Here is a 57,671-nt window from a genome sequence, read left to right on the forward strand (position 1 = left end):
AGCATACTGGACCGTTGACGCAAACTTTGAAGGAAGGATTACACGGTGAGTTAGTCAAGTTTAATAAACTTATCAAAGCAGTATGAATCTTTGTCATAGCCATTTTGCTCATAGAAAGCATGAGCCCCGGTTCGCTTCATCCCGCTGCATAAAATGATGCTGGATATTCCGCAATCTTTCGCATGATTTTCAATGTATCTTAGCAGTTCAGTGCCTACCTTATGTCGCTGAAAATCATTATGTACAGCAAGTCCGGTTATATGCAGATAATCATTCGCAGACCCTACGGCTAATGCATGGACGCTAGATATAAAACCAACAACATGGTTCTCAATTAACGCAACAAACGTCTTGTAATTGCCTACCTTTCTCATCTGTTCCATCTTAATGTGAAAGCTCTCATACGTAACAGTATGAACGCCAAGTACATTGTTCCATAAGAAAACAACTTCAGTATAATCGTCTTCAATAATTTCTCGTATCTTAATTTCCATACCTGCCTCCATAATTAAATGTCCTAATAAAGAAAGTAATGATAATTAAATAAACAATCCTTCTCGTTAACTTAAAGAAATTTCCCCATCAAGAGCCATAGTAATTGTTGCACATTCCGACGAAGCGATTCCACGCACTTTATAAGGGGTGCGACGGAACTTGTAACGGCAATAGTAGCTGTCCGTCAGATTTCAATCTACGCACTCCGTACGGAGTACGACGTTTTGGATAGTCTGGACAACTACCATTTTAGGCTATTTCAATCCACGCACTACATACGGAGTGCGACTAAATCTGTCCATAGTGATACGATACCGGAGTAATTTCAATCCACGCACTCCATACGGAGTGCGACACAGCGAGTGCATCACACGTAAGATGACCCCGGAGATTTCAATCCACGCAATCCATACGGAGTGCGACGATACCAAAGGTAACCGAGCTTGCCGGACTCGCAATTTCAATCCACGCACTCCATACGGAGTGCGACTTTTGTTGCCTCCTATCGCGCCAGTAGACACTGATTTCAATCCACGCACTCCATACGGAGTGCGACCCGGACATTGCCGGACTACTGCTGGACGGTGATTATTTCAATCCACGCACTCCATACGGAGTGCGACAGACACCAAACCATTCCTGGATACTCGTCTTAAATTTCAATCCACGCACTCCATACGGAGTGCGACGGAAAGATGTACGGTCATTACTTCAAGAAATCTTATTTCAATCCACGCACTCCATACGGAGTGCGACGCAGGTGACCTTCAATTTCCTATATTCGATGCAATTTCAATCCACGCACTCCATACGGAGTGCGACCAATCCACCATTTGTGGGACAATGCGGTAAATAGTGATTTCAATCCACGCACTCCATACGGAGTGCGACCCACAGCGCGGCAGCAATGATGAGTTTTTTTACGATTTAAATCCACGCACTCCATACGGAGTGCGACGGAAGCTCATCAAGCAATTTGCCCTCAATATCAAAATTTCAATCCACGCACTCCATACGGAGTGCGACGAGTCACCCGTACTGCGGTCAGATCCGACGCAAAGATTTCAATCCACGCACTCCATACGGAGTGCGACTGCAGTCTTGTTAACCAAAACACGTTGCAGCAAATTATTTCAATCCACGCACTCCATACGGAGTGCGACTATCAGGATTATGAGTAACTTCCAAAGCTCTGAAATTTCAATCCACGCACTCCATACGGAGTGCGACGCTGTCTTTTATTGCGTTTGTACGACGGGAGAATTTAGATTTCAATCCACGCACTCCATACGGAGTGCGACCCGCCGGGCCAATAAAGATGTGCCCTCTTGTTGTCAATTTCAATCCACGCACTCCATACGGAGTGCGACGAAGGATTTCAGGCTCTGGGACTCAATGCAAATATTTCAATCCACGCACTCCATACGGAGTGCGACAACGAACTGAAGCGGGATATTGGTCCGAATGGTTTATTTCAATCCACGCACTCCATACGGAGTGCGACGATAACTCTATATACGGGATCGGTAGGGTCAGGATTTCAATCCACGCACTCCATACGGAGTGCGACGTTCTCCTTAAGGCGCTGTTCCAGCAGGTCGGGATTTCAATCCACGCACTCCATACGGAGTGCGACTTTTTATCAAAAATTACTCTTCACCACCTCTTCTATTTCAATCCACGCACTCCATACGGAGTGCGACCAGGATCAACGCCGTACAGTTCCCAAACCGCCTATTTCAATCCACGCACTCCATACGGAGTGCGACGCGACGATCATGATAGACCGATCTTCCTGCGGGATTTCAATCCACGCACTCCATACGGAGTGCGACTAGGTGTTACCGATCAGGTAGTTCGATTTGCGGTATTTCAATCCACGCACTCCATACGGAGTGCGACGGATACACAATGCCGCACTGGTAAACTACGGGCTATTTCAATCCACGCACTCCATACGGAGTGCGACGCCGAACACAAGGAATATGAGAAGTGGGTCGAAATTTCAATCCACGCACTCCATACGGAGTGCGACGATTTTGGAAGTCAAACGCACTTTAGGCAGATTATTTCAATCCACGCACTCCATACGGAGTGCGACGATTTTGGAAGTCAAACGCACTTTAGGCAGATTATTTCAATCCACGCACTCCATACGGAGTGCGACTTCATTCAAAACCGTTTCCATTTGACCGTCATTAATTTCAATCCACGCACTCCATACGGAGTGCGACCTAGTGCTGGCCCCATTTTTGTATGGGCGGATGATATTTCAATCCACGCACTCCATACGGAGTGCGACGATAAGTAATTCTGAGGCAACCCGTAGGGCTAGGATTTCAATCCACGCACTCCATACGGAGTGCGACTACCTTGAACGGCAGGATAAGGTTACAGACGTTATTTCAATCCACGCACTCCATACGGAGTGCGACTCTATGCAGATTCTCAAACGATTTGATGGCAAGATTTCAATCCACGCACTCCATACGGAGTGCGACCTGCGGTTACAACATCATAACTAGCAAGATCACGCTATTTCAATCCACGCACTCCATACGGAGTGCGACACATTCGGCAGCCAGATAATTGTACACGTAGCTTTTATTTCAATCCACGCACTCCATACGGAGTGCGACTTTTCTTGCTTATCTGTCTCCATATCAAACGCTATTTCAATCCACGCACTCCATACGGAGTGCGACTTTTCTTGCTTATCTGTCTCCATATCAAACGCTATTTCAATCCACGCACTCCATACGGAGTGCGACCTAGTTATGATGTTGTAACCGCATCACATTGGGCATTTCAATCCACGCACTCCATACGGAGTGCGACGGAAAGTATACGATTAGCCGGACATCGATCGCTATTTCAATCCACGCACTCCATACGGAGTGCGACTGCAACTGGGTTTACAAGATACTACGTGGACACGTACGATTTCAATCCACGCACTCCATACGGAGTGCGACGACATGAGAAGAATTAGGGAGATTGCTGCAATGATTTCAATCCACGCACTCCATACGGAGTGCGACAGCAGCTGCTACAGCGCGGGCCCGGGCGACATATCAATTTCAATCCACGCACTCCATACGGAGTGCGACTACGTCAGATCCTTCAGATCCGCCAGTATAGTTATTTCAATCCACGCACTCCATACGGAGTGCGACGGGAAGCTTGAGCACTCTTCAACGAATTCCTTGGTATTTCAATCCACGCACTCCATACGGAGTGCGACCTTCAGTGTCTCGTTGCTGGGATCGTCTTTAAGTTATTTCAATCCACGCACTCCATACGGAGTGCGACTTGTGCGGGGGTGTTACTGGCCCCCCCGCTGGGATTTCAATCCACGCACTCCATACGGAGTGCGACTACTTCCTTCGCTAACTCTAGCGCAAGGCGCGTTAATTTCAATCCACGCACTCCATACGGAGTGCGACGTAATTATAAACGGTTTCGTGGAGGTATTCCGGTATTTCAATCCACGCACTCCATACGGAGTGCGACCCTGTGCGGTAGGTCTGCCCTGGTACAAGGCGTTATTTCAATCCACGCACTCCATACGGAGTGCGACGGCGATGTGTTCTCCGTTCATGCCGCAAATATCATGATTTCAATCCACGCACTCCATACGGAGTGCGACAGCGAAAAATCGCCGACCCATCGCCGCTAAGCATTGAACGGAGAATTTATCGCAGCTTCCAATCCCAAAATCATATTGATCACATCTTGACAATCCATGTTCATCCGCACTTTCGACAACGATCGACGAATTCTGAGGTGCGAATCTCCCGGGAAAATCATGGGAGCTTGGCATTCGCACCTGAGCTTACAAGATCAACGGTCCCTCCATATCGTAGGAACTCTTGGCTCCGATATGTTCCACCTTGGTCTTATGCTTCTCACCCAGATTGTAGAACCGCAGACTATCCGTTTCCTCGTCTATCAGCTTTTCCAGTTCAAACTTTAATTTACGGAACTCTGTAGCATCAACGATACATTCAAATACAGAATTTTGCACCCGCTGGCCGTAATCCAAACACTTCTTCGAGACTTGGGATAGACGCCGTCTTCCTTCTTTATTCTTCGTGCTTACATCATAAGTGATCAGTACAAGCAACTTATACCCCCTACTTCCATAAGAATGGCGGATACTCGTCCAGATCCCCGCGCAATTTACGAGCCAACAGTAGAGCTTGGGCATGCGGAACAAGTCCCCATGAGATTTTTTCATTTAAATAGGGATGGATGATTTTCTCCTGTTTCTTTTCCTGCCAGGCAATCAAAACCTGCTTACGGGTTGAGTCATCCATGATTACGGCGCCGTTTTCTTTACGTTGAAATCCTTTGGCTTGAATCTGCTTTTTATTAATCAAGGAGAGGACAAAACGGTCTGCATAAATACCTCGTAGCTCCTCCATCATATCAAGCGCAAGCGATGCCCGGCCGGGCCGATCCCGATGCATAAATCCCACGTAGGCATCCAGCCCCACACCCTCAAGCGCGGAGCCCACATCATTGGAAAGTAGCGTGTATACAAACGACAACAATGCATTTACGTTATCTAAAGGTGGGCGTTTATTTCGTCCATGAAAATAAAAGTCTTCTTTTTGCTGAAGAATAAGTTCATCGAAAACGGAATTGTATTGGACCGCCGCGGTTCCTTCCAAACCGCGCAGAATGTCGAGGTCCTCCACGTCCCGTACAACCTTCATGATCTCCGAGAGTGAGGCCGATATCTTCTTCAATTTCCCTACGTCCAGCCTAAGTGCGTAATCCCGGGTAGCCCGTTCCAAGATCCACTTGGCGTTATAAATCTTTCCAAGAATCATATTCCTGCCAAGTAAAGCACTTCTGCGCTCATCGTCGGAGATTCGATACTGCTCTTTGCGCAGGACCACATTCCCACGGCTCTCACCCGTCACTCTGGCCACAAAACGCCCATTATGGGTTAAAAAAGTCAGACCGATGTTGCGCTCTGCGCATGTACCCATCAGTGCAGGGCTTGCACCGGTGTACCCAAAAGTACAGATAGCCTCCAAGTTATGCAGCGGGTAACGTTGCAGCACTGTCTCCTCTTTTTTGACTACTACATTCTCCCCATCAAGTGACAAATAAGCCTCCGGCGTTGTTACAAACAAGGTATTAAGCAGCTTCTTCATTCGTTTAACCTGCTTTCAATATAGCTGGCAACGCTTCTACGTTCCATCATCTGGGGCAGACAGACCCTATTCAGTGAACAGCTCTCACAATGTGGCCCCGCCTTGGCTTTAGGGGTATAACGCCTTGAATAATAGCCGTGCATTTCTTGGAATGTGTCCTGAATTCTTTGGCGGTCAGAGTCTGTAATCGGAATTTCAACCCTGTGCTTAATCTCATCGTAAAATAAATAGCCCGCCGTTATCTCGCAGGCCAGCATTTCTTCCAAACATATGGCTTGAGCAATTAATTGTGAACGGTCAGAATCATCTTTCTTCGGCTTTCCTCTTTTGTACTCCACGGGGTATGGCAGATAGGTTCCTTCTTCGCCGGAAAGCGGGACCCCCAAAGGGTCCCGGACAAACTCAACCACGTCGCAAATTCCGCTAATGCCAAGCTGGCGGAACTGGACGGGGAGCGCACGGACAATCAGCTTATCGCCTCTTTTCTCCCGCAAGTGGGGTTGATCGGCCACTCGATGGATATAGCTGCCTTCAAGCGTTCGTACATTCTCCGCCCACTGCTGTTCAATGTGAATTAGCGCCCACTGCCGCCGGCAGAAATTAAAGTGCTGAATGCCTGACAGCATGAGGAAATCGTCTTCGTTATAGTCCGTCATAAATCTGGACTTCTAGACCGTCGAGGGGCTCTACGGAATAAATATATCGCTTGTAAGTATGCAATTCCGATTCGGTGACATCAGGGTTAGGCTCAATATGCAAAGAACGATGGACCTTCGCAGATGAATATTGTCCTAGCTTCGAACGATGTTCCCACCAATACACATAATGTACCTCCATACTGCCATCAGGCCGGGCTGATGACGAGTCATTTGCGAATAAAGTGCGGAGAGCTTCCTTAATTTTTTCTGCGTCTTCGGAGGTAAACCCAGTCTTCTCCGCAAGTTGGGTGTTGATGCTTCCTTTAAGAACGTATACACCGAAATCAACCCGGTGCTTCATGCCCATGGTGTCGGAACCGCGTTTGTCTGGGTCACTGGCCGAGGTTACGGAATTCACACTTTTGGTAATTTGCATGCTGCTAATGTCGATACGTTCCAAGCTAACTGCTGTATGTAGGGAGACGGGACCACGGATGCCTACCGACACATCAGTTCCGCTAAAAGCAAACACCTGACCAAAGCTGCGTACATCTATCCAAGAGCGACAGGCCGCTTCGGCATACAATTCCTTGTTTGCCTTTTTGCCTTTGGCGTGCTCCTGTACCATCTCGTTCGCATCTACCCGGTCCTTGATCGAACGGTACCCGTCGTCCCTCCGATCATCCGATTGTACCAGAATGCTCTCCCCCATATCCTGCAGGCGGTTACGAATTTTGCGTTTGATGCAGACATCGGATATTTCCCCGAAGCCATCATAGTTCTGCCGTGGACGGTTTCCGTTCAGCGGATCTCCGTTGGGATTGGCATTATGGACAGACAGTACAACAGCAAAGTCAATTTTATGATCTAGTACGGACATTTAAATCTCTCCTTCTATTTGTTCATTTTGGTCTGCTGATTCTTCTCCTGTATCTGTTGTGCTTCCAGAATTCTTGTCCTTTTTGCTCGTATACCAATCATTGCGCTGACTATAATAACCAAGTAAATACAATCCCGTTAACGGTGTATCATTAAAATCTTCAAATTTAAACATTGAACCAATCTCAGCTAGTAATTTAATATATTTGTTCGCTTCTATTCCCATTCTCTCTTGATAAGGCTGCAAATTAGATGCGATTACCTTCCATGTACGGCTCGGATGCTGAGCAAAAGCGTTCATATAACGTATTGCATTGGTTGCCCGCTTCTCTTCCCTTCCTAAAGCATTCCGTTCCAATAAATCCGCAATAGCCAGCATTCTGCCGAATAGATAACTGCGATCCGTCGTTTCCGTATTTAAGGCCACCTCAAACCCCTGCCTTTCCTCGTACTTATTGACAAGTGCGCAAGTGATACTCAGTGTCTTCTCCCACTCCCAGGGCTCCATGCCAACCGGATTGGAGGCTCGCTGAATTGCACTTCGAACAATGTCTTGCGGTAAATTCCTGTTCGTTTCCACTATACAGGGCAAAATGCGCTCCATTAATCCCTTCACTACTTTGTCGCTCGCACGGGGACCGTAAGCCGCAAAGGCAATATCCCGCGTAGCAGGTGCTCCGGTAAATGTCTGCCATTCCCCCATTCCATTCTTGCGATAGCGATGCTGCCAGTAACAGGTGGTATGCCAAGCTTCCAGACGATTTAAATATTCTTCATGATTCAAATCGCGGTAGTAGGTAATGGACATCCGGCCCGGTGTAGCCGCATCCAAAATCATAATCGTTACATGTGCATGCTGCTGGCCATCGTACCGGTAGCCTCCGATTGCTTTTTTAATCTGCCTGGCATACGCCTTTTGGGTTGGGTCACCCATACCTGCCGGCCGTGGAATGCCCGCCGCGCTCTCCACAGCATAAATATCAAAATCATCATCTTTTTCCGAATCTTCCAGAACGGGATCTACCCCGGTCTCTTCATATAAATCAAGCGTGTCCTGATGCGGCTCAGGCATGTCCAAGCTCTGGTTACCCCATACCAGGAATACCTTGCCGTCAATGGTAATACCTTGCCGCTCAATGAGCCATTTAAGCGCGTTATGTCCTTTCTGCGATGCCATGTAGCTAACCGAAGCCGCTTCCCGGCTGGTACGAAAACGCCCTCGATACGTAAAGCCCGCAGAGTCGTTGGCCGAAATTAACTTTGATTTATCGCCGGAATGCCGAATACGTGATGTATGCTTTTCCGCAATGGGCAGGACTTCTCCGGTAACGTAGCAAATATCCTTATCGCTCAAGCAGCTCTCCTGAAATTGAATAAAAGATTGCTGAACACTGGAATCGCGCCATAACCGATGCTCTTCATCCCCTGGAATGTTCACGGCAAAGCGGATGAAGGCGCTGCTCTGATCGCCAGCCAACACGCTGAAAATCATTGGTTTTTCTACTGTTTGATCCCCTGAAGGAGATTCCCACTTCTTCAAGAGCTTGCCGCTGTTATCTGTATGTAACACCTTGCGAGCAACAAGATCAGCAATCAGCGTTCCTCTGCTCACATATTCGTACACAACCCGCACCTTCGGGTGACCGTATGGCGAATCACACCAGGTTTGAAGCTGATTCAAATAGTCTTGATAAGGTGTTCCTTTCACTTCTCCGCAGTATTGAACATAGTCACCGGCAACATAAAGCAATTTGTCAAAAAGCGGATAAGGAACGGGAGCACTGGTCCTGCTTGCTGCCGCCTCGGTACAAGGAATGATCGTACTGCCTTCCACCTTGTCCCTGACATAGGCTGCGATAAAGTTTCCTTCCTCATCCAGGTGCACTTCAATATGCGCGGTTTGCGTTGTATGAGATACTGGGATTAGAGCATACTCCCGGCCATTTGCTTTACGTTCAAACTGCCCGACTAATTCGAGATGGTCATTGTAGGTTTGTGTTAGATTGGCCAGCCAGCTCATGACATTCCCTGCCCTTCGAACATCTCTGCATGTAATGAATCAACCATCTGCATGTTATCACTACTGAATACCTTCGGCGTTCCCTCTCCAGCTTTGCGAATCAATGTACACTCATCTGGGGAATCGAAAGAAATGACCCCCTGCTTCATAGTCGCTCTCCACAATCTTATCTCCCGTTCATTCCGTCCGGTCTCATCCGGATAATTGATGCCGTGAAACATGGTACCGAAGTGAAGCTCTGGAAGCTGATCATATGCCCCCGCATCTTCACCGAATTGACAGGGTTCAACATACGCCTGACATTCCCGGGTTCCCAGGAATATATCTCTGCGCCCTCCGGCATCGACGGCACGCTTAGCAATATTGTGATGCTTATGTTCGTTACGATCAGCAGCAAGGTCTTCGCGATACGGGTTAAAAATAAAATGCGCTTGTACCTGATAAGAAACATCCTTCAAGTAAGTGTAATAGGCAAGCGTATTTCCGCCCGCATACTCAATAGGGCGCATACCCTTGGATTCCGTCTGAATCGGATTCATAATCCTAACTTTATCAATAATCCAGATTAAGGTCGGCTTCCAATAAATTGATTCCACAATCCCCTTTAGAGCTTGGTACGTCGGCACTTGGTAGCTGAACTTCTCACCGCCAAGCTTGGTAAGTGGATCGGTGAACAGCGCGTATTGACCGGATACTTTAAATTCAATCTGATTCCGCATGATGCTCCTCCTCTCTGGCAGAATGGAATGTACACGGGGAGAGCATGGCATGCTGTCCCCGTGTGGATCTTGAAATTGTTAGAAGGCCTATCTCGGGGCTTTCCATTTAACCTTGATCATGAAGCTCCCCGATGAGCATTCAATTTGACTTGCCATCTCATGCACAGTGTCTTCAAGCCATGTACGATGCCCTGAGCTAGTTAATGCCCTTGTTGCTGGTTTCTCAACCCTGTCTTCGTTCATCCCTTCTTTACCTCTCATAATCATCTTCCCTTTAATCATTACAGGTCTCATTCTCATCACCTCCCTTAGCATTACTATGCATAAGGAAATAACGTTTAGAATGGATTCATATGCTTAAATGAAGGAAAATTCAAAAATAATAGTACAATTTAGTCATCCAAGTTTTTGATTGAGATTTTCTATACATTACCATTAACTTTTATGTTACACTCTCATTGTCGCTGAAAGCGTGGATTTAAAAATATGATTAAATGATAGGGGACTCGCCTTTGGCGAGTTTTCTCTTTTTCTAAGAGATCAAGCTCTCCCACTCCCCGTTGCCCTCCAACTGAACGCCGAACTCATCCGAATACGCTGTGTCCCGCAAAGCAAGGGCTTGTCCATTTAATAACTGGATAAACTCATCATTCTTATCAAGCACCTTCAGTTCATGTTCGTAGAGGTTTACCGTATACTGTTGTGCAGCCCTAAGCAGCTCCCCTAACTGACCTGTTCCCAGTTCACCGTTTAATTCGGCGATAATCCGGCGTCCTTCTTCGTTATAAGGGACTAGAACAGCTTTAGCCTTCGTTGAGATCGCTTCGAAATATCGTTCAGCAGTAGCAATTGCAGATCGGTTAACCAGTTGACTGTCCGATTGCGATCTGTTGTATGCTCCTACATTGAACTGATTGTAATTGAGCAGATCAAACAAGTTTTGCTCCAATTCGCTTATCGGATACAGCAGCTTATCTCCCAATTCTTGAAAATACCTTTTAAAATAACAGGTCATTGCCTTAACCGACAGCAGCTCTCCTCCATACGCATCCGGATTCTTTCGAAATTGGTACAGTAACCAATCGGTTGTCTCAGATCCCAGCCTAATCTCTGGCAAATGAGTAAGCACTTCATCCGCCGATCTGATAATATACACCTTGCGCATCGGGGCTTCCCTGTTCCGGTTGCATCTGCCGGCTGCCTGAGCAATTGAATCAAGCCCTGCTAAGGAGCGAATTACGCATTCAAAGCTAATGTCTACTCCGGCCTCAATTAATTGTGTGCTGATACAGATCACACGTTCTTTTTCGCTCCTCAATGCTTTTATTACTCCGTTATCTCCAGACAACACTTCTTTTCTGTGAGCTGCGCACATATTTGTACTAAGATGCACCAACCGCACTCCTTGCTCCTGAACCCAAGCTGAGCTTTGTAGTTGACGGAATAATTTGCGCACCGCCGTCTTCGTATTCAAGATGACAAGTGTGCTGTTGACCTCCTTCATCTGATCTTCTATCAATAAGGACAATTCATCCGCTTTCCATCCAGCAGGGGCTTGGTCCGTCATATCAATCAATTCTACCCGCTTAAATGCCTGGCTGACTTCGTCAAGTTGCTCAACCATCTCGCCCTGTGTGGTTAAACGAAGCTTGTTCTTCACTTGATCCAATGCCGGTTGAGTGGCTGTACATAACAGCAACGTGGAATTTGCCAGCACATGAAGAAAATTAAGCGCTTCGTTAAATAACGAAATGCAATTCACAGGTACTGACTGGGCTTCGTCAAAAATAATGACCGCGTTGGACAATTGATGCAGTCTTCTGACATTGCGGGTTCCTTTGGCAAAGAACGTATTCAGAAACTGTACCATTGTCGTAAATATCACTGGTCGGTCCCAGTTATCGCGAGCCAGCTTCAGCTTTTTACGGCGGGTATCATAACGTTCGCCCTCATTACCGTCTTGCCGTTCATCATCTGCATTGTCTACCACGTTGGAATGATGTTCGAGAATCATATCGTCATCATCAAAAATGGCTCGAATTTGGGCTGCGTTCTGTTCGATAATTGTCGTATAAGGTACAACGTAAATAATGCGTTGCTTATTCCACTGGAGAGCATGTCTTAACGCATACCGCATGCTGGCCAAAGTCTTGCCGCCGCCTGTAGGAATAGAGAGGGTATAAATTCCCGATCCGCGAAAGGCAAACGCTTCACATTGCTCTGACATCGCCCGGCGTAAAGCAGGAATCGGGTTATCAGGGTCGGCACTGGCATTCAGTAGGTCTAAATGCTGAATCAGTTTATCGTAGCTTTTTTGAAAAAAAGGTCTGTAATCCGGTACTTCTCTCGGTTGTTCCTGTTCTTCAAACTCACGGGTGTTGCTGCGGTCAGCATCAATCAGACAACTAAATATGTATTTGACCATCAAGGAGGCTGCAATGGGGGGTAAAGTATGTTGTTTAGCTTTTTGAAAATAACTTTTGAACTCAGTAACCGCGCAGTTAAAGAGCCGATCTATTTCTTCCTCAGCGAAATCAAGAAAGAACTGTTGTTTCGCTTGCTCATATCCAGGTAGGTCTGGATATAATACACGCTTTAGATAGGGGGATTCACCTTCGGGTGGAATATAATCCCGTAGCCCTTGGTGATGCGAAATAATACAATTGGCAAGCCATTCGGCTGTGAGCTTGGCAGCTTGTCTAGCTTGAGGGGTATGATAACGGCTATGCAACCACTTTCCACCGGCAGTGGAATGATCAACAGAGCCCTTTCGGGGCGGCTTATCTGGATTGGCTACTGCTTGTTCGATATAAGTATAAAATTCATCGGTGTATTTACCCATGTCATGCAGCAATCCAGCCAAAGCAGCCATATGCTCGACTCCAATTTTGGCACCTGCTTGACCACTGGCTTTACTCACACCACTAAGATGTTCGGATACGCCCTGAGTAGCACGATCACTTTGCCGAATATGCGCAATATAGGTCATAAGCTCCTGCTCCTTCCCTCAAATCAAGGAATAAACCCCTAATTAAACCCAGGAAATCCGACTTATATTTTACATTTCGACATAAGGATGTTTTTTCCTCCAGTGAGCCATATAATTTAAATTTATGTAAACCTCTTGGGGCGAAATCGTGAACGCTTCGAAAGATCGCTTCAATTCAAGCACTCTGCATAGAATGCAATGCCAGCTGTGTTGATTGGGACAGAAGTAACTATGTAGATTTCAATCTACGCGATCTAGAAAAGTACGAGGGTACTCGATATACGACTCAGTCGCCCAGAGAATTTCAATTCCTGCACTCCGGGAGAGAGTGCAACTGTCTTACTTCAATATCGACCACGCCTTGAGCGTTATGTCATTACACGCGCTCCGTATGGAGTGAGACTAACTTCGCTCTGATGCTGGCGGGGAGGTGGGCCAAATTCAATCCACGCACTCCACACGGAGTGCGACAGCAAACATCCCTGTTTGATCTATATTCCTTATTATTCCCGTAAAACTTTTCCCTAAGAATATCATAATGGATATAGACCGAATATTGACTTTTAAAAGATTTAGACATATCCGTGTGTTTTCGATGAAATTTGTCGTACGAATCATCCAGAAATTTCATAGGGGCTTGGCATTCGCACCTTAAGCTGCGAAATTTTTACTGAGAGATGATGCCGTCCACAATGGATATGAAGGCATAACCTATTCCTTCTTCCCATCCGCCTCCGCACGCATTTCCCGCTCCAATTCCGCCTCAATTTCCTCGTTGCTCACCGGCCGCTCTCCTTCCAAAATTCCGAGATGCTTCTTAATTGCCTGAAGATCGGCTTCAATTGTCTTCGTGCGGAAATAAATACTCAGGAGCAGGCCTAGTGCAATAATCCCCTTCAATCCTACGCCATATGCGCCCAGATATAAAGAAGCCCCTAATACCAATAAGACGATAAGCACTTTTCCCCATTTAACCATGTATGCATATCCTTTCTCTCAAGAGATTTCTGTAGTGGACATTTTTTAATCCACGCACTCCGTGTGGAGTGTGACGATAAATGATATCTAGCAGGGGAAGCGTTGGGAAATTTCAATCCACGCACTCCATACGGGGGGCTACTTGTGGCCGGCCTGACCAACAGCAAGACGTACTATTTCAATCCACGCACCCCATACAGGGTGCGACAATAATCGGGTGCTGAATAAACATGACCAGTTATATTTCAATCCACGCACCCCATACAGGGTGCGACCTCGTTCAACATTTTAACCTTAAACGGGTACGTTATTTCAATCCACGCACCCCATACAGGGTGCGACCAGATTAACGGGATAATACCGCGTCTGCAGGCGGAATTTCAATCCACGCACCCCATACAGGGTGCGACGAGCGCCGGCAAGCGCGATCATATGGACGACGAAATTTCAATCCACGCACCCCATACAGGGTGCGACCGTTTCACAATCTGAGATATGGACGGTCCATTCAATTTCAATCCACGCACCCCATACAGGGTGCGACAGCAATGGGACATTATCGACAGTATGATTGATGATTTCAATCCACGCACCCCATACAGGGTGCGACGTACGGCGGCCGCAAGAGCAGATTGACAGGGCCATAATTTCAATCCACGCACCCCATACAGGGTGCGACCGCAGTATTAGTTTTACTGCAAATCTTCAATATTATTTCAATCCGCGCACCCCATACAGGGTGCGACGGCCGTAACGATCATGGGAGTAATCCTCGCGTGATTTCAATCCACGCACCCCATACAGGGTGCGACTCGCAAGGTCAATGCTGTAGAGATCGGTAGCCGATTTCAATCCACGCACCCCATACAGGGTGCGACGGCTACGGCAAAATCCCTTGCCGAGCATCCAAAAGATTTCAATCCACGCACCCCATACAGGGTGCGACAAAGGCATTGGAAGAAAGCGTCCGGCGCCACGAAATTTCAATCCACGCACCCCATACAGGGTGCGACACATTACTCGTTTCGTTTACTAAAGGATGGCAAAATTTCAATCCACGCACCCCATACAGGGTGCGACGAGATACTCGACCAATTCATCCAGGTTAAATGTCCATTTCAATCCACGCACCCCATACAGGGTGCGACTGGCCACTTTTATTGATGCCCAGCGTGCGGAGTTGATTTCAATCCACGCACCCCATACAGGGTGCGACGCCAAGATGTTCCACATCCGCATACCCTTCGTAAACATTTCAATCCACGCACCCCATACAGGGTGCGACGTAATATCAAACGGACCAGATACAACGCTGCTATAATTTCAATCCACGCACCCCATACAGGGTGCGACACAGCCACAACTCTGTAAATATCCCACGGCAAAATTTCAATCCACGCACCCCATACAGGGTGCGACGTTGGTGCTTGCTGCACTCTTGGTGACTTGATTCAATTTCAATCCACGCACCCCATACAGGGTGCGACCTCGTTCAACATTTTAACCTTAAACGGGTACGTTATTTCAATCCACGCACCCCATACAGGGTGCGACCCAAACGGTTACATTTTGTTTGAAGTATGCAGCCTTATTTCAATCCACGCACCCCATACAGGGTGCGACTCAATACTGTGGTCCAAGGCTAATGCGTAGAGTACATTTCAATCCACGCACCCCATACAGGGTGCGACAAAAATACATCAACAGACAATTTTATTTACGTGATTTCAATCCACGCACCCCATACAGGGTGCGACGATAATAAACCTGTTACTCTTTATTGGGTTTTTATTTCAATCCACGCACCCCATACAGGGTGCGACAACAACAATTCACTTGCTCAGTCGCTGCTCGGTTTATTTCAATCCACGCACCCCATACAGGGTGCGACCTAAATACGATTTTAAGATTTGGCTTTGTTGTCGATTTCAATCCACGCACCCCATACAGGGTGCGACCAAACGGATACACGTTACCAAAGACAACAATCTCATTTCAATCCACGCACCCCATACAGGGTGCGACAATGATTAGTTCGGATACCTTCGGTTCAGGTTTATTTCAATCCACGCACCCCATACAGGGTGCGACTGATCAAGCTGGAGAGTACAATCTCAAGAGCGAAAATTTCAATCCACGCACCCCATACAGGGTGCGACGTTTTCAGTCCACCCGTACTACCTAAAGATTGCGGATTTCAATCCACGCACCCCATACAGGGTGCGACTTCAAAGATGATGAAAAGTGGATTGCTGTCGCTATTTCAATCCACGCACCCATACAGGGTGCGACGCTGCGCCGGCTGGTATTTTGATAACAAAAGGTATTTCAATCCACGCACCCCATACAGGGTGCGATCGCGGATATCAATGATGGTTTCTCCCGCCTGGATATTTCAATCCACGCACCCCATACAGGGTGCGACCAAGACCTTGTAAAGCGGGCGGCAAGCGTAGCGCGATTTCAATCCACGCACCCCATACAGGGTGCGACCACACCAAGCGCAAGGCGGTTTACCGGCTGGTGATTTCAATCCACGCACCCCATACAGGGTGCGACTTTGCCTTTGATTAAAACAAGCGTCGCCAAAATATTTCAATCCACGCACCCCATACAGGGTGCGACGTTCGCACCAGGCGGCAGGTAGCCTTTGCTTTTAGAATTTCAATCCACGCACCCCATACAGGGTGCGACGGAGTATGGCGGCGATGGCGCAGGGTCCACTTGGATTTCAATCCACGCACCCCATACAGGGTGCGACTCCGCGAGAACTTCGAAAGCATGTCAAGTGGTCTATTTCAATCCACGCACCCCATACAGGGTGCGACAAAATGTTCTATGTCAAAATTAAACCTATTAGGGGATTTCAATCCATGCACCCCATACAGGGTGCGACGCCGCAGCACGTAAATACATCGAGGTCCCGAACGATTTCAATCCACGCACCCCATACAGGGTGCGACTGATTGTGAAAGATCGGATTAAATCGGCGCTGTTATTTCAATCCACGCACCCCATACAGGGTGCGACCTTATTGGTCAAAAAGTTCAAGGATTATTCTCCATTATTTCAATCCACGCACCCCATACAGGGTGCGACGCCTAACTCCCTGCACATAGTAACTTAATACATAACCATTTCAATCCACGCACCCCATACAGGGTGCGACTTCCGCCGGCGCGGGTGGGGCTCCGGGAAGGACAATTTCAATCCACGCACCCCATACAGGGTGCGACGTCAACGTCTTTTACGACGGCGAGCTTATTGATCAATTTCAATCCACGCACCCCATACAGGGTGCGACAAAAGCTCGAAGACCTTGGCTATACAGGCGTTGAATTTCAATCCACGCACCCCATACAGGGTGCGACAATCAGTGCTGCCGCCTTGCCGTGGAAATTAAAATATTTCAATCCACGCACCCCATACAGGGTGCGACGTTCGCCGTCCGCCGTTGCCTGGTCATCGCCCCGAAATTTCAATCCACGCACCCCATACAGGGTGCGACGCTCTCTCAATCGCCTGCCCTGCATCTGTTAAAATTTCAATCCACGCACCCCATACAGGGTGCGACTATGTCACCGCTTTAATGCCTTCTGTCTGTTCTTATTTCAATCCACGCACCCCATACAGGGTGCGACTGTTCTAACTACATTTATGTTCCCTGCACTTACAATTTCAATCCACGCACCCCATACAGGGTGCGACAGACAAGCGTCACGGTCCACCTGCTTGCCAGCATATTTCAATCCACGCACCCCATACAGGGTGCGACAGCGACTTTAGGCCACTTTCAGCTAAAATCCGTATGGCTTTCAGTCGTTTCCTCCTCAACAATAACATAATCAATATAGGCTGCCTATTGACTTTATGGCAGTCGACACAAATTCGTTTTTATTCGACAAAATTTGAGGTGCGAAACTACCGGGGATTTCATGGGAGCTTGGCATTCGCACCTCAGTAGCTCCGCATAAACGTTCGTATAAATCCCAATAATTTCCAAATGAAATTTTGCTGTTTCTCACAAGATATAGGCTCAACGTTTCTGTTCATTCATACACCCAAGCATTCACTCATTCTTTTATCCGCTCATAACTTACCCCTGCAGCGCATTGCGCACGCTGAGGATGTATTTGGCCTGGTCGAGCGGGTTCACGCCCCGGCGGGTGCGCTCGGCGCTGACGTCCGGCGGGCATTCCTCATAGCCCGCGAAGAACGAGGTGAACGTGCTCCGCCCCTTGGTGAAGGAGCTTAACGTCACCGGGTAGTCGAGCGACGTCGCCAGCGGCAGCCGTCCCTCGATGATCATCCGGCCGCCCTGCAGCACGGGCGGCTCGAAGCTGCCGCGCATCTGCACGAGGTCGTTCATCACGCGGCCGTCGTTCTCCTCCGGCACGACGATGCGCACCGCGAGCACCGGCTCCAGCAGCTTCGTGCCGGTGCGGGCCAGCCCGTCCATGAGGCCCATCGGCGTGGCGACGGCGAAATCGAGCGGATGGGTGTGCCACACATGGTGGTTGCCCTCCACCAGCGTCACCTTCAGGTCGGTGACCTCCCAGCCGCGGAGGCCCTGCTGCAGCGCCTCCGGCACGCGGCGCGCCGTCTCGCTCTGGTACTGCGGCAGAAGGTCGGAGCTGCGCACGACCGAATCATACACGAGCCCGCTCCCCCGCGGCAGCGGCTCGATTCTAAAGCGCAGGATCGCCCAGCACGGCTTCGGCATCAGATAAGCGACATAGCCCTCGCCCGCCTGCGCGGGCGTCTCCTTATAGATCACCGACGGCTGGCCGAAGGTGACCTTGAGGCCGTAGCGTTCGGCCAGCACGCTGCCCAGCACCTCCAGCTGGATCGGCCCCATCACCTTGATGTGCAGCTCCCGCTCCTCCGGCAGCCACTGGGCATCCAGCAGCGGGTCCTCGTCCGCCAGCTCCTGCAGTGCGGTGATCACCTTCTGGTCGTCGGTATCCGCCGGCCAGAAGACACGCACCGTCAGGAGCGGCACGGCCAGCTTGGCCTCTTGCGGAATCGCATCCGGCCGTCCCAGCACATCGCCGATGCGCACGCCGGCCAGTCCGTACAGGACCGCAATGTCACCGGCGGCCAGCTCGCCGACATCCTCGGCCCTGTCGCCCTCCACCTTGCGGATCTGCGTCACCTTGGCCTGAACATCCTGCGTATGGATCGTCACTGCATCGCGGTTGCGGATCGTGCCCTCATACAGGCGAACATAGGCCATGCGGCCCATGCTTTTGTCGCGCTGAATGTTGTATACAATGCCGGATACCGGCAATTCAGGATCGCCCCCGGCCCGGGGCAAGTAGTCGATCACCGCATCCAGCAGCTCCCGGATGCCCAGCCCCTTCGCGGCCGCCCCGTACACCAGCGGATACAGCCGCCCCGCCGCCGCTTCCGCCTGCAGATGCGACTTCCACACTGCAAGCTCCGCAGTCTCACCGGACATATACAGGTCAAGCAGCCGCTCGTCCCGCTCGGCCAGCGTCTCCAGCAGCGCGGTCCGTTCCGGCGAATCCTCAAGTTCACTCCACAAATCCGCAGCGCCCGTGAACGCCTGCTCACTTCCCAGCGGCCGCTGCACCGGAACTATAGCGTCCGACAGGTAGGTCCGCGCCTGGGCCAGTACCGCCTGCGGGTCCGCACCGGTCCGGTCCATCTTGTTGACGAAGATCAGGGTCGGAATCCCCAGCTTGCGCAGCCCGTTCCAGATCATCTCGCTCTGCGCCTGCACGCCCTCGACCGCCGACAGTACCAGCACCGCGCAATCCATGACCCGCAGGCTCCGCTCCACCTCGGACAGGAAATCGACGTGCCCCGGCGTATCGACCAGGTTGACTTGGACGTCCCTCCAGCTGAACGATGCCAGTGCCGCGCGGACCGATATCCCCCGCTGCCGTTCCACTTCCATGGAGTCGGTGACCGCCGTCCCATCATCAACGCTTCCCAGCGCCCGCGTCTTTCCGCTTTCATATAGAATATGCTCCGTTGTCGTTGTCTTCCCGGCATCGACATGGGCGAAGATCCCGACATTAATCCGCTCTGTTCTCTGCTGCATGGCCATCTATGTTCTCCTCTGTCCTAGGCTTCCAAATAATATAGCGCTACCATTCCTAAGTGTACAGCCAAAGCAGCCCTCCATTCAATCACCGGCGGAAAGAAAGGGGCTGCCGGATCGGGCACGGCCAGGAGCTATGCCGTCTCCGGAATATCTCCGGGGGCCGGGCACTCCCGGAACTGCCGCACGCAGCAGTAAGCACCGCTGGTTCACCCCAGGTGCAACGGGTATTAGTTACTGAAGTTATCCCATTACCACACCCTATTACGAAACTAGGAGGAATTCACATGGCAGAGCAACGTTTACAGGATAAAATTGCTGTTGTTACCGGCGGCGGCTCCGGCATCGGGCGGGCGACGGCGATCCGTTTTGCCCAGCATGGAGCCAAGGTATATATGCTGGACCGCACCCCCGAGGAGGCGAATGAAACAAAGTCGCAGATCGAAGCCATCGGCGGGAACGCCCAGGTTATTGAATGCGATGTGTCGCTTCCCGGGCAAGTGGAGGAGGCTTTTGCCAGAATTGCCGACGAAGCCGGTAAGGTCGACGCCGTGTTCGCCAATGCCGGGATCAACGGCACGATGGCTCCAATCGAGACACTGGCAATCGATGAGTGGGACGAGACGCTGAACACCAATCTGCGCAGCACCTTTGCCACGGTCAAATACGCCATCCCGCTGATGAAGGAGCAGGGCGGCAGCATAATCATCACGAGCTCTATTAACGGGAACCGTGTATTCTCGAACTTCGGTGCGGCGGCGTATGCCACCTCCAAGGCCGGCCAGACCGCTTTCATGAGGATGGCTGCCCTGGAGCTGGCCCAGTTCGGCATCCGCGTCAATGCCGTCTGCCCCGGATCAATCGACACCCAAATTGGCGATAATACGGATAAGCGTGAAGAAGTGGAGGAGATCAAGATTCCGGTGGAATTCCCGGACGGCAATCATCCGCTGGAGCAGGCGCCCGGCAAGCCGGAGCAGGTGGCCAATCTGGTGCTGTTCCTGGCTTCGGACGAATCGTTCCATGTGACCGGGACGGAGATTTTTGTAGATGGGGCGGAGTCGCTGCTGCGCGGATAGACATAATATTTTCGATTTTCGCCTCCATCCTGCAACATTTTGCCGTCTTTCATCATCTAAGGATACAAGAGGTGAGGCACAATGAGAAAACCATCCTACCAGATGTCCGCTAAAAAAATGATGATAGCGTGCAGCATTCTGGCAGCCAGCGTATCGTTCGGCACATCGGCGTTTGCCTTTTCCGATCTGAAGGGCCATTCCGCCGAAGCCAAAATCGAGTCCCTGCATAAACAGGGCATCGTCAACGGTGTATCCAGCGACAAGTTCGCCCCGAAATCCAAAGTGACCTACGCGCAGGGCGTACTGTTTATTGTAAGCGGCCTGAAGCTGTCGCCGGAGGCCGGCAGCACGGCCAAAGCCAGCGATTACTTCGATAAGGTCAAAGACAAGGCCTGGTATGCCTCTGCATTTATTGCCGCCAAGGAAAGCGGACTGTCCCTGGACAAGACCGTTGATCCGAACGGCGTCATGACACGCGCCCAATTCGCCCATCTGCTGACCCAGGCGCTGCAGAGCAAAGGCAACTTCCCGGTCACCCTGATGTATGCGAACGTCACGGACGGCAGCAAGATGTCGACCGCCGAGATGAACAGCCTGCAAATTCTGGTCAACACCAAAATCGTTACGCTGGAGAAGAACGGCACCTTCCGTCCTGCCGATCCAGTAACCCGCGCAGAAGCGGCGGAATGGCTTTATGATGCGGCGAAATTCGCCAAGGAGGTTATTGGCACGGACAACGGAAACGAAACCCCGTCCTATGAGTACGACGCCACCGTTAACTTGGAAAAAGCCGGCGAAGGCGTCAACAAAGCCACCGTCACCGTAAACAATCTGCCGAATCCCGGCTATGGGGTGAGCATCGCCAAGATCGAATTCAAGAATAAATCAGCCGTCATCTACTACAACGTAACGAAGCCTGCGCCGGGTGGCATGTATCCTCAGGTCATTTCCAGCGCATCTGCAGTCACGTATCTGCCGGAAGGCTACACCGCCACGGTGAAGAGTCTGACCAGTCCAAGCGCGCGGACTCTGCCGTCTAATCCGACGAAATAAGTGGCTTGGACCCGGCAGGTTTAGCCTGACCTGAACGTTTAAATCAAAGCCGTGCTATCGTTGACAGCACGGCTTTGGTTTGCAATTTGGCAATTAATTCATGAGGATACCTTTCTAGAAGAGCAGATCAAAAAATACTGTTTTATCGTGGTCACTTCCAAAAATGAAACAGTCTTCGATCTCTTCACGGCTCATTCCTTCTTCTAAAACACAGTGAATTAACGGCTTCAGCGTATTAATGACATCCTTCATTAGAACACGTGTGGTTGAAACCTCGCCGATAAACGTCCGCCCTCCCAGATCACTTAAGCCAGATTCAGTTCCTTTTAAAACTGCGCTTAAAGGGATAGGAAAGAGTATCCCCTGATTGATTTGACATAACTCAATAAAGATTCGGTTAACGGTTAGCTCGTTGAAATTCACCTTAGTGAGCGTACAAACTTTAAAACCGGAAATAGTTAGAGCAGCATGACTAAAATTACTGCCATTTAAGTTAGTCAGCGAAAAGGTAACTTTTTGAAAGGTGACGCCTATAAATTCACAATTGACAGCTAAGCAGTGATGGATATATAAATCAGTTAAAACGGAATAGGAGAAGTCCATCTCTCTAAGATTCAACCCAAACAAAGAGTTTTTATGACTATCATCGACAAAATACATATAATCTTCTAATTCTGACTCCTCCAGCAGCAGCGTAGACATATTCATTCCGCGAAACAGCTTCTTCCCCCAGGCAGGTGAGGCTGCACCGGAATAATGATTCCAGCTCCGCATCAGATCCAGAATGATCTTGTAATCTTCTATGGTTCCGGCGAAAAATTTACGTTCTTGTTCATCATTATACAGATAGTTGCCTACAAGGAACGCCAGCCAGCGGTCGATATCCGGCGGAATATTTCCTGGAGCATCAGTTAATTGAGTGACTTCTTTATTAAACAGCGAGGTGGGCTGATCGCCGGTAACTGACAATAGATACTTGGCTTTTGAGCCAATCATGGCTGCCGCCAGCTGGATGATTTTATTCAAGACCTCCTCCGTTATAATCCAGTTCTTCAACAAAGCCTCAGGCGGCTCCACTGTATTATGATTGATCTCACAGCCGTCGAACCACCGGTATTTGATATATGGGCTATAGAGTTTTTTGCTGAATTCCCATGTGGAGAGTGAAGCCAGCAAAGGCAATAACAATTTCCGTTTATGTAAAATCACCTCGTCCGGTTCGGTGCGGGATACACTCTCTTTCAGCAGAGTAAGCAAGCCGCAAAAGAAATCGATGGTCTGCTCAGAGGGATTGCCCAGCAGCACGCGTATTCTGGCTTCCTCCGGTGTTGAGGACTCATGCAGGGCATAATGAATAAAAATCTTCAGATAATATTCCGCCAGCAGTATTTCCGCAAAGGATTGATGCTGGAAATAAAAAATATCGCCTTTTTGCCCAAAATAAGATTGTGAGAGAAATTCAATATTATCTATATCGGAGTATTGGCTCATCTTAACCTGATCGTTTACATCGATAACGGAGCCATCCACCGTATTGCTAATATCCTGTTTCCTTAGCGACCCCTGATTTCCCTTATACGTCTCATACATCCATAACGCAGCAGTCGAATGAAGGATATTCCGGAATTTATATTCATCCTTCAAGTTTACTTCCTTCAGTGAATCCATGTATTTGGCTTCTTTGGTTAACACATTGATAAAGGATAAATAAATCCCTACTTTATTTGAAATGGATAAATCGGCCCGCCCAATGATCAGCTTGTAAATCATATAGGAAAAAATAGGTCTGCGCAGTTCGCTCGGCGTTAACAATTTTAACTCAGTGAATTTACAGTAGATGTCAATATGTTGCCCTTCACTTATGGCTTCCATGATCTCTTTAGAGATTCCCTCGTAACTCTCCAGATTATGCTGTCCATATTTTTTAAGAGCGTCGATGAGCGAATCATTGAACTGCTCCCTTTTGAATCCGTAGATAGAGATGTAGTAGTTTACAGGGCGGCCTTCTATATTTTTTATCGTGTACGGATCATTTGAATTCAAATGCTTCAACAAGCCATGCTCTATGGGTCTTGAGGTAATGATGATCCTGTTATTTCTGCACTTTTTGACATTGATGTTTTGAATTTTCTTAACCGAGGATATAACCTTATCTATTCTTTCTTCCGTAAGATTTCCGCATTCATCTAGAGAATCGATCAGAAAGACATACTCATTTTCTTGAAATTCGGCGTCCTGCACATCGATCCCATATTTTTTTCCGAGATATTCGCTGATAATGCCATGGCTGCTTCCCTGATCGTAAGTATCAAAATCCCTTAAGTTAAAATAAACCGGTATGGCTCCGCCGCCTCTTTGCTGATAACGTTTGGCCAGCCTGGACGCTTTTTGTTTGAGAAAAACAGATTTTCCCTTGCCAAAATCAGCGAGGATGAATAAAACCTTCTCAATGGCATCCTTATCCTGTCCGAAATAATCTTCTATCAGCTCATCAACAGGGCAGAGCTTGTCCTCGAAATCCTCTTGGGTGTCCGCATCATTCAATATATCTCTGTATTTGTCAACCTTGTTCCAGTATGCATAAGTTTCCTGGTATTTCAGATCCTCATCGTCAGAAAAACCAATCTTCCTTAAAGCAACCATATCGCTCAGCAGCTTGCCTTCTTTGCTCTTTACCCACTTTTCATCCACTTCTTTGATGTGCTTGTCGTAGTCATCACCAAAGGCGGAGATGATCCGTGCGGAAATATGGTCATTAAAGTCTTTGGTAAAGGAGTGAATAATGTTCTCTTTGTCCTCATCCTTTATAGATTCCTCCAGAACCGTTTCACATACAGAGCGGATGATCGAAACGGCAGGATGTTTTTTAGGTGTAAAGTGCAGCACCAGATCGGAATTGTCGATGTGCTCCTGTTTTTCACTAAAAACCTGCTCGAAGCGTTCCACAATAGCTTTGCGTGTCAATAAGTCCAAGCTTACTCCATCAATATTTTTTAAAGAAGCTTCTGCTTGTTCGCACGCCGCCTTGAAATAGATGCCCAACCCGAAATTTTTGCATTTTTCCTCAGCCAGATTCTCGAAATACCTGTCAATAATCTGCCGGCCTAACAATTTAACGGCTACTCCTACAATTCCATTCAGATTATCAAGGATCGCCTGGCCGTTCTCATTGAAATTATCTTTTACATTATCCACAATCATCTTTGAGATGAATGGTATGGTATCTTTAATATCGGTAAGCTTGTTTTTCGCCCGGATGATATTCAATATATTCCCTCCAAAAGAAAGTAATTGAAGGTTATTATTCTACAGTTCAGGCCAATAACCTTCATTATTTTTACTTTTCAGAGGAGCTACAACTACGGCGTCCACTGGTCATGCACGATGCCGACGAGAGCACGATCCTCACCGATCTTCTCAAACACCAGCCGCAGGCTGCGCCAGTCCATTCCTTCCACTGCCGGATCGATGCCGTCGATGTGGTATTCCACAAAGTCATGAGTCTCCGCCGGATAGACCTCATTGATATTGTTCACCGTCGTTCCCTGCCCGAGCCCCTGATTCAGGGCAATCTCCGCAGCGCCGAAGAAATCAGCATCGTACACAAATTGCTTGTAATAGTCGGCAAAGGCTAGGTCAATCAGCTCACCTGATCCGGCGAACTCCCGCCATATCCGCTTGGTGCTGTCATCCATGGCGCCGCTCAGCTCCTCCCTGGTCAGCACAATGTCTCTTTCAACATCAACATAGGCATAAGGAGAAAAGCGCACTCCCCGTTCCGCGTGGGTCCAGGCCGCTACCGTCTCCATGTCGCCCCGGCTCAGCGCCCGCATTACCGTCTTTGCGGCCTCCAGCGCGGTCGGCGGCTGGCCTTCCTGCGGTGCTTCAGGCGCAGCGGTTCCGGCAGCGGTTACCGCCGGGCTGGCTGTGGGGGCCGGTGTGCCGGAAGCCGGCGCAGCGTCTGTTGCCGCGGGGCTGACGGAGGCTGCAGCCGTCGGCTGCCCTGCCGATTCCCCCGCCGTTGCAGAGGTGCCCGGGCCGTCTTCCTGTCCCGCTCCGCAGCCGGCAAGGAGCAGCAGGCCTGCTGCCAGTGCCAAATGTACTGCCAATCGGTTTCGCATTTGTACCCCTCCTCAATCTGGTTCCATAATCTTCTGACGACTCCCAGCTGGAAAAAGTTTCAGCCGGTACGAATTAAGGCCGCTATCCCTACTGACACTGGCTTTGTTTCCAACTTTCATCCTACCTGCAAATGAAATATACTTTGTTCATATGCACAATCTGCAACCTCAGAAGGAGTGTGTTCCCCTTTGTTTCAGCTATCCGAGAAGCAGGCTCAGGACATCGTCGATAAAATGATGATGGACATCCCCTATAATATCAACATTATGAACGGTCAAGGCATTATCGTCGGCAGCGGCACCAAAGAACGTGTCGGCACCGTGCACCAGGGCGCGGTCAAGGCGCTGGCCACCGGCACCATGGTCGAAGTGTGGGAAGACGGCAAGTATGAGCGGAAAGGCACCAATGAGCCGATCGTCATCGGCGATACCCGGGTCGGTGTCATCGGCATCACCGGCAATCCCGATGAGGTGCGCCCGTTCTGCAATATTGTGCGGACCACGGTCGCACTGCTGATTGAACAGAAGAACGCCCTGGAGGATCTCGCCAATGCGGCGAGCCGCAAGAAGGCTTTTTTCGAGCAGCTGCTGTCCCATCAAGGAGCCTATACGCACAAGCAGAAGAAAGAGGCCGCAGCCTATCAGATCGACCTGCACCTGAGGACAACCGTGCTGTACATCAAGCATTGGCACCCGGAGGAAGAGGAGGCCAAACTGGCGCTGCGGCATCCGTCTTTTCAGCCGGAGAAGGGCACATGGCTGATCCTGGTGCAGAACCAGCCGGACGGCAGCAAGCTGACCGGCCAGATTCTCCGCAGCGGGCCGAATGTACGGGTCTCCGCGGGCAACGAGGAGGCGGTCATCTCGGCAAGCTATACCCAGGCTAAGGCGGCAATGGGTATTCTGGAAGCGCTGAAGCCTGCTGCCCAATCCATCCGTTACGGGGAAGCCGAGTTTCTGGTGCGGCTGAGCCAGGCCCGGCTGACCGATGAACCGAACAGCGCAGCCCGGCTGGAGGATACCTTCGACCTCCTGGAGACGCTGCAAAGCTTCATTAACCATAACTGCAGCGTCTCCCATACGGCGGATGCCCTCAATATTCACCGCAATACGCTGCAGTACCGCTTGAAGCGGATCGAGACGGTCACCGGCAAGGACCCGCGCAATATTCTGCAGCTGTTCGAGCTGACGTATGAACTGCTGGCGATGAACAGATAGGCGATGGTTCTCAGGTTCAACTTGAATAGTTGGAAAATCGCCACCTAATTTCAAATATATAGGGCTTGCAGGAGATTTAGTTCGATAACCGCCACTTAATATGGCCGATAGTCGATAGTTACTCCAATATCGCCAATGTTAAGATGCGATAATCCAATTAGATGTGTTTAATCGGTAAAAACGGCTAAATTAGTGTGCCAAAATCAACCTATATAAAGTTTCAACCTGCTCCCCCGGGCTTCAATCTTTATGTTAGGCACTTAGCACAAAGGGGCGTTCCCGGCAGCCATGAATACGGCCTCCGGGAACGCCCCTTCTCACTAATTCTACTTGCAGGTCTTTACTCGCTCAGCTTCAGCACTCTGGCGATATTCTCCAGCGTCCGCTCCACGTTGGCCGGTCCTTCGGCCAGCAGCTTGTCGAGCGCCGCTGCGCCGGGAACGATGCCGAATACCGCATCAATGCCCTCGGCATACAGTGTATCGATGCCTTCGCCGATATATCCGGCTACCGCGATGACGCGCTTGCCGCTGGCTTTGGCGGTGCGGGCGACGCCGAACGGCGTCTTGCCGAACTTGGTCTGGAAGTCGATGCCGCCCTCACCGGTGAATACCAGGTCAGCGTCCGTCATTTTCTGCTGCAAGCCAGTATATTCAATGACGATCTCGATGCCCTTGCGCAGCTCGGCTTGTGTGAAGATCATCAGGCCCGCTCCCAGTCCGCCGGCCGCTCCGGCGCCCGGCAGATCACGGACATCCTTACCGAGCTGCTGCTTGACTACTTCCGCATAATGAGCGAGATTGGCGTCAAGCTGCTTCACCAGCTCCGGGGTCGCGCCTTTTTGGGGGCCGAACACATGCGAGGCACCGGTCTCGCCGCACAGCGGATTGGTCACATCGCAGGCCACAATAAGCTGCGTTTCGCCGAGACGCTGGTCCAGCGCGGAGATATCGACCGTTGCCAGCTGGTCCAGACTGCCGCCGCCGCGGGGCAGCGCCTCTCCGGCTGCATCCAGGAAGCGGACACCCAGCGCTTCGGCCATGCCGGTGCCGCCGTCGTTGGTTGCGCTGCCGCCGATGCCGATGATGATCTTGCGGATGCCCTGGTCGAGGGCTGCCCGGATCAACTCGCCAGTGCCATAGGTGGTCGTGATCAGCGGATTGCGGTCCGCCTTGTCCACCAGCTGGATCCCGCTGGCGGAAGCCATTTCAATAGCGGCGGTCACCCCGTCGCCGAGAATGCCGTAGCTGGCCGTTACAGGGATGCCGAGCGGCCCGGTCACTTGTTGCTCCACCAGCCGTCCGCCTGAAGCGTCAACCAGCGACTGCACGGTGCCTTCGCCGCCGTCCGCCATCGGCACATGAATATACTGCGCTTCCGGATACACCTTGCGCAGCCCTTGCTCCATCGCCACGCACACTTCCTTCGCCGTCATGCTCTCCTTGAAAGAATCCGGTGCCAATACAAATGTCTTGTTGTGCATCTCTCTCACCCCATGTGATTTATAGATAACGAATTAGAACAGGAACCCGTATACAAGCGTGGCGACAATCGCCATCGTTCCGCCGACAATCGCTTCGTAAGGAATCAGGCCCATACGTTGCTTGATCGTCATCTTCATGCTGTCCGCCGTAACGTGGAAGTAGTTGCCCTGCGGCAGAGAGTCGATAACCGTTGCCCCGGTGTGCACCATGACAGCTGCGGCCAGCGGTGCGGTACCCATATCCAGAATGGCTTGTCCGAAGGAGCCTGTCGCCAGAATAACACCCGTTGAAGTTGAAGCTGTCGCTGCGGCCATCAGAATCCCGGAGATCGGCGCAAGGAACGTTCCGGAAATGCCGGAAGCTTCAATCAGATTAACGACCTGTACAGACAAGTCCGACGCCGAGATCAGACCGGCAATGCCGCCGGCACCGATCAGGATCAGGACGGTGGCCGTCATTTTGGTCAGACCGGAAGAGGTATATTGCAGAATCTTGTTGCCTTGCCCCATGGCCAGCATTCCGATAATACCTGCGAGCGGCAGAATGTAAAGCGCATCCACTTTGAAGTTGGCCAGAGCGTCGATGCCGGACAGCGAGCCGATCGGGTTGATCATCAACAGCACCACCGCAACGAGCGGAGCGACAATGGCTTTCCCCAGCGGAGGGTACTTGGACATGTCGGCGTCACCGTTCACGGCTTCATCATCAGCGACCATAACCCCTTTTTTCTTCAGCAGCGAAGCTACAATTACCGTTACAATCAGTCCGAATACCGCCGGCACCAGACCTGCCAGCATGACATGGCTCAGATCGAGATCAAAGCCGCGTGCCGCAGCAATCGTATTGGGATTCGGTGAGATAATATTCCCCGCCTTCCCCCCGCCGGAGAGCGCCAGCAGCAGGGCCAGCTTGGAGATGCCCATTTTGTTGCCGACCGACAATGCGATCGGAGCAACGATCAGCACGGCTACCGGGATAAATACGCCCACCGCCGTAATGATCATCGTCGCCAGCGCCAGAGCCAGAATGGCTTTGCCGCCGCCGAATTTGCGGACGATCGCCTGGGCGATCGTCTCCGCCGCCCCCGATTCCATCATGACCCCGGCCAGCACACCGGCTGCCAGAACGCGCAGCACCGTGCCCATCACGCTCTGGGTACCGCTTACAAGAACACTGACGGTCTCCTCCAGATTGGCGCCGCCGATCAATGCCCCGACAATCGCCCCAAGAAACAGTGCATATACCGGATTCAGTTTTCTCAGTATAAGAATAATGGCTAAAGCCAGACCCGCCAATGCTCCATACCAGCCAATTGTTAGTCCTTCCATGTTGTTGACCCCCTATAGCACTTGTTGAATACGGTTTCATTGTAACGCTTCCAGCGGCCAAAAAATATTGATGAACGGACGAAATGCGTTGTGCAGTTGAACAACGGTATTTCCAGAAACTTGCTTAGTTTCTACCGCAGTAGCGTTGCCTGGATCACGGGAAAAGATGCACGCCCCCCCCTGCCCAACACTGCAGCAGCTCCTGTATCCACCGCAAAAAGCGGCTGCACCGCCCAACAATGTGGACGTATGCAGCCGCTTGCACGATTATTATTCACCTGTAATCCGGCCGGTTATTTATGAGATCGACCGCATGATCACAGCCGGCCTCGGCCGGTTAGTTAAGCCTGGTGTAGAACCGCAATTCTTCCTGGCCGGCAGCCTGAAATCCCAGCGAACGATATAAGGCATCTGCCGGCCCATTGTCCGATTGCATATCCAGCTGCGCCTTCACCAGACCATGTTCCTTCAGATACCGCATGGCCTGGACCAGCAGCCTGCGTGCGATACCGCGCCGCCGCCACGGCTCCCGCACAAAGATATCCTCAATAATTCCGCTGTCGTCCTCGCGCCATACCATCACGCTGCCGGCAACCTCCCCGGCTTCCCGCACTACGATAGCCGTAAACAAGGCATGCCCGCGGTATTCCTCCAGGCGTTCCATTCCGAGCGCCGATTCCGGCCAGACCTCGGACTCCAGTTCAAGATAAGCCCGCCGGTCGCTTTCCGTCTCCAGATTCCAGTAGACCGGTTCGAGCTCCAGCGTAGCTTCCGCTTCGGGGAGCGCCTGTGTCAAATCCCGCTCCAGCGTTTGCAGCTTATATAGCGGCAGGTAGCCCCGGCGATCCGTGAAATATCCGTTATTTTGCTGCTCGCCGGCATAGTTGCCGACACAAAGAATGCTGCGGTATTCCGCCGGAAGCTCCGCCGCCAGCTCCATAGCACGTCCATGCAGCCGTTCATACAAGGCATCCAGCAATTCCGTATCACCTTCCCGGCCGGGATATGTTTTGAGGTTAAGAAACAGTTTATGTCTCCCCTCCGGCGAGCGGCCGGGCGGCATGACGTTGAATACCCCGACCTGGCCCTTGCCCACCATCTGCTCACCCTCAAATGCACACCACACATTGCCCCAGTTGCTCTCGTCGCCTACCCACCAGAACTGCACATCGCCGCTGGCCTTCACCGCTTCATACAATCCGCCCAGTGCCGGCAAATCCTCCTGGCGGTAATTCCGGATGATCATTTCGCTCAAATCGATCCTGCCACCTTTACGCCTATTTGCTCAAATTGTAACATGGCCTGTCCGGTATGTGCTGTAGCCAGCTCAGTTATAGTTATTTTGTACCCGGCATCTTAGCTGGGTTCAGGTGCGGAGAACTCACAGGCTATACCTAAATATGATCTGACCGGAAAAGAGCAGTAAGAGGAGGCAAATGATCATCGACGCCAAATGTAGAACCAGCTGTTTATTCTTAGCGGAAAGATAACCCCCAGATATTGGGGCATGATTGCTCAGCATAAACGATAATACCGCCACTCCCGTCCCAAGCACCGCCAGATAAAGCAAACTGTGTTTACCGCCGTAGTTGTCAATACTTCCGCTCAAGCCAATATGCACAGGTATCCGCGCAGGAATCCTCTGCCAGAATATAGACAAGAGCACAAAGTGGGCCAGCGAGGCCATGCTACATACAAACAGTGAGAACTTACGAAGGCTGTTCATTGTGTATACCTCCCGGACATATGAAATTGACAGATATGTATTGTCTTCACGCTATCACCTATTCCATGAATTATCTATATCTGGAAAATGACTGATTCATGCCGACTCGACTGCAAGGATTGAGGCGGTTTCGGCAATGCGGCGTAAAAAAAGGCCCGCGCCGGGTATGCCGGCGCGGGCTTTCATCTGAGCCCGGCCGGATTCGCTCCGGCGCAGGCTCGCACAGCTCTATTTCACGCTCCCCGCTTCGCTGCGCGGCGGAACCATGGTCAGGCTGACGCGGCCTTTCTTTAGGTCGACGCCCAGCACCCATACAGTGACGTTGTCGCCTACGGACACTACGTCCATCGGATGCTTCACAAAGCTGCCCGAGAGCTGGGAGATGTGCACCAGCCCGTCGTTCTTGATGCCGATGTCGACGAAGGCGCCGAAATCAATCACGTTGCGGACCGTTCCCGCAAGCTCCATGCCGGGAACAAGGTCCTCGATCTTCAGCACATCGGTGCGGAAGATCGGTGGCGGCAGCTCCTCGCGCGGATCGCGTCCGGGACGCTGCAGGCTCTCCAGGATGTCGCGCAGCGTCGGCACGCCGACATCCAGCTTCACGGCCAGCGCCTCCGCCTGCTGGGCGGCAAGCTGCTCCGCTACCGCCTTGTCGCCCAGCCGGTCTACATCCAGCCCCAGCTCGCGGAACAGGCGGTCGACCACCGGATACGATTCCGGGTGAATCGGCGTGCGGTCCAGCGTGTTCTCCCCGCCGGGAATCCGCAGGAAGCCGATGCACTGCTCGTAGGATTTCGCGCCCAGGCGCGGCACCTTCTGCAGCTGCTTGCGGCTGGTGAACTTCCCGTTCTCCTCCCGGAACTTCACAATGTTCTTGGCGATGGTCGCATTCACGCCCGCCACATAGGAGAGCAGCGACGGCGACGCCGTGTTCACGTCTACGCCGACATGGTTGACGGCCGATTCCACCACGGCCTTCAGGCTCTCCTCCAGATGTTTCTGCGATACATCATGCTGGTACTGCCCGACGCCGATCGCCTTCGGGTCGATCTTGACCAGCTCCGCGAGCGGGTCCTGCACGCGGCGGGCAATCGACGCGGCGCTGCGCTCCGCCACGTCGAGATCCGGGAATTCCTCCTGCGCGAGCTTGGAGGCTGAATACACACTAGCGCCCGCCTCATTGACAATGAGGTACGCCAGATCCGGGTCGCCGATCTCGGCGATGACCTCGGCGGTGAACTGCTCCGTCTCCCGCGAGCCGGTGCCGTTACCGATCACGATCAGCTGGATGCCGTATTTGGCAATCAGCTCCTTGAACTTCGCCGCCGCCTCGCGCTTCTTGTTGTTCGGCGGCGTCGGATAGGTGACCGCCACCTCCAGCAGCTTGCCGGTGTCGTCCACAACGGCCAGCTTGCAGCCGGTACGGTACGCCGGGTCGACGCCGAGCACCGTTCTCCCCTTGACCGGCGGCTGCAGCAGCAGGCTGCGCAGATTGCCGGAGAAGATCGAGATGGCCTGCGTTTCGCCTTTCTCCGTCATCTCGCCGCGCACCTCGCGCTCCACGGACGGCGCAATCAGCCGTTTGTACGCATCCTCGATCACCGAATCCAGCAGCTCCTTCACCGGAGACGGTCCTTTGATGACCTTGCGGGCCATAAAAGCATGGATTTTATCAGGAGTTACCTCGATGCTGACCTTCAGCACGTTCTCCCGTTCGCCGCGGTTGATCGCCAGAATGCGGTGCGGCGGCATCTTGTGCACCGGCTCTCGGTAGCTGTAGTAGTTCTCGTAGACACTCTCCTGCTCCGCATCCTTGGCCTCCGAGACCAGTACCCCTTGGCTTGCCGTATATTGGCGCACCCAGGAACGGATGGCCGGATCATCGGCGATATTCTCGGCAATAATATCAAGCGCCCCCTGAAGCGCCTGCTCCGCCGTCTCCACACCCTTGTCCGCATCGGTATATTTAGCCGCTTCTCCAAGCGGCGCACCCTGGCGGCGCTGCTCCATGATCCAGCCGGCGAGCGGCTCCAGCCCTCTTTCCTTGGCGACACTGGCCCGTGTCTTGCGTTTCTGACGGAAAGGACGGTAGAGATCCTCGACCTCCTGCAGCTTGACCGCCTTCAGGATGCTGTCCTTCAGCTCGTCGGTCAGCTTGCCCTGCTCTTCAATGCTGCGGAGCACATCCTTCTTCCGCTCTCCGAGATTGCGCAGATAAGCCAGACGCTCTTCAATATCGCGCAGCGCATTCTCGTCGAGCTCCCCCGTCATTTCCTTGCGGTATCTGGCGATAAAAGGAATGGTGTTGCCTTCATCCAGCAGGCCGACGGTCGTCCGCACCTGCTTCTGGCCGATGCCCAGTTCCTTGGCGATGGCCTGGATAATCGTTTCCTGCTCCTGCCGGGCAGCCGCCTCATCCGGCGACGCTGCGGGGCTTGTATTCTCTGCAGCCAATAGTATCCCTCTTTCTGTATACGCATCTTTGCAATAGTCCATATCTCAAATACTATCACAGATCGCCGCCGTGCCAAAATCCCCGCAAGACCCCCGCACGGTTAGCCCGGACATCCACCCTTAATAATTCATAACGAAATCCGTGCCGCTTGCCCTGTTCCCCTATTCAGCCTCTTTCGATGTATACAGCGTCTGCCGTACTTTTCCGCGCAAACAGCGACATCACGAAACAGAGAGCGAGCACGCCGGCCGCCGCCCAGTAAGGGAAATTATAATTGAAGTCAAATAGAACACCTGCGACAATAGGGCCGGCGATGTTGCCCAGACTGGTATACGCCGAGTTCATGCCCATCACAAAGCCCTGCTGCGATTCATCGGCCATCTTGGAGAGCTGGGTGCCGACCGCCGGACGCAGGATGTCAATAGACAGGAAGACGATAAACGTGACGGCGACAATAGCCCAGAAGCCGTGTACAAATAAGGTCAGGCCGATAAATATAGCCGCAATCAGCAGGCAGATGGAGATGACCCGGCTTTCGCCGAAACGCTTTAGAATCCAACTGAAGACCGTAACCTGAACAACTGCCCCCGAGATGGAGCCAAACGTCAGCACAAAGGCGATGTCTTTCGGCGTAAAGCCGAATTTATGATCGACAAACAATCCGAATACCGTTTCATAATTGGCGAGTCCGAACGAAAGCACAAACACGATGACCAGTCCGAAAAAATACGGCTCACGGTACGAGCGGACCAGCTGCGCAATAAGCCGTTCACCGCCTGCCGGTGCAGCATCGGGCGAACGATCCGCCGCCGGGCGGGATTCGGGCAATACGATAAAGCTGACCACGGCGACGAAGGCCGCCGCAATGGCTGCAACGAAGAACGGCACCCGCAGGCCCAGCTCGGCCAGATAGCCGCCGATCCCCGGCCCGATAATGAAGCCGGTCGTAATCGCGGCATTGATGAGGCCCATCCCTTTGGCGCGTTCCTCCATCGAGGTGGTATCGGCCACATAAGCCATAACCGCCGGCATAATCATCGCTGCGCCAATGCCTCCGAGCATCCGGGAGACAAACAGCTGCCAGGGCATATTGGCCAGGCCGAACAGCAGCTCCGACAGGGCGAAGACGACCAGTCCGCCGACAATAATCTTTTTGCGGCCCATCCGGTCAGACCATCTGCCTGCAATAGGCGAGACAATTAATTGGGTCAGCGAGAAAGCTGCCACCAGCAAGCCGACGATTCCGCCTCCGATCCCCAGTTCATTCATATACGTAGGCATTATAGGCACGACCAGCCCGATGCCGGTAAAAGCCAGGAATATATTTACCATCAGGAGCAGCATCGCTCCCCGGTTTCTTAACAATAATGACATGGTGTTCCCTCCGTCTTTCTGTATAACCCTGCTGCAAGGTTTGGATTCTTTAGTTTCTGCAGCATTCATTTTTTTAATCAATTAAGACCGACCATCCGGTCTAATTAAAGGAAACAAACAGTCAGCGCACCGGAACGACCTTTACGGCCATCCGCCCTTATATCATCCTTATGCGCATCCCCTGCAATAACAGCCGTATAGCTTCCTGGCTATACTTCTTGACATCTTCCCGCGAGCTGGACGGGTCCGCCATCTCACTGACTCTGCCGACGCCTTCCAGCAGCCCGCTGACAATGATTACATAATGATCCAGATTGCCAGGGGCCAGATAACCGCAATCCATCCCTTCCTGCAGCAGATTCCGGCAAGCCCGGGCTCCCGACTCATAAATAGCCGATAATCGCAGCGCGATGGGTTCGGGCAGGCTGCGCGATCTGGCATATTCCTCCACCGCACGGATCAGCGGGTTCTGAAAATCATTGGCATAGTGCTCCGCCAGGGCGAGCAGCCGCTCTTCAATACCGGCGGTACGCTCACGGATGAGCTCCCACTCGGCCAGCCACTGCTCGGTATCCTCTTCAACCACATGCAGAAACAGCTCGTCTTTACTGGGAAAATGGTGGTACAGGCTCCCTTTGCTGACCCCTGCCGCGTGGCATACTTCACTTACCGTTACGGCCGCATAACCCTTCTGTACAAACAGCGCCGCCGCCTTGTGCGCAATCCGTTTCTTCGTCTCTTCTCCGTCAGAACGTCCTTTTATATTCAGCACCCCCTATAAACCGACCATTCGGTCCAATTATAACACCGTATATTTTTAAAGGAAAGCTCTCCTGTGCGCCGCTATTAAAAGAGCGCACCCGATATCCGGTTGCGCTCTTTAATACATATTCGATATGGATACCCTGCCTGATCAGAAATCGATCAGACCCAGGCTGATTTGCAGCGAATCATCCACCTTTTTCATTGTTTCGTCGTCCAGGTGGGTGATCTTATCCGTTAAGCGTTGTTTGTCAATTGTCCGAACCTGCTCCAGCAGAATGACCGAATCGCGGTCAAAGCCGTGGGCAGCCGCATCAATCTCCACATGCGTCGGCAGTTTGGCCTTCTGGATCTGTGCGGTGATCGCCGCTACAATAACCGTCGGGCTGAAGCGATTGCCAATATCGTTCTGAATGACCAGTACCGGCCTTACCCCGCCTTGCTCAGAACCTACTACAGGTGAAAGGTCGGCAAAAAAAACGTCGCCGCGTTTAACGATCAATGATTTACACCCCGCTTACTAAGCGGCCCAGAGTATTGTCTGCATCTTCTTCCGCGAGGAATGCCTCGCATGCCATCGATAAATTGATTTTAGCCATTTCCATGTAACCTCGCTGCATCGACTCCCGGATCGTGCGTTTCTTCCGTTCGCTTAGGTACAGCTTCATGGCCTGCCTGATCAATTCACTACGGTTGGAATTCTCCATTTGGGCGATCCCATCCACTTCCTGCAAGAGATGATCGGGCAAGCTGATCATGATTCTTTTGGTGCTTTGCAAATTGGCCACCTTCTTGTTCCACCCCCACAAACCTACTGCCCTTGTGTTCCATTGTTACAATATACAAGGAATTTTATACAAGGAATATATGCCGATAGTATATCAAGTATGCTGCATCCCATTATAAACTACATTCGGCGGTTCGTATAGACTATAAGTCACACCCGTCTGTACGAATTATTTCCTTTTACAATTCCTTGTCTGTATCCCATGGATTGGAGCAATCAGGTAGAAGCAGGGGATTCACCAGTTTGGGCACTGCGTTCTGCCGCACATATACGCGGGGAACCCGGTGGGCCAGCATGCAAATCACTTCGTAGTGGATCGTTCCCAAATGAAGCGCCAGTTCATCCGCTGTAATGGCTTCGGCGCCCTGGCGGCCGATGAGTACAACCTCTTCGCCGGCTTGGATTTGGTTCGCTTCTTCAGCGAAAGATTTGAGTGTTACCATACATTGATCCATGCAGATGGTTCCGACGACCGGAACGCGGCGTCCGCGTATTAGCACCTCCGCTTTGCCTGTCAGCATGCGGGAATATCCGTCTGCGTACCCTACCGGCAGCGTTGCGATCCGTTCCTCGCCGCCTGTATAGTAGCGGGTGCCGTAGCTGATTCCCCAGTCCGGCGGCAGCGTCTTGACATAGACCGCCCGGGTCTTCAGCGTCATTACCGGGTGTAAAGCCACACGCTCGTGGTTCACCTCTGTTGAGGGATAAAATCCGTACAAGCTTATGCCTACACGCACCATGTTACTGGATAGTAGAGGTGTATCTATGGCCGTAGCGCTATTACCCGTATGTATGATCGGGATATGGATGTGTCTTTCCCGAAGCGAATCCGCCACGCTCATGAATCGTCGGTGCTGCATCAATGTATAGCTTTTGTCTTCTTCGTCTGCCCTGGCAAAATGGGTGAACATTCCCTCCAGCTCCGCTTGCGCTGTCCGCTGCACTTCAGCGATGAAATCGGGGGCATCCGGCGGCAGCAGTCCCAGCCGTCCCATCCCGCTGTCAATCTTGATGTGCACCTTCAGCCGATGCTCCGGATCATCGGGAAGCCGCTTGATCGCTTCCAGCACGTCCGGTGTGAACAGTGTTACGGTCACGTTGTTCTCCCAAGCAACGGAAATTCCTTCCGGAGAGGTGTAGCCAAGCACCAGTATAGGAATCAGTATTCCCGCCTGACGCAGCTCCAATGCCTCATCCAAAAAGGCTACACTGACATAATCCGCACCCAGCCGTTCCAGCTCCCGCGTCACTTCCACTGCACCGTGGCCGTACGCATTTCCTTTGACGCATCCCATAAATTTGGTCTCCGCAGGCAGTGCACCCCGGAACGCCTCATAATTGGCACGCAAATCGTCCAGATTGATCTCGGCAACTGTAGGTCGATAGCTTGCTTGCACTTTCCGTGTCACCTTCTTAGCTTGTAGTAAAACATCTTTGCATTACCTCGAGTAGATTTCGGTCTTACTGCCAATGGTAATGCTAAGGCGTGACACTGTCAATCTCGACTGTCTTACGAAAAAAGCGGATACGGCTCGCCGCGGGGAATCTCCACCCCGGCGCAGTATCCGCTGCTATATTTATTTACCCGATTGTCCGTCCATAGAAGCGGCAATTTGCATCATTTCATCCAGCGGCAGATTGGCGCTTGTAATCCGGAATTCCACACCGTCGTTCATCCAGGTCAGCGTCTGCTGCTCTTCCCCGCTGAGCATGCCCATGGCGAAGCCCATATCCACTACAGTCTGCGGTGCCAGCGATACAGCCCGGTCCAGCGGACGGCTCTCGATAATGGTGTATTGGTAAATTCCGTCATATCGGATCAGTACGGAGTGATCCTTGCTGTTCTCGATTTTGTGGCTGTCCTTGAACTGGACTCCGACGGGAATATATTCCGGTTCAATGATCCCGAAATCGCCGGCTTCAGCGGCTGCAGGCTCACCGGCAGCTTCGCTGTTGTCCCCGGCCGGAAGCGGGTTGCCGTTCTCGTCGACCTCTGCCACTGTGCTTTCGGAGGCAGAGCCTGCGCTCATATTGCGCTGCATATCAAAGGAATCCTTGGTGAACTCCGGATCAAAGCTGAAGCTGTCGAACTTTACATCTACGACCACCTTGGCTTCGGAATCGGAGACCTGCACCTGCTTCGGCTCGTAATCTTTTTTGCCCAGCCAGATTTTCTGGCGGACCAGCGCGCTGCTCTGATAGTTGGCCGCCACCTCGAAGACGTAATTGTCTCCATCCTCTACAAACTGGCGGTTCTGGTCGGCGATAATACCGCGCAGCAGGGTCTGATAGAGATAGACCTGCCCCTGGTCGTCCGGCCAGTCGCTCTGGAAGCGGAAGCTCTTGCCGAGGCTCGGCGTCAGCACGAACACTCCTTCATCGTTGCGCAATACGATTTGGGTCACATCCTTCTGCACACTGGTCAGGCTGATCCGGTAATAGGCCGGATTCTTGTACCATACCTCGACCTTATACTCCTGGGGCTGCTCGCCGGTATACAGGGTCATGCTGCCCGCTCCCTGATAGGCTCCCTGCTTGCTCTCCAGCTTGTCTGAAACATTGTTTAAATCCTTGACCACGGAAGCGGCGTCCTTCTTCCCGCACCCCGTCATAATCAGGGCCACGCACATAATGATTGCGAGTACCCATGTGATCCGGCGCATGCCATCATCCCCTTAACCTGGTTTGAAATGCTTTGATTAGTACATGTCTATGAAGGACTTGGCCCCAATATGCAGACGGGCATGACAAGCAGGAAGGATTATCAGGGACAGCAGCCGGGAAGCCGCGCCCAAAAAGCCCGTGCAGGCGCACGGGCTTTCAGGGAGATCCAATAGATTTACTCCGTTAATAACGCTATTCTCCGGCCGGGACTTCAGCAGGTACGGTGCGCTTTGCTGCTGCAGGCCACAGCAGCGGGCTAAGCAGCATTGCCCCCACGCCGAGGACGGCCACCGCCGTTCCGACCAGCATAAAGATGGCGGAAGGCCCGGATACCTGCACAAGCAACCCGCCCAGCAGCGGCGCGATAATCATAATGGCGCTAAGCACAGTGTTCTGAATGCCGAATACCCGGCCGATCATATGCGGCGGCGTTTCTTTTTGCAGGCAGTAATTGAAGGTAATCATTAGGACGCCGTTGCCGACGCCGAGCACGGCGCCCAGCAGCAGCACCGGGTAGACGGCAGTTCCCGGCTGAAGCAGCCCGAGTCCCGCTATCGCCAGGCCGAGCAGCAGCTCCCCGCCCCCCAGCAGCAGACCATAACCTTTGTCCCGGTTCAGCTTGTTCATCAACAGGATGGTAACGACGGCAGTAATCCCTGATGCGGCTACCATCCAGCCCAGCAGCCCTTCCTGCTGCGGAGCAAGCCACCGGAACAGGCTGGTGAACTGAAAATCAATCATCTGGGTCGCCAGTGACCCCACCAGTCCGAACAGGAGCGTATTCAGCAGCAGCCGGCTGCGGAAGATAAACAGCCAGCCTTCCGTCCACATCTTGCGCAGCGGAAGGCGCTGCTCTTCTTCCGCAGGACTTTCCGCTGCAGACGGGGTGTATTTCACCCTAAGCAGCAGCACAAAGGAGCCCAGGCGCAGAATGCTGTTCAGCAGAATGCACCACTGCGGCGACAGAACCGACAGGGCCAGGCCCCCAAGCAGCGGCCCGGCGATCTTGGAGCCCTGATTGACGATGCCGTTCAGCGATGAGGCCTGCATCAGCTGGTCCTCGCGGACAATGCTGCGGGTCAGCGACTGCTGCGCCGGCACGTTCAGCGTGGACAGCGCCGAGCGGACCGCGAGCAGCGGCAGCAGCCAGTACATGCTGGGCGCGAACAGGATCAGTACCGTCATCAGCGCGGTGAGCAGGTCGCAGATGCGCATCAGCTTCAGCTTGTTGAAGCGGTCGGCGGCGCTGCCGGCCAGTGCACCCAGCAGGATGCCGGGCACCGCTACCGCCACCGGGATCAAGCCCAGCATCAGCGGGCCGGCCTGCCAGCGGTAGCCCACCAGCACCTGGATGGCCAGCGTATCGAACCAGTCGCCGAAGGCTGCCGTAGCGAAGGCGGTATATACGCGCATGTATACTTTGTTGTGCAGCAGGCTGTCAGCCTGCTTGTTCAGACGAAACATCATTCATTCCCCCATTACCATCTTCAGTCATGCCGATCATGCTGTTACTGTAACGGGGAAATGTCAGAGGAATATCAGGGGGCGAGCAGCGTCTTCCGCAACAGGCTCTCCAGCGGCTGCAGCATCCATGCGATTCCCAAACGTTCCTGCTCCGCCTCCAGAAGCTTCGTGTACTTATTCAGTAATTTAGGATTGGGAAAAAGCGCGCAATAATGGACAATCTGCTGCAAAGCATGGAACCTCAGCGGCACAAAGCCGGTCATCTCCAGTACCTGCAGGCCCTCGTCGAACCAATTTTCCGCCTCCTGCGGGAACTTCATGCGCAAACGCCGCAAGCCTTTAACTACATGATATTGGCCGATCTCGCGCAGATAAGGCTGGGCGGCCAGGATCCGGTCAACCTTCTCCTCCAGCTCCTGCAGCTGCTTATCCGGCGCGCCGGCCAGAATATGGACGGCCAGCTCCGATATGGCGGTGAACGGCACGAATTCAATATACTCCGGTGCAGCGATGACCTCATACGTCACCTTTAAGCGCTCTATCGCCTTATACGGCTCCCCGGCGAGCGCATACAGCTGCAGAATATTCAGAATATACAGCTCTTCATGCTGAAGAGCGGGAAGCTTGCGGCATTCCAGCACTTCTTCGCAGAACTCCAGCTTCTCCCCCGGATCGCCCCCGCTGAACAGATAGAACAGCAGCAGATAATAGATCCGCTCCTGCAGGTCCACCTCGCCGGTAAACAGCATCCATTCCAAATCTCCTTGCACAAAATGAACGCAGACCTGATAGAATGCATCCATTTCATAGCCCAATGCATCCTGCTGGCGAGCCAAGGTGAGCATGGAATGGCCCTGCCCGTATTTATGGTAGGTTCCCAGCAGCCCGTGCATCATATCATGCAGCGACGCATCCCTCACGGTAGGCTTGGCGATGTCCCGGGCCACTACCTTCATACTGAGGCTGTAGCCGAAGCCGCGGACCGTCTTGATCTCCATGCCGCTTATGCTCGCAAGCTTTTTGCGCAGGCGGTAAATATGGTCATCCACGGTGCGCTCCACCGGGTATTCCCGCGGCCAGACCTGGTCCAGCAGCTGCTCCCGGCTGAAGACACGCCCGCGGCCCCGGTACAGAAACTGCAGCAGCGCATATTCTTTGGGCAGCAGTTCAACGGTCCGTCCTCCCGCCACCATTTTTAATTCCGCTTCCAGCCACTCCACTTCCATCGTAACTCCCGCTCCTCCTATCAACTGTGCCAAACTGATAGCATCTATTATAGCAAACAACGCAGCCCGTTGATTACACCGCTTTGGTGGCGCACAGATGCTGGACTTGACAGTAAAGTTACCGCTTCTATATAGTTGAGAAACTATAACCCTTTGGAGCATATTACCTATGAGCGCAGAATATTTGGACTCGGCTCTGGACAATGTAATGCTTGCCATGGCCGAAGTGCAGCGGAAATCACAAGCCTTCATGGAGATGATTACCTGCGGGGAATCACTCTCCACGAATCAACTTATGCTGCTGTTTCAGCTCCGCCTGGCCGGCAGCCTGAATATCACGGATATCTCGGAACGCTTTGTTGTCACCCCGGGAGCCGCCTCAGCCATGTCCGATAAACTGGAGAATGCCGGTTTAATCGAACGGATCCGCACCAAGGAAGACCGCAGGGTGGTCCGCATCGCCCTTACCGCCGAGGGCGAACAGCGGATTCTGAAGCTGTTCGACCGTTTCTCCGGCGATGAGCTCACGCGGATGGCCAATCATCTGCAGCAGATCCATGAGCTGATGAATCAGATCGTCCGTTAGAGCCATGTGTGCACCGCCTTTTTACAAGAAAGGCGGTTTTTATTTGTTGATTATTATACTTTTTATATGTTATACATGATATATATTTTAATTATTAAAATAAATCTCAGGTGGAAGGTGGTCTGTACTTGTATATGCATACCGCCGGCGAAGGCGAAATTCCCTTGAAAGTTATGGGCTCGCTCATCTGCCGGGAAGATATCCGCGCGTCATTCATCCATGTATTCGGTCATTTAAAAGCAAACGGAATGGTGGCAACCGCAAGGCTGAAGGTATCCGGCGATTGCAGTATTGCCAAGGCGTGTCACGCGGAAAGCATCGAGAACCTGGGAAGTCTCAGACTCCACAGTCTGCAGGCCCGGCACGTTCACTCTTCAGGCTATTTGTCGGCGGCAGGCCCGATGCGGGTGGCCACATTTGCAGCGAAAGGTGCGGTGAAGCTGCAGAGTCTCGAGGCTGCAGATAGCATTGAAATCGTACTGGGCAATACCTCTACTGCCGAGCGGCTGACTTCATCCGGCTGGGTTCACATCCGGCGGTCCTTTCCGAAGCTGGGGTTTCATATGGGGTCATTCCGCAGACTGGCCTGCGGCCTGATTCAAGGGGCATCACTCCGTCTGGAATACACCTCCGCCAGGCTGGTCTGCGGAACGGATATTGCCGTCGGACCGGGGTGCGACATCGGGGAAATCCGTTACAGCCATAGCCTGACTGTCGCTCCCGGCTCCAAAGTGGGCCGGTCCTTTCACTGTAATGACGCCGGAGACACAGGGGGCTGCCCATGACCGGAGAATCTGCCGCTGCGGTTACCCGTACGGTGAAGGGCATCGGCAAGGGCTTTATTCTGCTCTTTGCGGTTCCCATTCTGGGCGTATGGACGGCGGGAAGCTTGATTTGTGCAGGAATTGCGGTCATTGCAGGAATATTAGGAGCGTTCGGTTGGGAGGGGGTAACGCTTGCCTTCAGCCCGGAGCTGAGCCTGCCCGGGATTCTGGCTCTGCCGCTCGGTATCGTGCTTGCCTTGCTGCTGTATGGCTCACATCTCTTCGCCCGGCGGGGGCTGCGCAGCTGCCTGCAGTTCGTAAGATCATGACCGGGTGGGCCGTGAGACTATAAAGCCCCCCGGCGGGCCGGGGGGCAGTTGCTTGCCTATTCAATGGGAAAATACAAATCCATTACAGACCCGCCTTCACCATCCAGCACTTCTTCCAGCCAATACCGCTCCTGGTCGCAGGATGGCTGATACCCTCTGCTGTTCACCCACCCGGCCAGTTGCCTCCAGCCCAGCGGAATGCGCACCAGCGGATCGGCAAATGGGTCGGTAATGCGCAGAGAAGCGTATTTGCAGCCTTCGATCTCCTTGATGACCATCCCCCCGTCAAGGGAAGAAGGCGGGGCGTCTGTCTCCACCCAATATTCGTAACCCCGCAGGCCATTCTCTTGCTGCTCCTCAGACACCGGCACGTCGAAGCCAAACCGCCTGGCTTCCTTGCCTGTTCCTCTTGCTTTAGCCCAGTGCTCCACAGAATGCACCACTTCATCTTCAGGCTCCGGGCCGACCCTGAATGCGCTGGCCACCCTCATGTTGCCAAGTGTGGTTATGCTTACTTCGCTTAAATAATCCAATATCATTCCTCCTCCGTGTCCACTTCCCGGAAATGCCGGCTCCACGAGCACCGGTTTGGGCGGCAATGAATACTTGGCCTGTCTTGCACAGCTGGGCAGCTGTCCGAATTCCTGTGTAAAGGCCCTGCTGAATGAACGTTCAGAGCTGTATCCGTATTCAAGCGCAACATCCAAAACCCGCTTGCCCTCTACAATATCCAGCATGGCATGGGCGAGCCGCCGCTTCCGTACGTACTCCATCAAGGTAAGGTTCAGGTGGATTCCGAATAAGCGATGAAAATGGAACTTGGAAAACCCCGAAATCCGCGCGCACTCTTCCAGAGTGATCGGTTCATTCAGATGCTCTTCAATATAATCCACCGTTCTCTGCAAAAACTCGACATAACCCAATGATGCTTCACTTCCTCGTTGCAACGATTAAACTAAGTATAATATCCGGGAAGACCGCAAACAGGACATTTTTTGCTAAAGTGATCTTAGACCGGGGAGCTTTAAGATGCAGGAATTCACGCTCTATCACCGATGATTATGTAGGCTCTTTCCTGGTGCAGGACTCGAGTTTATTATATTCATTTATCAATTCATCGAGCTTCATGGATTGCCTGATCACACTTGGATGCAGGACACCATGCCTCTGCTCAAGCAAATTCAGCTTCATCCGTTCGGACTCCATTCTCTTCTGGATACACTCCAGTCTCCTCATTCTTATAACCTCCTGGTACTATATTGTACAAGTAACTGTAAAAATATAGGACGCAAGAAGCACTGCATTACAGGAAAGTATGAAGAGCTGGGCAAATCTTCCTGCAACTTAAGAAGGCCCGCAGACTGTAATAGTCCGCAGGACCTCCTTTTCCTTCTATTTATGAACCGGGGGCTATCCGGATACCCAGCCTGCCCAGGTATTCATTCAGCTGCTCCAGCAGTTCCGTATATCTTGCATCGGTCTTCCCGGTTCCTGACGCATAGGTCCGAAATTCATCAACACACTTCTTAAAATCGGCAAATTCTTCCGCAGTAAAGCTCCGCTCCGCTTTCGCCAGCGGCTCCGCCCAGAAGGCGTCCCCGTCCAGGGCCGGGACTGCACCTTCTGCCGCTGCTCCATCCTCCAGCCGCTCTGCATAGGAAGCGAGTTCACCGGTCAGCCGGTTATATTCTGCCTGTTCGTCCGCGCTCAGCCGCTGCGGATGAAGCTTGCCTTCGGCATCGGCAATCTTCAGATTATAGGCCCCGATCTCCTCAAGCAAGGTCATAAATGCTGTAAATTCCTCGCTGCCCAGGCGCTCCTTCGCCTGCTGCAGCTTGGCCTCCAGCTTATCGTAACCCTGCTGTGTCCCGAATTCCGGAACCACCTGCTCTGCGGACCCGTATATGCCATCTGCCAAATAATGATAGCCGGCGTAAGCTCCGGTCGGAAGTAACAGTACAGCAGCGAGTATTGTCGCCGCCCACCATTTTTTCATTTGCGGTCTTCTCCCCTCTCCGGGCGGAATGGCTTTCAGAATCCGCCCCTTCAGTTCAGGTGGGGCGCTCCAGCCTTCGGCTTCCTCCTGAAGCGAGGAACGCAGATCATGTTCCAGACTCATGCAAATCCTCCACCTTCCCTATACGTATGGTGTCAGCCCTGTGTTTACGGCGCAGCTTCTGCAGAGCGGCATAGATGCGCGATTTGACCGTTCCCAGCGGAATGTCCAGTATGGCGGCAATTTCCTCCTGCGAATACTCCTGCCCATAGTGCAGGATAACAACCTGCTTCAGCTTAAACGGCAGGGTATGCACAGCGGCAAGCAGCGGACGGTTGGCCAAACGTTCCACCACTTCCCTGGCGAAATCCTCTTCAATGGACAGACCGCTCTGCTCGGCCTTGAGCCTGATTCGCAGCTGCCGCCAGCCCTTGCGCCGGTGGGATTGAATCTGCCGCATGGCGACGCCCATCAGCCAGGGCCGCAGCGGCCTGCTCCGGTCATAACGGCCGAGGGAACGGTGAACCTCCATATAAATCTCCTGCACCACATCCTCAGCATCGGAAGGTGCCGAAACGAAGAAACGGACCGCCTTGTAAACATCTTCTACAGTAGCCTCATACAACTCACCGAACGCCTCACGGCTGCCGGCTAGCGTAAGCTCGATAAGCTGTGTGCATTCTACCGGATGCTTTGTCATCCGCGATCCCCCCTTCAGGCTTACACAATATATTGGCGGGAAACGGTCAAACCGTTCGATTTATTTATCCGGTTGTAACAAGCTTGTTGCTCTTTTGTTGCCTGAAAGAGACCTTAAGCGGGTAAATTTATTCTATAATATAAGAGCTTGGAATTTTCATATAATGCGGAGGCTTCCCATGAAAAGATTGCTACCGATCTGCACCGTCGCCCTGACCCTCTTGCTGGCCGGAAGCCCGGCCGCATCTTCTATAGATAATGCCATGGCCGCTGCACCGCTGCGGCTGGTTGTTGACGGCGAGGCGGCTGTAACGCCCCTGCGCCCTTTTACCGAGAACGGATTGATATATGTGCCTGTCCGCGTCTTGAATGAATTCTACCCCGCTGAACTGAAATGGAATAATCAGAGCAAACTATTGACCGTCAGTACAGATTACAGCAGTTTAAGTCTGAAACCGGGAACCTCATTGCTGCTATACGAGGGGGGCGGCTCTTACTCTATGGAGGGCAAGGTGATTCTGCGCAAGGGACATGTGTATCTGCCCGCCGGGGAACTGAACAGTCTTAGCGGAGCCAGCTACAGGCTCGATAAGGACAAGAATCAGGTGCTCATTGAATCCGGCTCTGTCAGTACCTCCGTACGGGTGCCCAAGGTGCCGCTTGCCCTGGCTGAAGGCAATCCCGCAGTCAAGCTGTACGCCGCCCTGAAAGACGGGAGCACCTATAAAGGATATATTCTTGAGGTGAACGGCGTGAAGCGCAGCTTCAACTGGGAGACCTATAGGGATTTAAGCCATCCGCCGGAGCTGTACTATACCGATATTACCGGCGATGGCCGGAAAGAAGCGGTTATTGTGCTGACGCTCGGCTCAGGAACCGGAATCTTCCAACAGGAAATCCATGTCATCCGCCCGGAAGACGGCAGTGAAATTAATGTTCTTCCTGCAGGGGAAGCGGCTGAGCAGCTCATTACCTCCAGTATCGCCGATGACGGCGCGGATGTGCTTGTCAGACTGAAGCTGCAGCGGTCTTCCACTCCTTCTGTGGCTATCCGGGTCGCTGACCGGACCGCCGAAGAATTGATTGGAGTCGGCTTCGGTTCCGTCGTCTATTACAAAGTTGAATCAGGCAAGCTCGTGGCCACTGCCAATGTGCTGGTCGGTTTTGCCGAAAGCATCGGCGACCTGAAGATCGTCTACAAGTCCGGCGGCTCCGGCCTGGAGGCGGAGTCCATTACCTTTATACCGTATGACAATTATTATCCGGCAGAGATAACGGAGGCTCCCGCCAATGATTGACGCTCATCTCCATCTGGAGCAATATTCAGCAGCCGAAGCGGAGGAACTGCTTGACGAGCTGCCGCAGCACGGTGTTGAAGCTGTAGTTGCGGTCTCGATGAATCTGGACTCCTGCATCCGTACGCAGCAGCTCGCGGAGCGTTGTCCGCAGCGGGTGCTGCCGGCCTACGGCTATCATCCCGAACAGCCGCTGCCAAGCGAAGCAGAGCTGGCGGCGCTGCTGGCCTGGATGGAGGAGCATGTCTCGTCCATGGCGGCTGTCGGCGAGATCGGCCTGCCTTACTATAGGCGGGCCGAGGCGCTGAAACGCGGCGAACCCTTTGACCTGAAGCCGTACCTCCGGCTGCTGGACCTGCTGCTCGCTTTCGCGGCAAGGCACGCTAAGCCGGTGGTTCTCCATGCCGTATACGAAGATGCGCTGCTGGCTTGCGATTTACTGGACAAACATGGGATCCGCCAGGCCCATTTCCACTGGTTCAAGGGACCGGAAGAAGCCGTAGCCCGGATGATCGGCCACGGCTACTATATCTCCTTCACTCCGGATATCGTATACGAGCCGGAGATTCAGGCACTCGCCCGCCGCTACCCGCCGCAGCTCGTCATGGCCGAGACGGACGGCCCCTGGCCGTTCGAAGGCCCGTTCGGCGGCCGCAGGACGCATCCGGCGATGGTCCGCGACGTCGCCGCCGCTTGGGGAGCCCTGCGCGGCTACTCGCCATCGCAGGCCGGGAGTATGCTGACCGCCAATACGGCGCGGTTCTATCCATTGCCGCCACGGCGGAACCAGTAACGTCTGATTGCCAGACGATAGCCCAAATTCATGAACGTATATTATAGGCATTGAATCTTGCGGTTCTCCGGCTGGATCAGCAGAATCCGGCGTTTCATCCCCGGCCCCCCGCTACAGGCCTAACCGTTCGACACTGCTCAGTGCTTCATCCGAGAACCTCAGCGCATAAATGTCCGGCGTCGTGGAGGCGAGCAGAAACTCCGTTCCGTACTCCGGCGCATACTCACTGATCATCAGCGTCATCACCAGCCCGTGGGTGCCAATGGCAACCGATTCTCCACGATGTCTGATTATAATCTCTTTCAGCGCACCAACCGCCCGGCGGCGGCAGGCGTTCAGCGACTCTCCGCCCGGCGGGGCGTAATCCGGGTCGGCGAACATGGCATCCAGTAACGGGTCAAGCTCTCTATTTGTCATAATACGGTTCTCCCCGTTGAAATGGGTTTCCCGCAAATCGTCCACCAGGTGGATATCCTGCCCCAATTCCTCCGCCAGTCCGGCAAGGGTATCTGCCGCTCTTGCATATGGACTGCTGTACAGCGCCGCAAGACCTTCCTCCCGCAATCTGGCCGTCACCTTCAGCGAATCAATGCGCCCCTGCTCGGACAATCCCCGCGAGCTTTCCGTTCCTCTGCTTTTATCGGATTGTGCGTGCCGCACCATATATACTACAGTTTCCATGATCGTCCCCCTTGTAAATGTCTGGAATGTTAATCAAGCGCTCTCCCCAAGGTAGCACATCTTCTATGTCCATTCTTATCAAAACTGTCACACCCCGCTCTCCTTCCCGCTGTCAAAAAATTATGCCGCCCACGCAACCTTCAGCCGCCGGCCCGCATCTTACATGGTAAAGGGGGAGCTTCCGCTGGACATTATAGAAGGAATCAAAGCAAAGGATGAGTCCGCTCTCCGGCTGCTGATGGAACGCTACGGGGATATGCTGCTGCGGACCGCCTGGCTGCTGCTGAAGGACCGGCAGGCGGCGGAAGAAGCGGTGCAGGACACCTTCATTCAGGCTTACGCCAAAATCGGCCAGCTCGAAGACCCGCAGCGCCTGCGCGGCTGGCTGGTTGCGATCGCCGTCAACCGCTGCCGGATGCGCCAGCGGACCTGGAGCTGGCGGAGCATCTTTCCCGCCGCAGCCGCTGTCATCCACGCGGATGAAGATACCGGCGGCGGGGCGGGTGCCGAAGCGCTGTTCATGATGCGCTGGGAGCAGGTTCAGCTCGGAGAGGCCATCCGCAGCCTGGATTATATATACCGCGAATGTCTGACCTTGTACTACTACCATGAAATGAGCGTTAAGGAGATTGCCGGCCAGCTCAAGCTGCCGGAGAATACGGTGAAATCCCGGCTGGCACGGGGCAGAGCACTGCTGAGGCGGATACTGGAGAAGGAGGGATTGAAGGATGGACAATGAGCGTGACACGATCCGGCGGCGGCTGGAGGAGGAGCTGGAGGGAATGGCGTTCAGCGGAGCGGAGCGGGTATTGAAGCAGACCCACCCGGGATCACGCGGCGAGCGCCTGCAGGCCTGGTGGAACAAGGAGCTGGAGATCCCGCTGAGGCCGCTTGGCGCATGTGCGGCTGTTATCCTGCTGGGGGCTATACTGATCCTCGCCCCGCACGGGAAATCCGGGAAGGAACAGACCGCTGCCCCATCGGGCGTACGGGAGCTGATTCAAGCCGGAGGCAACACCTACTGGAAGGATCTCTATGAACAGGCGGTGAGAAGGGTTGAACATTAAAATCAAGGTCAAGCATCTGGTATTGCTGGTACTGCTGCCCCTCACCCTGCTGGGTACCGGCCTGGCGCTGCGGTTCACCGCAGCATCCACCGCGGCTGATGTCCCGCCGTCCTCCGCCGTTCAGACGATGGAGCGGGAGGAGCTGCTGGCCGAGCTCGCTTCAAGTACCGGCACGAAACGGATGGAGCTGATCCGCAGCAAGGTCATTGACCCCGGGATCACAGGTTCACCCTATCATTTTGATGTTTACATCGGCAGCGGTTCGAGCCAGTGGTCGGACGGATCGGAAGGGACGGCTTCCCCGCTGCTGCCGGAAGACAAGATAGCGCTGCTCAAGGAGTACGTTCTTGAAGGTCCGTCGGACTATGCCCTGCCGAACGCCGTGAAGCAGCTGGTATACGAGCTGGACACCGCCGGTAAGGGCAGTGAAGCCGACGCGCTGATTGCGGCAGCAGCAGAACGGGTCAGCTCCAACTCGCAGCTTGGCGGCCAGTTGACGCTGCTCCGCGCCGGACGGGCGCTGAACAGCGGCGATCTGGCACTTGCAAGCAGGCTGACCCCTGATGCGGCCTGGACCGGCGATATGGAGCTGCTTGCAGAGGCCGCCTGGCTCCGTGGGCGGGTGCTGTTCGCTGCAGGAAAGAGCAGCGAGGCCCTCAAGCTGGTCGGGGAGGCGCTGGTCAGCTACCGCGGGCAGCAGGCAGCCTTCGAGGCTTCAGTCTCCCCTGGAGCTGCCGGGGACGCCACGGATTCCGGGGCCGGCACAGCTGCACCGGAGCATTCCTCCCCGGCCGAGGATAAGCTGACCGCATTGCAGACCGCGATGCGCCAAGCGGCCGGAATGGGATTGCTGGGCTCAGCCCGTATTGAAGGCACGCTGCAGCGCAGCGACGGGACCCCGGTCGCCCGGGCCGGCGTCTTCCTCCGCGCCGAGAGCGAAATCTATCATAGTGTACATTACGGCGATGAACCCTACCAGACGGTAACTGACGAGAATGGGCATTATTCATTCTCCAATGTCATTCCCGGCTTCTATCAGCTGCAGCTTGGCCTCAGCTTTGAGCAGATCGACGGCTGGACCTGGCCTGCCGGGAGCGATGAATGGCTTGAGCTGGACCAAGGTGCGCAGCTCACGGAGGATATTACCCTGCAGCCCCTGCTGGAGCTGAAGTCTCCGGTGAACTCGGAGGTGGTAACCGGTCCTTCCGTGACCTTCGAATGGGAACCGGTTCAAAGCGCAGCTTATTACAAATTATGGGGCGGTGTAAGCTCGGAGGGCAGCTCTTATTCCGTACCCATTCACCAGTATATACAGGATACAGAAACAACGGTTTCTGCGGAGCAGCTGTACTCCGCCAGCGGCTTCTCCACTACCAGCAGCTATACTGCCGAGAGCAGGTTCCCCGACCCGGATGACCCGGACAGCTGGCAGGCCACCGACCCTTCTTCGCTGCTCAGCTTCGCTGATCCGGAGAGCCGGTTCTCCTGGTACATCGAAGCTTATGATGCTGACGGCAATGTCATTACCCGCAGCAACGGATACCGGCTGAACGAAGACACGGTTGGCAATCTGCCGTTCTTTTATTACAAAGAACGGACACTTACCGCAGCCGACCGGCTTGTCAAGGAACGCAAGCTGGCCGAAGCCGTCGAAGCGTACCGGCAGGACGTTGCCGCTGACCCGCAGGATAGCCATGCCCTGAAAATGCTGGTGCACCTCCTGCTCGCCAAATCCTCGCGCACCAAGGATCCGCAGGTCGAGGAGGAAGCAATCCGACTGCTCGTGAAGCTTGTAGAACTGCAACCGGCAAGGGAATCCGCCGGCTATCTGAGCTATCACTACTATAAGCAGGCCGACTGGGAGAACTACAACCGGTACTACGACGTGTTCCTCAGCCAGGTCCCCGATCAGCCTGGCCGGTACCCGGACTCGACCCATGCGTCGGCCCTGATGTTCCAGGGCCAGACGGAAGCGGCGCTGGAGGCGTTCGCCGCTGATACCGCAGCGGACCGCAGCCACCGCTACATCGGCAGCTACCTGGCCGCCGAGCTCCAGGCCGGCGCGTCGCTGGAAGCGGCGCTGGAGCTGGCGCAGCGCTACCCGGAGCACAGCTACGGCCACAGCGGATACCGCTGGCCGCTGCTGCTCCAGGAGCTGCAGGCTGAGCGGGCCGCAGACCCGGCCAGCTTTGACCGGGAGCTGCAGGCCCGGCTGGACCAGTACTGGGGCGGCCAGAAGGAAGCCGTGCAGCAATGGGCCGAAGCAGGCGAGCCTTCGGCGCTGAAATCATTTATGACGGCGGTGCTGGAGGTAAACTAAAGATAACACGCAGGGTACCATAGCAAAAAAGGGATAGAAGCCTGGCCGTTTGGCCGCGCTTCTATCCCTTTTGCCGCTGATTGCAATCTATACAATAGATCGGCCACTTTCCCGGCCCATCTCTCATTCTGCCGCACTTTGTACAATTGAATCCGCTCATCGTGCCGATAATCCGCCCATTCCGGCCCGGCAACCCCCATTCTATTGCACGAAGTACAATGAGCCGTCCCGACAGGCTTCTGCTGTGCGGTTACTTCTTCTGCACCTTAAAGGTAAACTTCCACTCCGCCGTGTTGCCGGAATATCTGCCGCGGTTTTCGGTTACCGTCAATTTGACGGCCTTGGTGACCGGTTTGGATAAATCAGCTACCTTTACGGAAACGCTGGCGGTATCCGACTCGGGTATTTTATCCTGTTCTTCTGCGGTGGCTTGAAGCTCAATGCTTCCCGTAGTCTTTACATCGAGGGTCATTGGCGAATCTTCCTCAATGGCTGTTCCGTTTACCGTAGCTTCGGTGTACCATTCGTTCCCAACATGATTGTTCTCGACCAGCTCGGCGCTAACCAGCGTGACCTGCACCTTTACAGTTTTGGCAGAAGCAGCTTTGCCCGCCGCCGAAGTATACTGAACGGGCAGTGCCATGCTGAATAACAGTAAGGTTGAAGCAATCAGCTTTGTTCTCCTCATCTTCATTCGAGAGTGCCTCCCTCTATATGAGATACACCTCCTGAATTCTCTATTCTTCCCCATTTTCCTCCAGCATCTGCCCGATCAATTGTTGCAATCCGGTGATTTCCTGCATCAGCCGGCGGTTGTCCTCCTCCGTCACCGGAGCCTCACTCTGCAGCAGCTGCGACAGCCGCAGCTCCAGCAATCGGGCCTCGCCTTCGCGCCATTGCTCATCGGCCGTAAGTACGCGGCCGCGCTCTCCGGCGCTGTACTCCTCATAGGTCCCGGGGAAAAATTGCGGCGCACGCCCGCGCTCCATCCGGAGAATCCGGTTCGCTACCTTAGTATGCAGGTAGCGGTCATGCGATACAATAACCACCGCTCCCGGGTAGGCGGCGAGCGCCTCTTCGACCATCTCCCGGGTATCGATGTCCAGGTAGTTGGTCGGCTCATCAAGCACAAGCAGATTGCCCTTGCCGAAGTAGAGCCGCAGAAAGGCGACACGGCATTTCTCGCCGAGACTGAGGTCGCCGATCCGCTTGAATACATCCTCCCGGGAAAAGAGGAAGCAGCCCAGGATTGTCCGCGCCTCCGTCTGCGTCATCCCCGGCAGCACCAGCAGGCTGTCCAGCAGGGTGGCTTCCTCATCCAGATGGTCTAGCTCCTGCGCGAAGTAGCCTATCTTCGTCCGCGGATGGACACGGATCTCACCGCCGGTCGGCTCATGAATCCCGGCGATCAGCTTCAGCAGCGTTGATTTGCCGGCGCCGTTGCGCCCCAGCACGGCCAGCCGGTCACCGCGCCGCAGCGTCAGATCCAGCTTCTCCAGCAGCGGCGGCTGTCCGCCGTAGGCGAGGCTGATTTGGCTCATGGTGAGCAGTGCATCCCCTTGGAAGGACTCGCCCTCCAGCCGCATGCTCAGCTTGGGGGCCGCCTTCGGCAGCTCTACGCGGTTCTCTTCCAGCCGGGCGAGGCTCGATTCCTTGGCATGCAGCCGGGTTACATTCTTCTTGGACTTGGCTTTCAGGAACGGGTTGCTGCCCGCAGCGCGGTGCGCCTGCTGGAACCACTCCGAGTAACGCCGGATGCTCTCCAGCAGCTTCTCCTTCTCCAGCTCTTGCTTGCGGTGCTGTACCTCAAGCGTCCGGGCCTCGACGGCCTTCTGCTCCCGGTACTCCGTATACGCGCCGGGATAACGGCGGCAGCCGTGCGGGCTAAGCTCCAGCACCGCTGTTGCGGTCCGGTCGATAAACGTCCGGTCGTGCGATACGTAGAGCACGGTTCCCGGATAAGTGCGCAGCCACCGCTCCAGCCACTCCATCGTCTCTTCATCCAGGTGGTTCGTCGGCTCATCCAGCACCAGCAGCTTCGGCTGCCGGGCAAGCAGCGCAGCCAGCTGGACACGGGTCTTCTGGCCGCCGCTGAGCTCGCGATACGGCAATTCCCATTGCTCCGGGCCAAGCTTCAGCTGGCGGAGACATTTTTGCGCCTTGGCCTCCCAGCCGTAGCCGTCCAGCTGTGCATAACGCTCGTAGACTTCGCCGTATTCGGCCAGCGCATCTGCTTCTCCGCCGCTGTCCTGCAGCCTGGCGTTCAATTCTTCCAGTCTGCGCTTCAGTCCGGCGAGCTCCCCGGAACCGGAGATAACATAATCCAGTACACTTCCTTCGGGAGCATCTTCGAGCTGCTGCTGCAGCACGCCCCATTCCTGCGGCGGCAGGCCGTAATGGACCGTGCCCTCCTCGAATTCCAGGCGGCCGAGCAGTCCCTGCAGCAGCGTTGTCTTGCCGATGCCGTTGCGGCCGAACAGCAGCACACGTTCACCTTCGGCGAGTTCAAAGGAGACCTCCGCGAAGAGCGGGACTCCGTTCCATTCTTTTTTCAGATTCTTAGCTTTAATCAAGGTCATACAGCTTCCTCCTCAGCTTTCCGCGCATTTCACACAAAAGGGCCGGTAAGCCAAAAAACCGCAGCCGGCGGGCTGCGGTTGAATCGCGTATGAAGGGAGAAGTCCGCCGCAAACATACCACCTGTCCCACAGCAGCCTTAATCATTAAGGCAAAGCTGCATAGGTCTGCGTATGGTATGATAATAAGCTTGGCGTATAGGCTCCCGACGACACACGTATCCCTGACCGTACACCCAGCATCTGGGCGTCCCGTGGCTTGTGCATATGCTGCTCACAAGTAATTGGTCTTTTAGCAGGAAACGTGTTAGTTATTCATCGGTCGGCTATTCCTCCGTAATTGTCCGTAATCGTTAATCCATCACAGTGTAACGGAATTCCGGTGTTGAAAGCAAGGGTAGACAATTTTTATAACCGATTTATACCGATTTATACCGGGTATACGATGTGCGGCGCCGCAAACGGCAGGAGGATAAGCAGCAGCGAAGCCCCGATACATACAGCTGCAGTAACGGGCTTCAGCTTCACGTTCCTCTCCGGGCGGTACCAGCCGCCGAACTGCAGCTTATTGCGGTACAGCACGAGAAAGAGCAGCAGATTGCCTGCGGCAAACAGCCAAGGACTGGTCTCCCTGCCGTAGAGCATGCTGAACAGCCCGCTCTCCAGATTTCCGAGCAGTACCAGCACCAGTGCCAACAGCACCATGATCCGCAACAGTTCCAGCACAAATCTGCCCAGCTTGGCCATATTCCCTGCCTCCTCCTATACTCTCAACATTTCTGCTCACTCCGGCCCCGCTCCGTGAAAAATCCGCAGGATGTGTTCCGCATCCGGTACATCCAATTCCTTATAGGATCGCAGGAAGGCTTTATTGTCATAAGGAATTACCCGAAGCTCAGTATGTACTTGTCCATCCGCAACGCTAACTATGCCGTATCTTGCGACCGGCTCGGGCCCGTGTGGGCAGCCCAACGATCCAGGGTTGATATAGACGGCCGACGGTGAAACGAAATGATGGACAACGTGATGATGGCCAAAAGCGACCAGGCCGTACCTTTCATTCGCATAGCGCTGCTCCAGACCGGCCAGGCTTGGATTCACATCGACAGGGGCGAACAGCTCCTGTTCATGCTCACCTGCGTGGTAATGCGTAAACAGCATCTTAACCTCTCCGGCGGTTTCCGTAATTGCCAGCGGCCAGCGGCTGATCCACTCTACATATTCAGGCCGGATCCGCTCAGCCAGCCATTCGTGATGGGCTCTCTCTGCAGCGTTTCCCGGCGGCGGCGGTTCCTTGCGGCTGGCGGCTACCAGGGCCAGATCATGATTTCCGCTGACCAGCGCAATATCCGGCCAGGCTGCAAGCAGCTCCAGTACCCGGTTCGAGTCTGGGCCGATGCCGACAGCATCGCCGAGACAGACAATGCGCCGGGTACCCTGCTGCGAAATATCCTGCAGCACCGCTTCCAGCGCCGGGGCATTCCCGTGAATATCCGTAATTATGGCAAATCTAAGCACCTTGCACTCCTCCATTGTATATCCGCATCCGGCTCAGCGCTTCTCGGCAACCCACATAGTCCAGCGGTCCTGCTCTTCAATCGGGCCTCCGCTTCCCAGACGTTCTTCCATATGATCAGCCAGCTCCGAAAGCTCTACATCTGTCAATTCATGCAGAATGGACCGGCCCTGCCGCTGTAGCAGCTCGGCGCGAAGCTCCCCGAAATGCCGGTAGCTCCGGCGGTGCTCCCAAATCTTGAGCTCGGCGATGATTTCAAATCCTGCAGCCGTTAATTCACCCGCCACCCGTTCGGCAGGATGTCTTCTGGCCTGCTCCTGTGTTAGAAGCAGCGGATATTTCTCAAAAA

At 53.3% G+C, this 57,671-nt stretch carries 47 protein-coding genes and 3 CRISPR repeat arrays (1 of these 50 running past the window's edge); of the genes, 11 read left to right on the forward strand and 36 right to left on the reverse strand.

The genetic code is table 11. From position 1 onward, the window contains the following. Positions 1-50: 50 nt before the first annotated feature. The 11 genes from F1381_RS01390 to F1381_RS01440 form a co-directional block, all read right to left on the reverse strand. On the reverse strand, positions 51-494 hold the full coding sequence (locus F1381_RS01390) for a GNAT family N-acetyltransferase (RefSeq protein WP_151733031.1): 444 nt from the start codon (positions 492-494) through the stop codon (positions 51-53). A gap of 189 nt (positions 495-683) precedes the next feature. Continuing rightward, positions 684-4,144: a CRISPR direct-repeat array (repeat unit 33 nt; unit sequence ATTTCAATCCACGCACTCCATACGGAGTGCGAC). Between the two features lie 186 nt (positions 4,145-4,330). Further along, on the reverse strand, positions 4,331-4,621 hold the full coding sequence (gene cas2 / locus F1381_RS01395; RefSeq protein WP_151733032.1) for a CRISPR-associated endonuclease Cas2: 291 nt from the start codon (positions 4,619-4,621) through the stop codon (positions 4,331-4,333). 10 nt (positions 4,622-4,631) lie between these two features. Then, on the reverse strand, positions 4,632-5,663 hold the full coding sequence (gene cas1c, locus F1381_RS01400) for a type I-C CRISPR-associated endonuclease Cas1c (RefSeq protein WP_151733033.1): 1,032 nt from the start codon (positions 5,661-5,663) through the stop codon (positions 4,632-4,634). Further along, positions 5,660-6,319 (reverse strand): CRISPR-associated protein Cas4, encoded by a 660-nt coding sequence (gene cas4, locus F1381_RS01405; RefSeq protein WP_151733034.1) that lies wholly within the window; start codon positions 6,317-6,319, stop codon positions 5,660-5,662. Before cas4 ends, cas1c begins: the two co-directional genes overlap by 4 nt. Next, positions 6,306-7,181 carry a type I-C CRISPR-associated protein Cas7/Csd2 gene (gene cas7c, locus F1381_RS01410; RefSeq protein WP_151733035.1) on the reverse strand — a complete coding sequence of 292 codons (876 nt, stop codon included), beginning with the start codon at positions 7,179-7,181 and terminating at the stop codon, positions 6,306-6,308. Before cas7c ends, cas4 begins: the two co-directional genes overlap by 14 nt. Continuing rightward, the gene (gene cas8c, locus F1381_RS01415; RefSeq protein ID WP_151733036.1) at positions 7,182-9,200 is read right to left on the reverse strand and encodes a type I-C CRISPR-associated protein Cas8c/Csd1; all 2,019 of its coding nucleotides are present in this window, start codon (positions 9,198-9,200) and stop codon (positions 7,182-7,184) included. Continuing rightward, entirely contained in the window at positions 9,197-9,919 is a 723-nt protein-coding gene (cas5c, locus tag F1381_RS01420; RefSeq protein ID WP_151733037.1) for a type I-C CRISPR-associated protein Cas5c, read from the reverse strand. The genes cas8c and cas5c overlap by 4 nt, the downstream gene beginning before the upstream one ends. 87 nt (positions 9,920-10,006) lie before the next feature. After that, entirely contained in the window at positions 10,007-10,213 is a 207-nt protein-coding gene (locus F1381_RS01425; RefSeq protein ID WP_151733038.1) for a hypothetical protein, read from the reverse strand. Positions 10,214-10,451: 238 nt separating this feature from the next. After that, a complete protein-coding gene (gene cas3, locus F1381_RS01430; protein WP_151733039.1) occupies positions 10,452-12,908 on the reverse strand; it encodes a CRISPR-associated helicase Cas3' in 2,457 nt (818 codons plus the stop codon). 711 nt (positions 12,909-13,619) lie between these two features. Next, positions 13,620-13,886 (reverse strand): hypothetical protein, encoded by a 267-nt coding sequence (locus F1381_RS01435; protein ID WP_151733040.1) that lies wholly within the window; start codon positions 13,884-13,886, stop codon positions 13,620-13,622. Positions 13,887-13,995: 109 nt separating this feature from the next. After that, positions 13,996-16,114: a CRISPR direct-repeat array (repeat unit 33 nt; unit sequence ATTTCAATCCACGCACCCCATACAGGGTGCGAC). Positions 16,115-16,211: 97 nt separating this feature from the next. Further along, positions 16,212-17,661: direct repeats of the CRISPR family, unit length 33 nt; unit sequence ATTTCAATCCACGCACCCCATACAGGGTGCGAC. 321 nt (positions 17,662-17,982) lie between these two features. Further along, positions 17,983-19,962: a GTP-binding protein gene (locus F1381_RS01440; protein WP_151733041.1), complete on the reverse strand. Its 1,980-nt coding sequence runs from the start codon at positions 19,960-19,962 to the stop codon at positions 17,983-17,985. A gap of 281 nt (positions 19,963-20,243) precedes the next feature. On the opposite strand from F1381_RS01440, the gene F1381_RS01445 reads away from it, so the two are divergent. Together F1381_RS01445 and F1381_RS01450 are read left to right on the forward strand one after the other, a co-directional pair. Further along, positions 20,244-21,035 (forward strand): SDR family oxidoreductase, encoded by a 792-nt coding sequence (locus F1381_RS01445; RefSeq protein ID WP_151733042.1) that lies wholly within the window; start codon positions 20,244-20,246, stop codon positions 21,033-21,035. An 81-nt stretch (positions 21,036-21,116) separates the two neighbouring features. Beyond that, positions 21,117-22,088 (forward strand): S-layer homology domain-containing protein, encoded by a 972-nt coding sequence (locus F1381_RS01450; RefSeq protein ID WP_151733043.1) that lies wholly within the window; start codon positions 21,117-21,119, stop codon positions 22,086-22,088. Between the two features lie 114 nt (positions 22,089-22,202). Here the strand turns inward: F1381_RS01450 and F1381_RS01455 are convergent, their stop codons facing one another. Continuing rightward, positions 22,203-25,355 (reverse strand): pentapeptide repeat-containing protein, encoded by a 3,153-nt coding sequence (locus F1381_RS01455; protein ID WP_151733044.1) that lies wholly within the window; start codon positions 25,353-25,355, stop codon positions 22,203-22,205. A gap of 92 nt (positions 25,356-25,447) precedes the next feature. Then, positions 25,448-26,209 carry a hypothetical protein gene (locus F1381_RS01460; protein WP_151733045.1) on the reverse strand — a complete coding sequence of 254 codons (762 nt, stop codon included), beginning with the start codon at positions 26,207-26,209 and terminating at the stop codon, positions 25,448-25,450. Positions 26,210-26,398: 189 nt separating this feature from the next. On the opposite strand from F1381_RS01460, the gene F1381_RS01465 reads away from it, so the two are divergent. Beyond that, the gene (locus F1381_RS01465; RefSeq protein ID WP_151733046.1) at positions 26,399-27,427 is read left to right on the forward strand and encodes a CdaR family transcriptional regulator; all 1,029 of its coding nucleotides are present in this window, start codon (positions 26,399-26,401) and stop codon (positions 27,425-27,427) included. Positions 27,428-27,767: 340 nt separating this feature from the next. On the opposite strand, the gene F1381_RS01470 is transcribed toward F1381_RS01465, so the two are convergent. The 13 genes from F1381_RS01470 to F1381_RS01530 all read right to left on the reverse strand — a co-directional run bounded on the left by F1381_RS01470 (position 27,768) and on the right by F1381_RS01530 (position 42,733). Then, complete coding sequence (locus F1381_RS01470) at positions 27,768-28,910, reverse strand: glycerate kinase (RefSeq protein WP_151733047.1); 1,143 nt, start codon at positions 28,908-28,910, stop codon at positions 27,768-27,770. A gap of 33 nt (positions 28,911-28,943) precedes the next feature. Continuing rightward, on the reverse strand, positions 28,944-30,239 hold the full coding sequence (locus F1381_RS01475; RefSeq protein ID WP_151733048.1) for a GntP family permease: 1,296 nt from the start codon (positions 30,237-30,239) through the stop codon (positions 28,944-28,946). Positions 30,240-30,576: 337 nt separating this feature from the next. Further along, the gene (locus tag F1381_RS01480) at positions 30,577-31,485 is read right to left on the reverse strand and encodes a GNAT family N-acetyltransferase (protein WP_246187884.1); all 909 of its coding nucleotides are present in this window, start codon (positions 31,483-31,485) and stop codon (positions 30,577-30,579) included. Positions 31,486-31,620: 135 nt separating this feature from the next. Then, positions 31,621-31,965, reverse strand: a complete 345-nt coding sequence (locus tag F1381_RS29200; RefSeq protein WP_151733050.1) for a DUF1648 domain-containing protein — start codon at positions 31,963-31,965, stop codon at positions 31,621-31,623. Between the two features lie 228 nt (positions 31,966-32,193). Beyond that, the gene (locus F1381_RS01490) at positions 32,194-34,353 is read right to left on the reverse strand and encodes a Tex family protein (RefSeq protein ID WP_187355162.1); all 2,160 of its coding nucleotides are present in this window, start codon (positions 34,351-34,353) and stop codon (positions 32,194-32,196) included. A gap of 235 nt (positions 34,354-34,588) precedes the next feature. Further along, positions 34,589-35,797, reverse strand: a complete 1,209-nt coding sequence (locus F1381_RS01495) for an MFS transporter (RefSeq protein ID WP_151733051.1) — start codon at positions 35,795-35,797, stop codon at positions 34,589-34,591. A 157-nt stretch (positions 35,798-35,954) separates the two neighbouring features. Next, on the reverse strand, positions 35,955-36,569 hold the full coding sequence (locus tag F1381_RS01500) for a TetR/AcrR family transcriptional regulator (protein ID WP_151733052.1): 615 nt from the start codon (positions 36,567-36,569) through the stop codon (positions 35,955-35,957). 141 nt (positions 36,570-36,710) lie between these two features. After that, positions 36,711-37,061, reverse strand: a complete 351-nt coding sequence (locus tag F1381_RS01505) for a type II toxin-antitoxin system PemK/MazF family toxin (RefSeq protein ID WP_042124727.1) — start codon at positions 37,059-37,061, stop codon at positions 36,711-36,713. Between the two features lie 4 nt (positions 37,062-37,065). Beyond that, entirely contained in the window at positions 37,066-37,347 is a 282-nt protein-coding gene (locus tag F1381_RS01510; protein WP_151733053.1) for a CopG family ribbon-helix-helix protein, read from the reverse strand. Between the two features lie 178 nt (positions 37,348-37,525). Continuing rightward, a complete protein-coding gene (alr, locus tag F1381_RS01515; protein WP_151733054.1) occupies positions 37,526-38,743 on the reverse strand; it encodes an alanine racemase in 1,218 nt (405 codons plus the stop codon). Positions 38,744-38,923: 180 nt separating this feature from the next. After that, positions 38,924-40,009, reverse strand: a complete 1,086-nt coding sequence (locus F1381_RS01520) for an outer membrane lipoprotein-sorting protein (RefSeq protein ID WP_151733055.1) — start codon at positions 40,007-40,009, stop codon at positions 38,924-38,926. Between the two features lie 193 nt (positions 40,010-40,202). Then, complete coding sequence (locus F1381_RS01525; RefSeq protein ID WP_151733312.1) at positions 40,203-41,474, reverse strand: MFS transporter; 1,272 nt, start codon at positions 41,472-41,474, stop codon at positions 40,203-40,205. 74 nt (positions 41,475-41,548) lie between these two features. Next, positions 41,549-42,733, reverse strand: coding sequence for a winged helix-turn-helix domain-containing protein (locus F1381_RS01530; protein WP_246187864.1), 1,185 nt, complete (start codon positions 42,731-42,733; stop codon positions 41,549-41,551). A 136-nt stretch (positions 42,734-42,869) separates the two neighbouring features. Between F1381_RS01530 and F1381_RS01535 the strand changes: the two genes are divergently transcribed. From F1381_RS01535 to F1381_RS01545, 3 genes are all read left to right on the forward strand, one after another. After that, positions 42,870-43,286: a MarR family winged helix-turn-helix transcriptional regulator gene (locus F1381_RS01535; protein ID WP_151733057.1), complete on the forward strand. Its 417-nt coding sequence runs from the start codon at positions 42,870-42,872 to the stop codon at positions 43,284-43,286. 128 nt (positions 43,287-43,414) lie between these two features. Further along, a complete protein-coding gene (locus tag F1381_RS01540) occupies positions 43,415-44,071 on the forward strand; it encodes a hypothetical protein (RefSeq protein WP_151733058.1) in 657 nt (218 codons plus the stop codon). Next, entirely contained in the window at positions 44,068-44,379 is a 312-nt protein-coding gene (locus F1381_RS01545) for a hypothetical protein (protein WP_151733059.1), read from the forward strand. The genes F1381_RS01540 and F1381_RS01545 overlap by 4 nt, the downstream gene beginning before the upstream one ends. A 56-nt stretch (positions 44,380-44,435) precedes the next feature. Here the strand turns inward: F1381_RS01545 and F1381_RS01550 are convergent, their stop codons facing one another. From F1381_RS01550 to F1381_RS01565, 4 genes are all read right to left on the reverse strand, one after another. Continuing rightward, the gene (locus tag F1381_RS01550) at positions 44,436-45,302 is read right to left on the reverse strand and encodes an AraC family transcriptional regulator (protein ID WP_187355135.1); all 867 of its coding nucleotides are present in this window, start codon (positions 45,300-45,302) and stop codon (positions 44,436-44,438) included. Positions 45,303-45,438: 136 nt separating this feature from the next. Next, on the reverse strand, positions 45,439-45,615 hold the full coding sequence (locus F1381_RS01555; RefSeq protein WP_151733061.1) for an aspartyl-phosphate phosphatase Spo0E family protein: 177 nt from the start codon (positions 45,613-45,615) through the stop codon (positions 45,439-45,441). Positions 45,616-45,775: 160 nt separating this feature from the next. After that, positions 45,776-46,498 (reverse strand): DUF3600 domain-containing protein, encoded by a 723-nt coding sequence (locus F1381_RS01560; RefSeq protein ID WP_151733062.1) that lies wholly within the window; start codon positions 46,496-46,498, stop codon positions 45,776-45,778. Next, positions 46,482-47,075 carry a sigma-70 family RNA polymerase sigma factor gene (locus tag F1381_RS01565; RefSeq protein ID WP_151733063.1) on the reverse strand — a complete coding sequence of 198 codons (594 nt, stop codon included), beginning with the start codon at positions 47,073-47,075 and terminating at the stop codon, positions 46,482-46,484. The genes F1381_RS01560 and F1381_RS01565 overlap by 17 nt, the downstream gene beginning before the upstream one ends. Positions 47,076-47,253: 178 nt before the next feature. Here F1381_RS01565 and F1381_RS01570 point away from each other — a divergent pair, with 178 nt between their 5' ends. Together F1381_RS01570 and F1381_RS01575 are read left to right on the forward strand one after the other, a co-directional pair. Beyond that, positions 47,254-48,372, forward strand: coding sequence for a stalk domain-containing protein (locus tag F1381_RS01570; protein ID WP_187355136.1), 1,119 nt, complete (start codon positions 47,254-47,256; stop codon positions 48,370-48,372). After that, complete coding sequence (locus tag F1381_RS01575; RefSeq protein WP_151733065.1) at positions 48,365-49,162, forward strand: TatD family hydrolase; 798 nt, start codon at positions 48,365-48,367, stop codon at positions 49,160-49,162. The genes F1381_RS01570 and F1381_RS01575 overlap by 8 nt, the downstream gene beginning before the upstream one ends. A 111-nt stretch (positions 49,163-49,273) precedes the next feature. Here F1381_RS01575 and F1381_RS01580 read toward each other — a convergent pair whose 3' ends face one another. After that, on the reverse strand, positions 49,274-49,843 hold the full coding sequence (locus F1381_RS01580) for a histidine phosphatase family protein (protein WP_151733066.1): 570 nt from the start codon (positions 49,841-49,843) through the stop codon (positions 49,274-49,276). Positions 49,844-50,006: 163 nt separating this feature from the next. Here F1381_RS01580 and F1381_RS01585 point away from each other — a divergent pair, with 163 nt between their 5' ends. The 3 genes from F1381_RS01585 to F1381_RS01595 are packed head-to-tail and all read left to right on the forward strand — an operon-like array spanning position 50,007 to position 53,230. Beyond that, entirely contained in the window at positions 50,007-50,582 is a 576-nt protein-coding gene (locus F1381_RS01585; RefSeq protein WP_246187865.1) for an RNA polymerase sigma factor, read from the forward strand. Continuing rightward, entirely contained in the window at positions 50,572-50,910 is a 339-nt protein-coding gene (locus F1381_RS01590; protein ID WP_151733067.1) for a hypothetical protein, read from the forward strand. Before F1381_RS01585 ends, F1381_RS01590 begins: the two co-directional genes overlap by 11 nt. After that, on the forward strand, positions 50,900-53,230 hold the full coding sequence (locus F1381_RS01595) for a hypothetical protein (RefSeq protein WP_151733068.1): 2,331 nt from the start codon (positions 50,900-50,902) through the stop codon (positions 53,228-53,230). Before F1381_RS01590 ends, F1381_RS01595 begins: the two co-directional genes overlap by 11 nt. Before the next feature lie 250 nt (positions 53,231-53,480). On the opposite strand, the gene F1381_RS01600 is transcribed toward F1381_RS01595, so the two are convergent. The 5 genes from F1381_RS01600 to F1381_RS01620 form a co-directional block, all read right to left on the reverse strand. After that, entirely contained in the window at positions 53,481-53,924 is a 444-nt protein-coding gene (locus F1381_RS01600) for a hypothetical protein (protein WP_151733069.1), read from the reverse strand. Positions 53,925-53,967: 43 nt separating this feature from the next. Continuing rightward, positions 53,968-55,809 (reverse strand): ribosomal protection-like ABC-F family protein, encoded by a 1,842-nt coding sequence (gene abc-f / locus F1381_RS01605; protein WP_151733070.1) that lies wholly within the window; start codon positions 55,807-55,809, stop codon positions 53,968-53,970. Positions 55,810-56,235: 426 nt separating this feature from the next. After that, positions 56,236-56,553, reverse strand: coding sequence for a hypothetical protein (locus F1381_RS01610; RefSeq protein ID WP_151733071.1), 318 nt, complete (start codon positions 56,551-56,553; stop codon positions 56,236-56,238). A 36-nt stretch (positions 56,554-56,589) separates the two neighbouring features. Further along, on the reverse strand, positions 56,590-57,324 hold the full coding sequence (locus tag F1381_RS01615) for a metallophosphoesterase family protein (protein WP_187355137.1): 735 nt from the start codon (positions 57,322-57,324) through the stop codon (positions 56,590-56,592). Positions 57,325-57,357: 33 nt separating this feature from the next. Continuing rightward, a protein-coding gene (locus F1381_RS01620; protein ID WP_151733073.1) for a class I SAM-dependent methyltransferase crosses the window boundary here: on the reverse strand, positions 57,358-57,671 show its final stretch. It continues 463 nt past the right edge of the window; only the last 314 of its 777 coding nucleotides appear in the window; the start codon falls outside the window, past its right edge; its stop codon occupies positions 57,358-57,360.

This window comes from Paenibacillus tengchongensis, from assembly GCF_008973665.1.
In the GTDB taxonomy this organism is placed as follows: Bacteria; Bacillota; Bacilli; order Paenibacillales; family Paenibacillaceae; genus Paenibacillus_AQ; species Paenibacillus_AQ tengchongensis.

What these genes read in the sequence shown, in the direction of transcription:
- F1381_RS01610 (WP_151733071.1), bottom strand. Translation starts at nt 56,553, where the DNA reads ATGGCCAAGCTGGGCAGATTTGTGCTGGAACTGTTGCGGATCATGGTG.
- cas7c (WP_151733035.1), bottom strand. Translation starts at nt 7,181, where the DNA reads ATGTCCGTACTAGATCATAAAATTGACTTTGCTGTTGTACTGTCTGTC.
- F1381_RS01480 (WP_246187884.1), bottom strand. Translation starts at nt 31,485, where the DNA reads ATGATCATCCGGAATTACCGCCAGGAGGATTTGCCGGCACTGGGCGGA.
- F1381_RS01575 (WP_151733065.1), top strand. Translation starts at nt 48,365, where the DNA reads ATGATTGACGCTCATCTCCATCTGGAGCAATATTCAGCAGCCGAAGCG.
- F1381_RS01580 (WP_151733066.1), bottom strand. Translation starts at nt 49,843, where the DNA reads ATGGAAACTGTAGTATATATGGTGCGGCACGCACAATCCGATAAAAGC.
- F1381_RS01470 (WP_151733047.1), bottom strand. Translation starts at nt 28,910, where the DNA reads ATGCACAACAAGACATTTGTATTGGCACCGGATTCTTTCAAGGAGAGC.
- F1381_RS01450 (WP_151733043.1), top strand. Translation starts at nt 21,117, where the DNA reads ATGAGAAAACCATCCTACCAGATGTCCGCTAAAAAAATGATGATAGCG.
- F1381_RS01585 (WP_246187865.1), top strand. Translation starts at nt 50,007, where the DNA reads ATGGTAAAGGGGGAGCTTCCGCTGGACATTATAGAAGGAATCAAAGCA.
- F1381_RS29200 (WP_151733050.1), bottom strand. Translation starts at nt 31,965, where the DNA reads ATGAACAGCCTTCGTAAGTTCTCACTGTTTGTATGTAGCATGGCCTCG.
- F1381_RS01475 (WP_151733048.1), bottom strand. Translation starts at nt 30,239, where the DNA reads ATGGAAGGACTAACAATTGGCTGGTATGGAGCATTGGCGGGTCTGGCT.
- F1381_RS01460 (WP_151733045.1), bottom strand. Translation starts at nt 26,209, where the DNA reads ATGCGAAACCGATTGGCAGTACATTTGGCACTGGCAGCAGGCCTGCTG.
- F1381_RS01570 (WP_187355136.1), top strand. Translation starts at nt 47,254, where the DNA reads ATGAAAAGATTGCTACCGATCTGCACCGTCGCCCTGACCCTCTTGCTG.
- cas3 (WP_151733039.1), bottom strand. Translation starts at nt 12,908, where the DNA reads ATGACCTATATTGCGCATATTCGGCAAAGTGATCGTGCTACTCAGGGC.
- F1381_RS01555 (WP_151733061.1), bottom strand. Translation starts at nt 45,615, where the DNA reads ATGAGGAGACTGGAGTGTATCCAGAAGAGAATGGAGTCCGAACGGATG.
- F1381_RS01525 (WP_151733312.1), bottom strand. Translation starts at nt 41,474, where the DNA reads ATGTTTCGTCTGAACAAGCAGGCTGACAGCCTGCTGCACAACAAAGTA.
- F1381_RS01535 (WP_151733057.1), top strand. Translation starts at nt 42,870, where the DNA reads ATGAGCGCAGAATATTTGGACTCGGCTCTGGACAATGTAATGCTTGCC.
- F1381_RS01565 (WP_151733063.1), bottom strand. Translation starts at nt 47,075, where the DNA reads ATGACAAAGCATCCGGTAGAATGCACACAGCTTATCGAGCTTACGCTA.
- F1381_RS01560 (WP_151733062.1), bottom strand. Translation starts at nt 46,498, where the DNA reads ATGAGTCTGGAACATGATCTGCGTTCCTCGCTTCAGGAGGAAGCCGAA.
- F1381_RS01435 (WP_151733040.1), bottom strand. Translation starts at nt 13,886, where the DNA reads ATGGTTAAATGGGGAAAAGTGCTTATCGTCTTATTGGTATTAGGGGCT.
- F1381_RS01425 (WP_151733038.1), bottom strand. Translation starts at nt 10,213, where the DNA reads ATGAGACCTGTAATGATTAAAGGGAAGATGATTATGAGAGGTAAAGAA.
- cas8c (WP_151733036.1), bottom strand. Translation starts at nt 9,200, where the DNA reads ATGAGCTGGCTGGCCAATCTAACACAAACCTACAATGACCATCTCGAA.
- cas5c (WP_151733037.1), bottom strand. Translation starts at nt 9,919, where the DNA reads ATGCGGAATCAGATTGAATTTAAAGTATCCGGTCAATACGCGCTGTTC.
- F1381_RS01390 (WP_151733031.1), bottom strand. Translation starts at nt 494, where the DNA reads ATGGAAATTAAGATACGAGAAATTATTGAAGACGATTATACTGAAGTT.
- F1381_RS01440 (WP_151733041.1), bottom strand. Translation starts at nt 19,962, where the DNA reads ATGGCCATGCAGCAGAGAACAGAGCGGATTAATGTCGGGATCTTCGCC.
- F1381_RS01445 (WP_151733042.1), top strand. Translation starts at nt 20,244, where the DNA reads ATGGCAGAGCAACGTTTACAGGATAAAATTGCTGTTGTTACCGGCGGC.
- F1381_RS01495 (WP_151733051.1), bottom strand. Translation starts at nt 35,797, where the DNA reads ATGTCATTATTGTTAAGAAACCGGGGAGCGATGCTGCTCCTGATGGTA.
- cas1c (WP_151733033.1), bottom strand. Translation starts at nt 5,663, where the DNA reads ATGAAGAAGCTGCTTAATACCTTGTTTGTAACAACGCCGGAGGCTTAT.
- cas4 (WP_151733034.1), bottom strand. Translation starts at nt 6,319, where the DNA reads ATGACGGACTATAACGAAGACGATTTCCTCATGCTGTCAGGCATTCAG.
- F1381_RS01590 (WP_151733067.1), top strand. Translation starts at nt 50,572, where the DNA reads ATGGACAATGAGCGTGACACGATCCGGCGGCGGCTGGAGGAGGAGCTG.
- F1381_RS01545 (WP_151733059.1), top strand. Translation starts at nt 44,068, where the DNA reads ATGACCGGAGAATCTGCCGCTGCGGTTACCCGTACGGTGAAGGGCATC.
- abc-f (WP_151733070.1), bottom strand. Translation starts at nt 55,809, where the DNA reads ATGACCTTGATTAAAGCTAAGAATCTGAAAAAAGAATGGAACGGAGTC.
- F1381_RS01600 (WP_151733069.1), bottom strand. Translation starts at nt 53,924, where the DNA reads ATGAAGATGAGGAGAACAAAGCTGATTGCTTCAACCTTACTGTTATTC.
- F1381_RS01520 (WP_151733055.1), bottom strand. Translation starts at nt 40,009, where the DNA reads ATGCGCCGGATCACATGGGTACTCGCAATCATTATGTGCGTGGCCCTG.